The 57671-nt window shown below is 61.1% G+C and carries 48 protein-coding genes and 2 pseudogenes (1 of these 50 cut by a window edge); 23 read left to right on the plus strand and 27 right to left on the minus strand.

The genetic code is table 11. From position 1 onward, the window contains the following. Positions 1–1503 (minus strand): VCBS domain-containing protein (locus QN224_RS21265; RefSeq protein WP_283978247.1); only part of this gene is annotated, 1503 nt, incomplete at its 3' end. A gap of 448 nt (positions 1504–1951) precedes the next feature. Between QN224_RS21265 and QN224_RS21270 the strand changes: the two genes are divergently transcribed. Then, positions 1952–2863 (plus strand): transglutaminase-like cysteine peptidase, encoded by a 912-nt coding sequence (locus tag QN224_RS21270; protein WP_283978248.1) that lies wholly within the window; start codon positions 1952–1954, stop codon positions 2861–2863. A gap of 13 nt (positions 2864–2876) precedes the next feature. On the opposite strand, the gene QN224_RS21275 is transcribed toward QN224_RS21270, so the two are convergent. The 6 genes from QN224_RS21275 to abc-f all read right to left on the minus strand — a co-directional run bounded on the left by QN224_RS21275 (position 2877) and on the right by abc-f (position 11208). Continuing rightward, entirely contained in the window at positions 2877–3482 is a 606-nt protein-coding gene (locus QN224_RS21275) for a ribbon-helix-helix domain-containing protein (RefSeq protein WP_283978249.1), read from the minus strand. 4 nt (positions 3483–3486) lie between these two features. Next, the gene (locus QN224_RS21280) at positions 3487–4767 is read right to left on the minus strand and encodes an HlyD family type I secretion periplasmic adaptor subunit (protein ID WP_283978250.1); all 1281 of its coding nucleotides are present in this window, start codon (positions 4765–4767) and stop codon (positions 3487–3489) included. Between the two features lie 51 nt (positions 4768–4818). After that, entirely contained in the window at positions 4819–6996 is a 2178-nt protein-coding gene (locus tag QN224_RS21285; protein WP_283978251.1) for a type I secretion system permease/ATPase, read from the minus strand. A gap of 34 nt (positions 6997–7030) precedes the next feature. Next, the gene (locus tag QN224_RS21290) at positions 7031–8392 is read right to left on the minus strand and encodes a TolC family outer membrane protein (RefSeq protein ID WP_283978315.1); all 1362 of its coding nucleotides are present in this window, start codon (positions 8390–8392) and stop codon (positions 7031–7033) included. Between the two features lie 271 nt (positions 8393–8663). Further along, positions 8664–9425 (minus strand): diguanylate cyclase, encoded by a 762-nt coding sequence (locus QN224_RS21295; RefSeq protein WP_283978252.1) that lies wholly within the window; start codon positions 9423–9425, stop codon positions 8664–8666. 160 nt (positions 9426–9585) lie between these two features. Continuing rightward, the gene (gene abc-f / locus QN224_RS21300; RefSeq protein WP_283978253.1) at positions 9586–11208 is read right to left on the minus strand and encodes a ribosomal protection-like ABC-F family protein; all 1623 of its coding nucleotides are present in this window, start codon (positions 11206–11208) and stop codon (positions 9586–9588) included. 227 nt (positions 11209–11435) lie between these two features. Between abc-f and QN224_RS21305 the strand changes: the two genes are divergently transcribed. Further along, the gene (locus QN224_RS21305) at positions 11436–11864 is read left to right on the plus strand and encodes a peptidylprolyl isomerase (RefSeq protein WP_283978254.1); all 429 of its coding nucleotides are present in this window, start codon (positions 11436–11438) and stop codon (positions 11862–11864) included. Positions 11865–11914: 50 nt separating this feature from the next. On the opposite strand, the gene QN224_RS21310 is transcribed toward QN224_RS21305, so the two are convergent. Continuing rightward, on the minus strand, positions 11915–12361 hold the full coding sequence (locus QN224_RS21310; protein ID WP_283978255.1) for a DUF2214 family protein: 447 nt from the start codon (positions 12359–12361) through the stop codon (positions 11915–11917). A gap of 133 nt (positions 12362–12494) precedes the next feature. Here QN224_RS21310 and QN224_RS21315 point away from each other — a divergent pair, with 133 nt between their 5' ends. Next, complete coding sequence (locus QN224_RS21315; protein ID WP_283978256.1) at positions 12495–13100, plus strand: TetR/AcrR family transcriptional regulator; 606 nt, start codon at positions 12495–12497, stop codon at positions 13098–13100. Between the two features lie 69 nt (positions 13101–13169). On the opposite strand, the gene rfbD is transcribed toward QN224_RS21315, so the two are convergent. The 11 genes from rfbD to QN224_RS21370 all read right to left on the minus strand — a co-directional run bounded on the left by rfbD (position 13170) and on the right by QN224_RS21370 (position 26507). Beyond that, the gene (gene rfbD / locus QN224_RS21320; protein ID WP_283978257.1) at positions 13170–14063 is read right to left on the minus strand and encodes a dTDP-4-dehydrorhamnose reductase; all 894 of its coding nucleotides are present in this window, start codon (positions 14061–14063) and stop codon (positions 13170–13172) included. After that, positions 14060–15130, minus strand: coding sequence for a dTDP-glucose 4,6-dehydratase (gene rfbB / locus QN224_RS21325; protein ID WP_283978258.1), 1071 nt, complete (start codon positions 15128–15130; stop codon positions 14060–14062). Before rfbB ends, rfbD begins: the two co-directional genes overlap by 4 nt. A gap of 13 nt (positions 15131–15143) precedes the next feature. After that, the gene (gene rfbC / locus QN224_RS21330) at positions 15144–15704 is read right to left on the minus strand and encodes a dTDP-4-dehydrorhamnose 3,5-epimerase (RefSeq protein ID WP_283978316.1); all 561 of its coding nucleotides are present in this window, start codon (positions 15702–15704) and stop codon (positions 15144–15146) included. Continuing rightward, positions 15697–16578: a glucose-1-phosphate thymidylyltransferase RfbA gene (gene rfbA, locus QN224_RS21335; RefSeq protein WP_283978259.1), complete on the minus strand. Its 882-nt coding sequence runs from the start codon at positions 16576–16578 to the stop codon at positions 15697–15699. Before rfbA ends, rfbC begins: the two co-directional genes overlap by 8 nt. Before the next feature lie 70 nt (positions 16579–16648). Beyond that, the gene (locus QN224_RS21340) at positions 16649–17683 is read right to left on the minus strand and encodes a glycoside hydrolase (RefSeq protein WP_283978317.1); all 1035 of its coding nucleotides are present in this window, start codon (positions 17681–17683) and stop codon (positions 16649–16651) included. A 106-nt stretch (positions 17684–17789) separates the two neighbouring features. Next, the gene (locus QN224_RS21345; protein WP_283978260.1) at positions 17790–18962 is read right to left on the minus strand and encodes a polysaccharide pyruvyl transferase family protein; all 1173 of its coding nucleotides are present in this window, start codon (positions 18960–18962) and stop codon (positions 17790–17792) included. Positions 18963–18995: 33 nt separating this feature from the next. Continuing rightward, complete coding sequence (locus QN224_RS21350; RefSeq protein ID WP_283978261.1) at positions 18996–20174, minus strand: polysaccharide pyruvyl transferase family protein; 1179 nt, start codon at positions 20172–20174, stop codon at positions 18996–18998. 36 nt (positions 20175–20210) lie between these two features. Beyond that, positions 20211–22892, minus strand: a complete 2682-nt coding sequence (locus QN224_RS21355; protein WP_283978262.1) for a glycosyltransferase — start codon at positions 22890–22892, stop codon at positions 20211–20213. Continuing rightward, on the minus strand, positions 22879–24351 hold the full coding sequence (locus QN224_RS21360) for a DUF6212 domain-containing protein (RefSeq protein ID WP_283978263.1): 1473 nt from the start codon (positions 24349–24351) through the stop codon (positions 22879–22881). Before QN224_RS21360 ends, QN224_RS21355 begins: the two co-directional genes overlap by 14 nt. Positions 24352–24532: 181 nt before the next feature. Further along, on the minus strand, positions 24533–25783 hold the full coding sequence (locus QN224_RS21365) for a glycosyltransferase family 4 protein (protein WP_283978264.1): 1251 nt from the start codon (positions 25781–25783) through the stop codon (positions 24533–24535). 154 nt (positions 25784–25937) lie between these two features. Continuing rightward, entirely contained in the window at positions 25938–26507 is a 570-nt protein-coding gene (locus QN224_RS21370) for a MarR family transcriptional regulator (protein ID WP_173514251.1), read from the minus strand. A gap of 208 nt (positions 26508–26715) precedes the next feature. Here QN224_RS21370 and QN224_RS21375 point away from each other — a divergent pair, with 208 nt between their 5' ends. From QN224_RS21375 to QN224_RS21430, 12 genes are all read left to right on the plus strand, one after another. Next, positions 26716–28485, plus strand: a complete 1770-nt coding sequence (locus QN224_RS21375; RefSeq protein ID WP_283978265.1) for a type I secretion system permease/ATPase — start codon at positions 26716–26718, stop codon at positions 28483–28485. After that, on the plus strand, positions 28482–29903 hold the full coding sequence (locus QN224_RS21380; protein ID WP_283978266.1) for an HlyD family type I secretion periplasmic adaptor subunit: 1422 nt from the start codon (positions 28482–28484) through the stop codon (positions 29901–29903). The genes QN224_RS21375 and QN224_RS21380 overlap by 4 nt, the downstream gene beginning before the upstream one ends. Before the next feature lie 276 nt (positions 29904–30179). After that, positions 30180–30839 carry a calcium-binding protein gene (locus QN224_RS21385; protein ID WP_173514248.1) on the plus strand — a complete coding sequence of 220 codons (660 nt, stop codon included), beginning with the start codon at positions 30180–30182 and terminating at the stop codon, positions 30837–30839. Positions 30840–30973: 134 nt separating this feature from the next. Beyond that, the gene (locus tag QN224_RS21390) at positions 30974–33229 is read left to right on the plus strand and encodes a glycosyltransferase (RefSeq protein ID WP_283978267.1); all 2256 of its coding nucleotides are present in this window, start codon (positions 30974–30976) and stop codon (positions 33227–33229) included. After that, positions 33226–34071, plus strand: a complete 846-nt coding sequence (locus QN224_RS21395; RefSeq protein WP_283978268.1) for a class I SAM-dependent methyltransferase — start codon at positions 33226–33228, stop codon at positions 34069–34071. The genes QN224_RS21390 and QN224_RS21395 overlap by 4 nt, the downstream gene beginning before the upstream one ends. Further along, positions 34068–35330 (plus strand): glycosyltransferase family 4 protein, encoded by a 1263-nt coding sequence (locus QN224_RS21400; RefSeq protein ID WP_283978269.1) that lies wholly within the window; start codon positions 34068–34070, stop codon positions 35328–35330. The genes QN224_RS21395 and QN224_RS21400 overlap by 4 nt, the downstream gene beginning before the upstream one ends. Before the next feature lie 11 nt (positions 35331–35341). After that, the gene (locus QN224_RS21405) at positions 35342–36073 is read left to right on the plus strand and encodes a hypothetical protein (protein WP_283978270.1); all 732 of its coding nucleotides are present in this window, start codon (positions 35342–35344) and stop codon (positions 36071–36073) included. Between the two features lie 11 nt (positions 36074–36084). After that, complete coding sequence (locus tag QN224_RS21410) at positions 36085–38307, plus strand: hypothetical protein (protein WP_283978271.1); 2223 nt, start codon at positions 36085–36087, stop codon at positions 38305–38307. Next, positions 38304–39671, plus strand: coding sequence for a glycosyltransferase family 4 protein (locus QN224_RS21415; protein ID WP_283978272.1), 1368 nt, complete (start codon positions 38304–38306; stop codon positions 39669–39671). The genes QN224_RS21410 and QN224_RS21415 overlap by 4 nt, the downstream gene beginning before the upstream one ends. A gap of 52 nt (positions 39672–39723) precedes the next feature. Next, the gene (locus QN224_RS21420) at positions 39724–40608 is read left to right on the plus strand and encodes a UTP--glucose-1-phosphate uridylyltransferase (RefSeq protein ID WP_283978273.1); all 885 of its coding nucleotides are present in this window, start codon (positions 39724–39726) and stop codon (positions 40606–40608) included. Positions 40609–40726: 118 nt separating this feature from the next. Further along, positions 40727–41659, plus strand: a complete 933-nt coding sequence (locus QN224_RS21425) for a hypothetical protein (protein WP_283978274.1) — start codon at positions 40727–40729, stop codon at positions 41657–41659. 129 nt (positions 41660–41788) lie between these two features. Next, positions 41789–44791 (plus strand): AsmA family protein, encoded by a 3003-nt coding sequence (locus QN224_RS21430; protein WP_283978275.1) that lies wholly within the window; start codon positions 41789–41791, stop codon positions 44789–44791. 138 nt (positions 44792–44929) lie between these two features. Here QN224_RS21430 and QN224_RS21435 read toward each other — a convergent pair whose 3' ends face one another. The 3 genes from QN224_RS21435 to QN224_RS21445 all read right to left on the minus strand — a co-directional run bounded on the left by QN224_RS21435 (position 44930) and on the right by QN224_RS21445 (position 47471). Beyond that, complete coding sequence (locus QN224_RS21435; RefSeq protein ID WP_283978276.1) at positions 44930–45901, minus strand: quinone oxidoreductase; 972 nt, start codon at positions 45899–45901, stop codon at positions 44930–44932. Positions 45902–46004: 103 nt separating this feature from the next. Next, positions 46005–46886, minus strand: a complete 882-nt coding sequence (locus QN224_RS21440) for a LysR family transcriptional regulator (RefSeq protein WP_283978277.1) — start codon at positions 46884–46886, stop codon at positions 46005–46007. A 75-nt stretch (positions 46887–46961) separates the two neighbouring features. After that, positions 46962–47471: a helix-turn-helix domain-containing protein gene (locus QN224_RS21445; RefSeq protein WP_283978278.1), complete on the minus strand. Its 510-nt coding sequence runs from the start codon at positions 47469–47471 to the stop codon at positions 46962–46964. Positions 47472–47565: 94 nt separating this feature from the next. Here QN224_RS21445 and QN224_RS21450 point away from each other — a divergent pair, with 94 nt between their 5' ends. From QN224_RS21450 to QN224_RS21470, 5 genes are all read left to right on the plus strand, one after another. Continuing rightward, the gene (locus QN224_RS21450) at positions 47566–48030 is read left to right on the plus strand and encodes a DoxX family protein (protein ID WP_283978279.1); all 465 of its coding nucleotides are present in this window, start codon (positions 47566–47568) and stop codon (positions 48028–48030) included. Positions 48031–48662: 632 nt separating this feature from the next. Continuing rightward, positions 48663–49943 (plus strand): sn-glycerol-3-phosphate ABC transporter substrate-binding protein UgpB, encoded by a 1281-nt coding sequence (ugpB, locus tag QN224_RS21455; RefSeq protein ID WP_283978318.1) that lies wholly within the window; start codon positions 48663–48665, stop codon positions 49941–49943. A gap of 68 nt (positions 49944–50011) precedes the next feature. Beyond that, positions 50012–50893 (plus strand): sn-glycerol-3-phosphate ABC transporter permease UgpA, encoded by an 882-nt coding sequence (ugpA, locus tag QN224_RS21460; protein WP_173514233.1) that lies wholly within the window; start codon positions 50012–50014, stop codon positions 50891–50893. Positions 50894–50902: 9 nt separating this feature from the next. After that, the gene (ugpE, locus tag QN224_RS21465; protein ID WP_283978280.1) at positions 50903–51751 is read left to right on the plus strand and encodes a sn-glycerol-3-phosphate ABC transporter permease UgpE; all 849 of its coding nucleotides are present in this window, start codon (positions 50903–50905) and stop codon (positions 51749–51751) included. Continuing rightward, positions 51751–52812, plus strand: coding sequence for a sn-glycerol-3-phosphate import ATP-binding protein UgpC (locus QN224_RS21470; protein WP_283978281.1), 1062 nt, complete (start codon positions 51751–51753; stop codon positions 52810–52812). The genes ugpE and QN224_RS21470 overlap by 1 nt, the downstream gene beginning before the upstream one ends. A 446-nt stretch (positions 52813–53258) precedes the next feature. On the opposite strand, the pseudogene QN224_RS21475 reads toward QN224_RS21470, so the two are convergent. The 4 genes and pseudogenes from QN224_RS21475 to QN224_RS21490 all read right to left on the minus strand — a co-directional run bounded on the left by QN224_RS21475 (position 53259) and on the right by QN224_RS21490 (position 54909). Beyond that, positions 53259–53462: pseudogene (locus QN224_RS21475) on the minus strand (CsbD family protein). A 244-nt stretch (positions 53463–53706) separates the two neighbouring features. Next, positions 53707–54036 carry a type II toxin-antitoxin system RelE/ParE family toxin gene (locus QN224_RS21480; RefSeq protein WP_283978282.1) on the minus strand — a complete coding sequence of 110 codons (330 nt, stop codon included), beginning with the start codon at positions 54034–54036 and terminating at the stop codon, positions 53707–53709. Further along, positions 54033–54284 carry a type II toxin-antitoxin system ParD family antitoxin gene (locus QN224_RS21485; RefSeq protein ID WP_283978319.1) on the minus strand — a complete coding sequence of 84 codons (252 nt, stop codon included), beginning with the start codon at positions 54282–54284 and terminating at the stop codon, positions 54033–54035. Before QN224_RS21485 ends, QN224_RS21480 begins: the two co-directional genes overlap by 4 nt. A 214-nt stretch (positions 54285–54498) precedes the next feature. Beyond that, positions 54499–54909, minus strand: a complete 411-nt coding sequence (locus tag QN224_RS21490; protein ID WP_283978323.1) for a hypothetical protein — start codon at positions 54907–54909, stop codon at positions 54499–54501. Here QN224_RS21490 and QN224_RS21495 point away from each other — a divergent pair. Next, positions 54820–56064 carry a tetratricopeptide repeat protein gene (locus tag QN224_RS21495; protein ID WP_283978283.1) on the plus strand — a complete coding sequence of 415 codons (1245 nt, stop codon included), beginning with the start codon at positions 54820–54822 and terminating at the stop codon, positions 56062–56064. The genes QN224_RS21490 and QN224_RS21495 overlap by 90 nt on opposite strands. 316 nt (positions 56065–56380) lie before the next feature. On the opposite strand, the gene QN224_RS21500 is transcribed toward QN224_RS21495, so the two are convergent. Next, positions 56381–56602, minus strand: coding sequence for a helix-turn-helix transcriptional regulator (locus tag QN224_RS21500; protein ID WP_017263575.1), 222 nt, complete (start codon positions 56600–56602; stop codon positions 56381–56383). A 133-nt stretch (positions 56603–56735) separates the two neighbouring features. Between QN224_RS21500 and QN224_RS21505 the strand changes: the two genes are divergently transcribed. Further along, the gene (locus tag QN224_RS21505; RefSeq protein ID WP_283978284.1) at positions 56736–57287 is read left to right on the plus strand and encodes a hypothetical protein; all 552 of its coding nucleotides are present in this window, start codon (positions 56736–56738) and stop codon (positions 57285–57287) included. Positions 57288–57431: 144 nt separating this feature from the next. Further along, positions 57432–57671, plus strand: a pseudogene (locus QN224_RS21510) (ABC transporter substrate-binding protein); its annotated part runs 126 nt beyond the window's last position; the annotation flags it as partial.

The raw sequence follows: 57671 nt of genomic DNA on the forward strand, positions 1-57671 counted from the left end.
GCTCCAGCTGGCGGTGGCGCCAGTGTCGACATCGCTCGACACCATCGTGCCGGTCGCCGTCAGCGGCCCGGTCACCGGCGTGACGTCGTCGGCGGCAAGGCCGCTCTCGCTCACCGCCCCGGCGATTACCGAAGTTGCCCCGATCACCGGCGCGTCGTTGGTGCCGGTGATGGTGATCGTCACCGTCTGGGTGTCGGTGGCGCCATCATCGTCGGTGACCGTCACCTGATAGCTGAGCGTGATCGTCTCGCCTGCGCCGAGGAACTGCACCAAAGCGTTCGGCACCTGATAGTTCCAACCGCCTGCAGTCGCGGTGAACCCCGCCGTCAGCGTGTCGACCTGTGCCTGCGTCAGCGCGCCGCCGTTCCATACCGGCTGCCCCGCCGGCGTGCCCGTCACCGTCAGCGTCTCGTTGGCGTCGACGTCTGAAAGCGTGATCGTGCCGCCCGCCGTCAGATTGCCGCCGACAACCGCGAGGTCTTCGGTCACCGCGCCGCTTGCCGTCGCGGTGAGCACGGGCGCGTCATTGGTGCCGTTGATGGTGATCGTCACCGTCTGGGTGTCGGTGGCGCCGTCGCCATCGGTGACCGCCAGCTGATAGCTGAGCGTGATCGTTTCGCCCGCGTCGAGGAACTGCACCAGCGCGTTCGGCACCTGATAGTTCCAGCCGCCGGTCGTCGCGGTGAACCCCGCCGTCAGCGTGTCGATCTGCGCCTGCGTCAGCGTACCGCCGTTCCACACCGGCTGCCCGGCCGGCGTCGCTGTTACCGTCAGCGTCTCGTTGGCGTCAGCGTCGGAGACCGTGACCGTGCCGCTCGTCGTCAGATTGCCGCCGACAACCGCGAGGTCCTCGGTCACGGCGCCGCTTGCCGTCGCGGTGATCACCGGTGCATCGTTGGGATCGAGCAAGGCGGCCAACTGTTCCTCACCCGCCGGCGCGCCAAACTGAAGCGCGGTTGGGTCGAGCAGTCCTATAACCGTCCCGGCATCGCCGATGCCGCCGCTAGCATCGGAAAAATTGCCGCCCCCGCTCTGGCTGGAAGCCACGCTGATGCCTCCATCGGGACCTGCCGCAACGTTGATGCCGTTACCTTCGAGTACCGCGACGAGCGTTTCTTTCGGGATCTCGGCATCGCCAATAACAAAGGTTGGAATGTTCAGCGCCGCGTTCAGAATTCTGATCGTTGAACCATCGGGCTGCTCCAGAACGATGTCGCTGCCGAAGACCTTAATCTGCTCAAGGGAGACACCCGCAGGAAGCCTGACGATATTGGAGGCATCCGCTCTGACGATGTCCTGCATTGGCTGTGCGGGAGCCGCGGCCTGGCCGCTGGCGACAGGCGCTCCGGTCGCCGGATCCAGCAACTGCGGCTCAGGCAGCTCGCCGCTTTGCACTTGCGCGACGATGCGGTCTCCCCTGGCAGCGCCCCCTTCATCGGCCACGCTGTTTTCAGCCGTCGGCGCATACGCACCATCGGAAAGAACCATACCTTCGGTTGCCATGTGTAGTATCCCCCAAGCATTTAGCGCAAGTAAACACATGCCATTTTCGAAATCAATTCTTGAGGCAATCCTTAAATTGCGAAACGATATATCCTGTTATGCAGTTACGAGAATATTCTTTCACAAGCGAACTAAGGACATATCATGATATGCATACCGGCGGCGTCAGGCGCTTCCACCATCGCAGCATTCGTTGAAAACACGACTCGGCTGCCCCTGAGTCTCACATAAAAATAGGTAATATTGTTCCATCTTCCGCGTCGTTTACACGGTAGGAATTGCGACTTACACGAACTTCAACCGCAATGGAGACCAAATATAATATACACTTTGAATAAAATTTTATACAAATTGTATTACTGCTCGATACGATAGATAATCCGTATAGCTTTACGCCAGTTTTTCTTTTCCTTCGTAGAGTATCCCCATTCAACCGTGAGGTGCGGCAATGGGTAAGAAGAACTGGGCGCGCTACAGGACAGTTTGGAAAGTTGTAGCTTTGGCTGCAAGCCTCCTGTCCCCTTCAGCGACGTGGGCCGGCCAGCCCAACGCGGCCTACCTTGGCACTCTGCAGCACATGATCGGCTTCGACGTGCCAGCAATTGCGGCCGCAATGGGCAACGCCGACGCCTTCAGGAATAAGACGACGGAAACACTCAAGGCTCGACCGCAACAGGTGGCGGTCACGCCGGCCAGCCCCCGCCTGAATGCAGCCTCGCAACCCAACCCCGTGGCCGTATTCCAGTCGGTGGCTTTCCGTGTGTCGTCGATACCGGCAGCGCGGAAATGGAAAGCCGTATTTCCCTTGATAGCATCATCCGATTTCGCGCGGTGCGAAACGGCGAGCAGCTGCGCAGCAGCTGGAATACTTCGGACTTCCATCGAGGACGCCATTGACCTTGGCTTTTACCAGAAGCTGAACCGCATCAATCGCGCAGTGAACCGGCTCGTTCGCTACGAAGCGGATACACAGAACTACGGTTCAAAGGATTATTGGGCATCCCCGAACGAGATTCTCACCCGTGGCAAGGGCGACTGCGAGGATTACGCGATCCTCAAGATGGCTGCGCTGAAACAGGCCGGGCTTCCGCCACAGGCCATGTCGATCGTCGTGCTCCGCGACGTACGCCGCAATCTGTACCACGCTGTACTCTCGGTAATGACCAGCCAGGGCTATTTCATACTCGACAACCTGAGCGACGAGGTGAAGCTCGACCGCGCCCTGCCTACCTACCAGCCGCTGTTTTCGGTCAGCGCGGATCGTGCATGGATCCATGGCATCAAGACTGGCGGCGACAAGCTTGCTTCAGCCGCCTCGCCGTCGTTGGACGTCATGCCTGGCGAGGGTGCGCTCCGATAGCAGTTCGTTACCTTCACGCCGAGATGAAGCCGATAACCACGTCCTGATCGAACAGTGACGCGAGCGCTGCACTCAGGCGACCGCGGGTGACGTGCTCGTTGATCCCGATCGTGAACCCTGCCGGCTGGGGTTCGCCGGGAGAAGCTTTCAACCGATCTACCAACTCGGCAAACTGGACATCAAAGGAAAGCCTAAGGCCTTGCGCGGGCGGAGAGGACTGGAATCTTAGAAAGCGTGACTGAACGAAGGTGAGGAATGCAGGATTATAGGCAATGATCCGCTTGTCACCCGTCAATGCAAAGGCTGGCGATGGGCATGCGCGCACCTGGCCCGCGACAACCGCTAGCCCGCTGCGTTCCCGAGCGCCGGAAAGCTGTTCGCGCAAATAGCTTGTCGCGACGTAACGCAACCTCGCTGTCAAATTGCCTTCCCCATCCAGGGCCTGTTCACACTCGGAGATGATATCGGCGAGCTTGCAGCTTCTACGGGCGGCGAGTTCGGAAAGGCTCGACCAGTAGATTTCCTCGAGCTTTATCCCGCGCCGCTGTCCGCCGACGGTCACGACGCGGAACCTAAGCGCACTCATGTCTGCTGAAGATGTCGGTTGCGTGACATTCATCTGCTTAACGCTCCCGGAAGGCTTCCTCGCGCGCCTTGTTGATGGGTTTCATCAGATAGGTAAGGATGGTCTTCTTGCCGGTCATGATGTCGACCGAAGCGATCATCCCAGGCATGATCGCGTATTCCCTTCCGTCCTTCACAAGCGCGGCCCTGTCGGTCTTGACCCGCACGAGATAGTAGGTCTCGCCGGTATTTTGATCGACCAAACTGTCCGCACTGACGGTTTCGACCTCGCCGCCGAGGCCGCCATAGATCGAAAAGTCGTAGGCCGAAACTTTGATCAGAGCCGGCTGACCGGTACGAACGAAAGCGACATCGCGCGGCGAAAGGCGCGCTTCCACCAGCAATGTTTCGGATGTCGGCACGACGCCGCCAATCACCGCGCCAGGTGTCACGTAGGCTCCCACGGTGTTGACCTCCAGCGTATTGATGATGCCATCGACCGGCGACCGGATATCCGTGTTCGCAACCCGGCTGCTGGCACCGCGGATCGTTTCCTCGATCACCGAGAGTTGCGATAGCGCCTCAGTCTTTTCCGCCAGAGCCTCTTGCCGCAGTTGCAGCGATAATTCGGTCACCTGCAGTGCGGCTTCCCTGATCGCCGCCTCCAGTCGTCCGGTCGATTCTTTTGACAGGGCGAGCTGGCCGCGGGTGTCGGTCAACTCCTTCTCGACCCGCAACAGTTCTGTTTGCGCGACCAGCTTGCGCTTGACCATCGGCGCCAGCAGTTCCTGTTCACGCTCCGTCACCTGCAGGCTTTCGGACAGTCGCGTGATATTGGCTTGTGCTTCCGCGAGTTCCTTTTGGCGCTGGCCATGACGCGCCTGCATGACCGAGAGCTTGTTGTTGAAATTGCCGGCCTTGGCCAATAGCAACTGCTCCTCGTTGGCGCATATGCCTGGTGCCGCCTTGGCGATGTCGTCTGGGCACTTGTACTTTGACTCGTAGGCTCCTTCCTCTTCAAGCTCCAGGCGCGCTATCTGCGCGCGCAACGACCGCGCCTTGGCTTCGAGCTCGCCGAGCGAGGAGCCGCTGGCAGTATCATCGAGCCTGAGGATCAGATCTCCCCGGCGAACGACCTGGCCAACCTGGACGGCGATCTCGCGCACGATCCCGGGCTCGCTCGACTGGATGATCTGCGTCTTCGAAACCGGGATCACCTTGCCCTCGCCGCGAGCGATCTCGTCGACTTCGGCGACCGCGGCCCAGGCGACAAACGAGGTGATGAGGAGACCGATGACGAGCAGGCCGGCGCGTGCTGCAAAGGGTGGCTTTTCAGTCATGCCGATTCCCTCCGCCGCTCGTGACCCGTGCCCCTTCCGATGAAAGGGAAATCATGCGGTTGCCTCCGGCACAGGGCTGATCGAGCCGGTCCGCTTCTGCAACTGCTCGATAACTTGCGCCTTAGGGCCGTCGGCAACTATGCGACCGCGGTCGAGAATCAGAAGCCGATCGACGAGGTTGAGCATGCTGTAACGATGGGTGGAGATAAACAGCGTGACATCCCGGCCGAAAACATTGGAAAGCCGGTTGATCAGCTCTCGCTCGCTGGCCAGATCCATGGCGCCGGACGGCTCATCGAGGAAGACGATCTTCGGCTTGCGAAGCAGGATCCGCGCGATCGCCACTGCCTGGCGCTGTCCGCCGGAAAGCTGGGAGCCGCGTTCGCCGACCGGCATGTCGTAGCCGCGCGGGTGAGAGGAGACAAAATCGTCGACGCCGGCAAGCTTCGCCGCCGCCACCATTGCCTCGTCGCTCGCCGTCGGGTTCGCCATCAAGAGGTTCTCCTTGATGGTGCCCGAGAACAGGTCCGAATTCTGCGAGACGAAGGATACTGCCGAGCGCACCACGGAGGGGTGCAGCTGCCGGATATCGACACCATCGAGCAAGATCCGACCCAAACTCGGAGGATACAGTCCCGCTAACAGACGCCCGATCGTCGTCTTGCCCGAGCCAATGCGGCCGATGATCCCGACGCGCTCGCCCGCAGCTATGGTCACACTCATGTCGCTGACAACCTTGTGATCCGTCCCGGGATAGGCAAAGTCGACCTTGGCGAAGGTTACGCTGCCCTGGCGAATGTCGCGGTTGACGAAGCCGATCGTGTTGGGTCGATCCTCGGGCTGTTCCATAATCGAGTTGAGAATACGAAGCGACAGGAGCGCCTGGCGAAGTCGTGCCAGCGTCATGGCGATCTGGCCGAGCGGTGCAACCGCACGGCCAGCGAGCATGCTGGCGGCAATGATTGCGCCGGATGAGATATTGCCCAGCGTGAATTCGTAGGCGCCGGCGACGACGATACACACGGTGACCAACTGCTGGACGAATTGCGTCGCGTGCGCGGCCCATGAAGAAATCTGTTTGATCTCCTCGGATGTGTTCGAAGAGTGCTTAGCTAACTCGTTCCATCGGCGAAGAAGCTGCTTTTCCGAATGCAGCGTCTTCACTGTCTCGATCGCGCTGATGGTTTCGACCAGCAAGGATTGGCGCTGGGCGGATTCGTTCGAGGCAGCGGCAACGCGGCTACCGATCTTGTGCTGAGCGACATAGCCGATCAGCAGACTGAAGATAAATGCGACCGCGGGCACGACCGCAATCCAACCGGCGACGGCATAGACTGCAGCAATGAAAACGAAAACAAAGAAGCTGTCTATGACCGTGCTCAGCGTATTCGAGGTAAAGAATTCGCGTACGAATTCGTACTGCATGGCGCGGTTGGCGTATTCGCCGGTCGAGTGCGGCCTGGACGCGAGGGTGGCGTGCAGGATTTTCTCGAACAGCATGTAGGAAAGCTTCAGATCAGCCTTGCGTCCGGCGTAGTCGATGAGCGCAGCCCGCACCGTCTTCAGCAGGAAATCAAAAAGGATGACGGCGCTGATACCCAGCGCCAGCACCCAGAGGGTCGCAATCGCTTTGTTGGGCAGAATGCGATCATATACGTTCATCGTGAATAGCGGCGCCGCCAACGCAAGCACGTTGATGAAGAACGCGGCGAGCGCAACCTGTGCATAGGCTTGCCAGAAAGGTCGTATTGTCGCCGTCAACCAGTGTTTGCGGTCGATATTGCGTGCTTCGCCGACACCCGGGCCGGTCGCGGCGTTCAAATAGGTCGCGGAGAACGATACGGCATATGCGACCCGGTCGAGATGCAAATCCGAGAACCTGAGCATGGTGCCGTCGGCCGATGATACGGCGTTCGACAGGCTTAGGACCCCATCCAAACCCTCTTCCAATAGCGCCGCCGCACGACCGTCGCGAAAAACGAGTAGCAGCGGAAATAGAAAATCACGGTTGGCGAGCGCGCGCGGCGAAACGATTTCTGTCTCCAGCCCGACGCGCTCGGCGATACGCGACACATCCTCGACGCTCGGCGAGCGGGCATCGAAAGGCACGTCGGAATAGAGCACTGTATCGGAGGACGGCCGGTTCAAGAAGATGCAGATCTCCTTGAACGCCGTCGTAAAGCCGGTCAAAGCCGGGCCGGTTTGCACTTGGGTTTCAACGCCTTGCATAATGACGACCAATCATGTGCCATAGCGACGGTCATCACTTTTGCCGGATCGGTGCAAGCAGGTCGAGCGGCAGATCATTCGTCTGGCGGGAAGGCACGCGGCGATAGGTCTCCGTCGCGGGAGCTTCGGAAACGTTGAATTCCTTCCGCGCATAGGCTTCCGACTGGGCCGGTGCCTTGATTTCCATGGTGGCGAGAAGTTGGCCCGTGGCCGCGAGCAGGCGATACTCGGCAAACAACGCGGCGTACTGCGCCGTCTTCGCAAGAACGTTTGCATTGAAACGCGCGTTCTGCGCGCTGAGCACGTCCAGCAGCGAACGTTGCCCGACGGCGAGTTGCTCGCGATAGGATGCCACAAGCTGGTCGTTCGCTTGCGCCTGCGCCTTCAGCGTGCGCGAGAGATCATATTGGCTGGCGCGGCGCTCCCAGGAGATCCGGACAGCTTCCTCGACTTCGCGATGCGCCTGGTGGAAAACGAGCCGCTGCTCGCTGGCGCGACGCATCTGCTCCTGTTCGTTGGCGATGTCGATACCGCCGCGATAGAGGTTCCACTTCGCGACGATACGTGCCTGAGCATCCCAGGTATCGCCCGTCGAACCGTCGATGTCCACTCCAGAGCGGATACGCCCCTCGGCAACGATCTCCGGCAGCATGCTCGATTTCGCCGCCTTGACCTGAGCGTCGGCGACATTGATATCGGCGTCGGCTGCCTTGATGCGCGGATTATTGGTCCGCGCGATACCGATTGCCGATTCCAGTGTCTGCGGCAACGCGGCGGCGACCGATTTTGGCATGGACGGTTTGGTCAGCGGCTGGCCGACGAGACGATTGAAGCTGATCTTGACCGTATCCAACGCCTCTTCGGCTTCCAACAGCCGGGCCTTCGCCGAAAGCAGGCGCTCGTCGGCCTGCTGGCGGTCCGCCTCGGTCAGCCTGCCACCCGAAATCAACGAGCTGATGTCGGAGCGAATCGACTGGTGGGCACCGACGTTACGGCGTGCCTCTTCCACGATCTGCTGCTGGAGGATGTATTCGAAATACTCGCGAACGATCTGCAGCGCGATTGTTTCTGACCGCTCCAGGACGCGGAAAGAGGCGCTGTCGACGCGTGCCGCCTGGCGCTCCAGCTCTGCGCGCCGGCCGCCGCCATCGAAGAGTTTCTGCGTGACGGTCAGACTGACATCCGATGGGTAGAGGGGGTCGTTCTCGATGGAGGCCAGTCGACGGCTGTCATCCTCCAGATGGCGGGCGCCGGTTGACGCCTCCAGATCGACGCTCGGCAAATAAAGTCCACGCGCTTGTCGCAACTCGAACTCGATCGCTTCGCGATTCTCTACCGACTGCCCGATTTCGGGGTTGGATACGATTGCAATCTGGAGCGCTTCCCGCAGCGTCATCGCTTCCGTTGCGCCGCTAGCAAGCACAGTCGATGCGAGCAGAATGGAAAACAGTCCGCCCCTAAATGTCTTACCTAATTTCAATTAATCCCCCTCGTCACGCCCGCAGGTTGAGCATGCATCAAAATCACTCAAAATTTGCGTTAAATAATACATTGGTAATAAAGGAGAGCCATTAATTTTTAGGGGGCCAAGGTCGCGCTCAAGCTTTGGCGGCGCCATGTTGCAAAAATGGAACAAACCACCCGCACGTTGTAACGGTCAAGACGCATCAGGCTGACGGCAGGCGCATAAATCCGATGTCCTGAGCGGCCTCCGCGGTCACTGTAACACTCCCCGAAGCCGCGGCGCGATGCAGCCGTTCCAGGTCGATGCTGCCGTCGAACAAAACGCCGCCGACGCTGAGCGCAAGATCGACACCCTTGCCGTCCGCGGCGAAGTGCGAAGAAACCAACGCCTTGGTCAGGCGTGCACATACATGGTCAGCCTCGGCTTCAGTGGCGCCGATGAGCAGCACATCGAAGCTCGCGGGTCCGGTTCGTGCGACGATGTCGTCGCGGCGAATGGAGGTGCTGATGGTGGAGGCCACGAATTGCAAAAGCTCGTCGCTCCATTGCGGACCAAAGCTCGCGCCCATGTCGTCGAGATTGTTGATACGCACATGAATGAGGGCGCCCTGCAGCGAATCGCCCGAACGGCGGCGCCGGCGCTCCAGTCCACTCACGTGCTGGACAAGTCCGCGTCCGGTGACGCAACCGGTCGCGCCATCATGTGCGGCAAGATGATTGATTTGATTCCGCAGTCGTTCGGCGCGCCGAAACTGGACGGCGGCGACCACGATCAATGGGATACCCATCAGCAACGATACCAACCCCGCGCTGACCATGGCGGCGACATAGGGGCTGTCGGGAAGCGCCGCCAGGCTGAGATAAGTCAACAGCTGAGCAAGGACAGCAAAGCCGACAACGCCGCCGAGAGCATAGCGCGCCACCCGCCAGTCCTTCTGCCCTTTGAACGGTATTTGCCTCTGCATTCATCCAGCTCCCGATTCCCTGAGGATATTCGGTCTAGCGCAGCTTTGTGGATATTCCCTTTGCTGCTTGTCTACAAGTTTAAGCAAGTGGCTCAAATAACCGGGAAATGGATCAAAACGGCATAGGATCATATGGTCGGCCCTTGACCGGCGCCCGCCCTCACCCGCGCAGGCCCGGCGCCTCCTGTCCGGTGCGCTCCACGTATTCGGTATAACCGCCGCCATATTGCTGGATGCCATCCGGCGTGAGCTCCAGCACTCGATTGGAAAGCGCCGACAGGAAACGGCGATCGTGCGAGACGAACAGCATGGTGCCCTCGTACGCCGAGAGCGCCTTGATCAGCATTTCCTTGGTATCGAGGTCGAGGTGGTTGGTCGGCTCGTCGAGGACGAGGAAGTTCGGCGGGTCGAACAGCATTGCGGCCATCACCAGCCGCGCCTTCTCGCCGCCGGAGAGCACTCGACAGCGCTTCTCGACATCATCGCCGGAAAAGCCGAAACAGCCGGCTAGCGCTCTAAGCGGAGCCTGTCCGGCCTTGGGAAAGCGCTCCTCCAGCCATTGCAGTATGGTGCTGTCGCCATCGAGCAGGTCCATCGAATGCTGGGCGAAATAGCCGAGCTTGACGCTGGCGCCGAGTGACACGTTACCTTTGTCCGGCGTGGCGGTGCCGGTGACCAGCTTGAGCAGTGTTGACTTGCCGGCGCCGTTTATGCCCATGATGCACCAGCGTTCGCGCCGGCGCACCATGAAGTCGAGCCCGTCATAGATCGTCCGGCTGCCATAGGCCTTATGGACATTCCTGAGGTTGACGACGTCTTCGCCGGAGCGTGGAGCCGGCAGGAATTCAAAGGCGACTGTCTGGCGGCGGCGTGGCGGCTCGACACGGTCGATCTTTTCGAGTTTCTTTACGCGGCTCTGAACCTGCGAGGCGTGAGAGGCGCGGGCCTTGAAGCGCTCGATGAACTTGATCTCCTTGGCGAGCATCGCCTGCTGGCGCTCGAACTGCGCTTGCTGTTGCCTCTCGTTCAGCGCCCGCTGTTCTTCATAAAAGCCATAATCGCCGGAATAGGTCGTCAGCGTGCCGCCGTCGATCTCGATGATCTTGGTGACGATCCGATTCATGAACTCGCGGTCATGGGACGTCATCAGCAGCGCGCCGTCATAGCCTTTCAGGAATTCTTCCAGCCAGATCAGGCTTTCGAGATCGAGATGGTTGCTCGGCTCGTCGAGCAGCATGACGTCCGGGCGCATCAGCAGGATGCGGGCGAGCGCCACGCGCATCTTCCAGCCGCCCGACAGCTTGGCAACATCGCCGTCCATCATTTCCTGGCTGAAGCTCAGTCCCGCCAGAACCTCGCGGGCCCGTCCCTCCAATGCGTAGCCATCCAGCTCCTCGTAGCGAGCCTGCACCTCGCCGTAGCGATCGATGATCGCATCCATTTCATCCATTCGATCCGGATCCGACATGGCCGCTTCGAGCTCGCGCAGCTCCGCCGCCACGGCGCTGACCGGGCCTGCGCCTTCCATCACCTCGGCGACGGCCGACCGTCCGGACATCTCGCCGACGTCCTGATCGAAATAGCCGATCGTCATGCCCTTCTCGACGGAAACCTGTCCCTCGTCGGGCAGTTCCTCGCCGGTGATCATCCGAAAGAGGGTCGTCTTTCCCGCCCCGTTGGGACCGACAAGCCCGATCTTTTCGCCACGGTTCAACGCGGCCGAGGCTTCGATGTAGAGGATGCGGTGACTGTTGGACTTGCTGATATTTTCGATACGGATCATGTGGAGGAAGCCTGGTGGGGTTGCGGGCATCCCTATGCCATGGGTTGGTGCAACTGTCACGCAATCCGGCGCATTCTCTGTGCGTCCATCCCGCTCCGGTTTACATTTGCCGTCAGCGCCCTAGGTCACGCTGTATTGATGTCGGCAGAGACCGGCATGTCGCCCGGCGCGATGAGCCTTTAAGCCTCGCGACCGCAACGTTCCTCAACATCTATCGAGAGACAGATATGACTGAAGTCAAGAACGGCGACGTCGTTCGCATTCACTATACCGCCAAGCTCACCGATGGCACGGCAATCGAATCCTCGCAGGGCCGGGAGCCGCTCGAAGTCCTGGTGGGTGCAGGCCAGATCATTCCCGGGCTCGACCGCGAGATCAGCGGCATGGCCGTCGGCGAGATGAACACGGTGGCCATTCCAGCAGAGGACGCCTATGGCCCACATGACGATACGCAGGTGCAGATGGTGCCACGTTCCGCTGTTCCCGAAGGGGTCGAGATCGGGACCAGGCTCCAAGCGACCGGGCCGGATGGCCGTCAGATGGCGCTCACTGTTACGAGGGTTGATGACGAACAAGTGACGGTGGATGCCAATCATCCGCTCGCCGGCCAGGATCTGGTCTTCGACGTCACGGTCGTGGAAATCCTCAATACTTAAGCAGCTTGCAGATAGACCACGGATTGCCGTGCAGACATTCGACCGACAGCTCAATAGCCGTATCGGACCATCGTCGCGGCAAAGATTGGGATGAGCGGAAAGATGGCGCCCTGCGCGATGATAAACCCGCGTGTTGCGGCTATTTCCTCGGTCGGGACGGTAAAAGCCTCATCGTCGGCCGACATGCGCCATTTCCGGATTTGCAGCGTCGGGCGGGCGGAGAGGAGTCCGACCGCCACGAAGGCCGCCATCTTTGACCAAAACGCCCAGTTATAGATGTAGGCCTCCCATCCCTTGAGGCCGAAGACGATGCGGCCGACGCCGACGAGGATCACGAGGGCGGCGATCGCTCCGTAATATGCATCGATGCGGGAGAGCCGTTTCACTCCCGCTGCAGACAATCCGGGTCGTACCATTGCCGCTTCCGTGGCGATGATCGCCGCTAGCAAAAAGACCAGGACGTGGTGGGCGCTGGCAAGAACAAGATCTGTAAACATGGGCGTTCCCCCGATTCAGGTGACGAAGGATCGGCAGCGACGCCTGCGGATGAGGCAAGATGCCTTGAATTTCGGATAGACAGCCTGATTTTAACGGTGTTAAGATAGCGGCGTTCTTAACAGTGTCAAGATCATGATTCAAGTAGTGCCGGAAATGCAGGCTCGGGGATATCATCACGGCGATTTGCGAACCGCACTGATCAAAGCAGGATTGGCGTTGCTCGAGCGCGAGGGACCGGGTGGGGTGAGCTTGCGTGCGGTGGCGCGGCAGGTCGGCGTCAGCCAGGCTGCCCCCTATGCGCATTTTCACGGCAAGCGCGAGCTGATGTCGGCCATCGCCACGGTGGGATTTTCTCGGCTGAGGGATCTGATCGCACCACTCGCATCCGATCCCGCGCGAAGCCTCAGTGATCTTGGTCTGGCATATCTCGACTTTGCAAGGGCGAATCCGGGTCTTTACAGATTGATGTTCGGTTCCGACGAGCACATAGACATGCGCAACGAGCACCTGTCGACGGCCAGTCGCCAAGCCCTGGAACTCCTTGCCATGAAGGCCGGCCGGAATGGGTCAGATCCCATTCGCGATCCCGGCCCGATCGCGGCCTGGTCCTTGGTGCACGGGCTCGTCATGCTTCTCATGGACGAAAAGCTGCCGTCCGGTTTGGACCAGAGCATGCCGGCAATTCTCCGGCTTCTGGAACCGGGGATCGCCGAGTATGTGAAGGAAAGGGAGCTTTAGGACAAGGCACGTCGGCGACCTACTTCTCCTTGGAAATCGCCGGGCGCGACGTGCCCGGCGCCACCCTGGTCAGCCGTGCTTTGCCTGGAGAAGCCGCTCGATGGTGCTTTCGATCGAATGCTGCCAGTCAGGCATGGTCCAGCCGAACGTTGCGGCGAACCTGGCGGTTGCGAGAGACGAATTGGCAGGACGGCGTGCCCGCGCCGGAAATTCCTCCGTCGTCACGCTTCGAACACGTGACCACGGCCCACCTCGAGCACGACTTACCGAAAGGATGTGGCGCGCGAAATCCGCCCGGTTGACCTTACCCGTGCCAGCGAGGTGATAGACCCCGGAGATGTCATTCTGGCGGGACCGGATCAGGAAGGCGGCCGTCTTGAACACTGCGTCCGCGATGTCGGGAGCCGAGGATGGATTTCCCCATTGGTCGGCTACGACTGCAATCTCTTCGCGGTTCTCCGCAAGTTGGAGCATGGTCTTCACGAAATTCTTGCCGAAAGGGCTGTAGACCCAGGCCGTACGCAGGATGATGTGGCGGGGATTTGCCGCCGCCACGGCCTTTTCTCCGGCAAGCTTGGAGGCGCCATAGACGTTCAGCGGAGCTGTTGCATCGTCTTCCGCGTAGTTGCCTTCCTCGAACCCGTCGAAGACGTAGTCTGTCGAAAGGTGGATAACTGGAACCCCGAGGCGGGCTGCCGCTTCGGCGACCGCGCCCGCCCCGACTGCGTTGACCGCGAAAGCCAAATCCGGCTCGTCTTCGGCTTGGTCGACGGCTGTGTAGGCAGCGGCGGCAACGACAAGATCGGGGCGATGATGCTCGAGCGCTGGCAAGATCGTCTCCGGGCGCGCCAGATCGAGGTGCGGCCGCCCGACCGTGACCACGTCGAGATCCGGTCTCGCGCGCGCTCTTTCGGCAAGGCTGAGCGCCACCTGCCCGCTGCAACCTGTCACGACGATCCTCATGTGACGCTCCGAAGCCGTCCTCCGAGGCGAGCGCCCGAATAACGTTCTCGCCGTATCGGCTCCCACCACCAACTGTTATCAAGGTACCAATCGATCGTGTCGCTCAGACCCGCGTCAAACGCCCGCTTCGGTCTCCAGCCAAGCTCTCGCTCAACCTTCGAGGGATCGATTGCGTAGCGTCGGTCATGGCCGGGCCGGTCAGCGACAAGGGTGATGAGATCCCGATAGCTCTTGCCACCCTTGCGCGGTCGGCGAATGTCGAGGAGATCGCAGATGCTCTCCATCACCGACAGATTGTTGCGTTCGGCCCGGGCGCCGATATTGTAGCTCTCCCCTGGCCTTCCCTGCCTTATCACAAGCTCCAACGCGCGTGCATGATCGTCGACATGGAGCCAATCTCGCACGTTCGCTCCCGATCCGTAAAGCGGCAGCGGCTTGTCCTCGACCGCATTGATGATGGTGAGCGGGATCAGCTTCTCGGGAAAATGAAACGGGCCGTAATTGTTGGAGCAATTCGAGAGCACCACGGGCAGTCCATAGGTCTGGTGCCAGGCGCGAACGAAATGATCCGCGGCCGCCTTCGACGCCGCATAGGGCGACGACGGCGCATAGCGTGACTCCTCCGCGAATACCCCGCTACCGAAGGGAAGATCGCCGAATACCTCGTCGGTCGAGACATGGTGGAAGCGAAACCGCTCGCGCGCTTCTCCCCGCAATTCGGACCAATAGGTCAGCGCGGCAGAGAGCAGCCGGACCGTGCCGAGGACGTTCGTTTCGGCAAAAACATTCGGCCCCTCGATCGAGCGATCGACATGGCTCTCGGCCGCAAGGTGCATCACCGCATCGACGCGCTCGCGGCGCATGATGTCCAGCAGCGCGCCATCGTTGCAGATATCAAGCCGATAGAATGTGTAGTTCGGCCGCCCCTCGACTGCCCGCAGGGAAGCAAGATTGCCGGCATAGGTCAGCTTGTCGACATTGACGACGCGCGTCGCGCCGCTCGCTACCAGGTGCCGGCAGACCGCAGAGCCGATGAAGCCCGCGCCGCCCGTGACCAGAACCCGCATCGCCACCATCTCCTTACGCGAACTGAAAAGGGGTGGAGTGGACCAGCAGCGGCGCGTTCCGGTCCTTCGCGGAGAGCCGCAAGCGGTCCGTATCCACGGGCCACGTGATCCCGATTTGAGGATCATCGAAGCGGATCGCTCGCTCGTGCTCCGCGGAATAGTGCTCACTCACCTTGTAAATGACCTCGGTTTCCGGCTCGAGGGTGACAAAGCCGTGGGCAAAGCCCACAGGCACCAGAATCTGGTTCCACGTCTTGGCGGAGAGTTCGAGCCCGACCCAGCGGGCGAATGTCGGCGACCCTTTGCGGATATCGACGGCGACGTCGAACACCCGCCCCCGAACGACCCGGACGAGCTTGGCCTGTGCACGGGGCGGAAGTTGGTAATGCAAACCACGGAGCGTTCCCACCGCGACGGAATGGGAGTGGTTGTCCTGCACGAAGGTCAGATCGATGCCGTGCGCAGCAAGCGTCGAGGCATTGTAGGTCTCCGAAAAGAAGCCACGCTCATCGCCAAGTCTGCCTGGCACGATTTCGAGGACGCCGTCGAGGCCGAGGGGGCGTAACTCAAGCATCTGCAAGCTCCCTTATCCGTCGCTGGAGATAGGTCGTATAGTCGTTCTTTCCGAGCAGATCGGCACGCGCCAGCACCTGGTCAGCCGAAACATAGCCGAGTTCGAAGGCGATCTCTTCGGGGCACATGATCTTGATGCCCTGGCGATGTTCGATGGTGCGCACGAAGGAAGCGGCATCGTGCAGGCTGTCGTGGGTGCCAGTGTCGAGCCAGGCAAAGCCTCGGCCGAGACGGCAGACATGAAGATCGCCTCGAGCGAGATACGCACGGTTTACGTCGGTGATCTCCAGTTCGCCGCGCGCCGACGGTCTGATCGAGGCGGCGATGTCGATCACATCGTTACTGTAGAAATAGAGGCCGGTGACTGCCCAGCTCGACCGCGGCCGCTTCGGTTTCTCCTCGATCGTTTCGGCAAGCCCGCTTTCGCCGTTGAAGCTCACCACCCCGTAACGCTCGGGGTCGTCGACGCGATAGGCGAAGACGGTGGCGCCGGTCTTGCGGGCCGCGGCGTCACGGCACAGCTCGGGCAGGCCCGCGCCGTAGAAGATATTGTCTCCGAGGATCAGGGCGACGGCACTGTCCCCGATGAAGTCCCGGCCGATGATGAAGGCCTCCGCGAGCCCGTTCGGCTCCGCCTGTTCGGCATAGGAAATCGATAGGCCGAAGCCGCTGCCATCGCCGAGCAAACCTTCGAACAGGGGCCTGTCCCTGGGCATGGTGATCACCAGGATGTCGCGAATTCCAGCCAGCATAAGCATGCCAAGCGAGTAGTAGATCATCGGCTTGTCATGGACGGGAAGCAATTGCTTCGAGACCGAGATCGTCACAGGGTAAAGCCTGGTTCCTCTGCCGCCCGCAAGGATGATGCCCTTCATGCGGTCTCTCCGGTAAACTTGGCGCATCCGGCAGAACGCCGCCCGCAGGCCCGACCTTTTTGTGTCACGGTCATCTTGCGCTCGCGCCCCCTCTTTCGGCCGGTCTGATCGCCGCGGCGCCGGCGGGACTGAGCTTGCCGCAGCGCCAGAGGCTGTAGGAAGGCTCCGTGTCCCAATCGTAGTAGAAAGCCGCCGTCAGCCGCCCTGCCTCCATCAATTCGCCAAAGGCCGCGCGCATGGCGCCGATCGCACTTTCCCGTCGTCGATCGTCGATCGGGCAGGAACGTGCCCTGTTGGCAATCCCCCATTCCGTAACCCAGCAGGGCTTACCCAGGGCGGAAGCCAGGCAGAAATCGAGGAGGCTCGTCACCCGCGCGTTCAGCGCCGCCGGTGCGATCCGGCCCGGATAGATGTGGATGCCATAAGCATCCACAAGGCCGTCGATACCCCTATCGCGAAGAAGCGCGATGACTTCGCGCGGGTCGAGCCGTTCCATCCCGCGCCTGTCAGCCTCCTGGGCAGCCATGTCGGAAAGACCAGCGCTGATGACTGCCGCGTCGCGGCTATGCAGCGTTGCGCGCACTTCTTCACGGCTGATCTTCAGCGCCTGAACATAGACATCGAGGCCCCGCTCGAACGCGGCTCGGTCCTTGAGATCTGTAACGGTGCGCGGGGTTCGACCGCCCGGCTCCCGATAGACGAGAAGATCGCCATTATAGGCGGCGTAGTTGATCTCGTTTCCGGGTTCGATCGCCTCAAGGCGAATACCCAACGCATCGATACGCTGAAGCGCCGCGCGCAGCCCCTTGCGGTATTGGTCCAGGTCGAGATCGGATAGCCGGTGGATATCCCAAATCCGACCGAAGCCGGTTCGCGGACGGGTGCTCTCGGCATAGAAGCTCTTGTTCGAAAGCTGGATCTCAAGAAGGATTTTGAGACCGAGCCTGCTGGCGATCGCCAGCGCCTCGATGCTCTTGTTTACCGGCCGCGATAGCGACAGGCGTACGTTGATCGCGCCGCTCGCCGCGATCTCCTCCAATATCCTTTCCTGCTCGCTGCGGATCAGCCAGGCAAGATTGAGCCGGTTGACGCCAACGCGGACCATTGATGTCTGAACGGCATAGGCGGTCGTCAGCTCCGCAAGCGGCGCGAGTGCAAGCAGCGCGGCAAAAAGCAGCCCCGCGCCTGAACCTGCCCCTCTTTGCTTAAGCCTAGAGACCGACATGCGCGAGAGCGCTGCGGAAATTGGTCTCGCAGGCCGAGTAGCGGTCGATGACCGCCTGCGAGTCGATCTTGGACAGGAAATTCGCGAGATAGGCCCTCCGGTCCGTTTCGCGGTTCCAGATCGCCGCCTCCATATAAGGGAAGCCGATGAACTCCAGCATCTCCCGCATGCGGTCGTCGACGGCGATCATCAGCGCGGGCACGCCCGCCTGCATGCCGATGATGCAGCCGTGGAAGCGGCGACCGAAGCAGAGATCCCGCGACGAAATCCAGCTTCGCCACTGGTTGGTATCGAAGAACACCAGGAGCTCGTGCTTTCTTTGCCACTTTTCGGAATGCTTGTATTCGGTCTGCCCGGTGATCCGACCGCTTGCCCGGTCATAGACCGGAACGTCGTCGTCGCCCGGCAGGGCAAGATTGTAGGCGACCACCTCGTCCTGTATGACGTAGCTTGCGACGCTGTCGGGCTTGAGCAGCGCATGGGCATCCACGATCGTATCGGCCACGCTCCCGAGATAACCTCCGAAGGCGATCTTCTGGGCTGCGGCCAGGTCCGGATTGGCGAGAGAGGCGAGTGAGCGCTTCATCTCGCTGGGCGCGAAGAAAAGCGACGGGCAGCCCGTCGGCTTCACGAACTTCATGCCTTGTTCTTTTAAGAATTCGGCCGTGAAGTAGCCACGTGTGAGAAAGAAGCTCTCCTTCTTCTTGAGCACTTCCAGGAACTTGAGGGTGCCGGCCGGCAGTTTTTCCTTGAGCCCCTCCCTGCGCTGGATGCCGATGCCCATGACCACCACAGGCATCTTCAGCTTGTCGAACACCTCCGCCTCGAGATCGGCGGAGTAGCCGGGCCGCAAGAGATTGGCCGAGGCGAACACGCAGATATCGAATTCCCGGTTGAGATGCTCGTAGACATCGCCGGAGTCGCGGCTGTTGGCGAGATGCCAGAAGGGCACATAGGTGACGTCATGTCCGCGCAGGCTGTGGGCGGCACCCTCGCCGATCAGGTAGTTGCCGGTGTTGGCGATTTTCCGCACCTGGTCGATCAGGTCCTTCTTCGTTCTGACCTCGTCGAAATAGGGCCTGTGACGAACGTCCGCCCCGGATACGCCGGCAACGGTTCGCTGCAGATAGGAAGGTATTCCGGTAAGCAAGATACGCATCGATACACCTGAGTTTTTAGTTCTTGCGAACAGCTAATGGCCGATGCCGATTTCGCGCAGCGCCGAACGGAAAGTACGCTCGCGATCGGAATATCGGTCGACCAGTTCCGTTGCGTTGAGCCCGGCGAGGTGATCGGCAACGAACTCGGCCCTGTTTTCGGCCTTGTCGAGATCGACAGCATCGATGGCTGGCAAGCCGGTATAGCCCAGCATTTCGCGCATCCGATCGTCCACCGCCACCATCAGGCTCGGGACCGCTGCCTGCATGGCGATGATGGAGCCGTGGAAACGCCGACCGAAATTGAAGTCCATGGACGACGCCCAGGCACGCCACTGGTTGGTGTCGAAGAAGGTGCGTATGTCGAATGGCGTTTTCAGCCGTTCCGTGCCCGAGTAGCTGAGATCGCCGAGCATCGTGCCGGAGGCGGAGTCGTAGACGCGGCCGTCGCCATTCGCTTCGACTTTCATGTCGAAGTGGAGGAACTCGTCCTGGATCACATATTGCGGACGCGAATCCTCGGGTGCCAAGGTGATGGCATCGACGATCGCATCGTGGTTGGCGCCGAGATAGCCGGAGAAAATCGTCCGTGCCTTGCCGACCTTCACATCCGGCAGCTTCTTCAGCGATGCGCGCATATTGTGCGGCATGAAATAGATGGAAGGGCAGCCGGTCGGCTGGACGTAGGAAAAGCCTTGATCCTTGAGGAAGCCCGCCGTTTCAAATCCGCGCGTCAGGAAATAATGCTCACGCTCCTTCAGGACATCGAGCAGCCGCTTCGTTCCCTCCGGCAGGCTATTCTCGAGGTCCCGGCGATTCTGAAGACCGATGCCGAGCATGACGATCGGCATCTTCAGCTTGCTCAGCACTTCCGCTTCGGCGTCTGCCGAGAGGCCCTTGCGCAAAAGATTGGCGCAGGTAAAGACGCAGATGTCGAAGCTATTGTTGAATTCCTCGAGACCAACTCCGTTCTTGCTGCAATTGTAGAGGTGCCAGAACGGCACCTGCTTCGCATGCGGCGCGATTGCGCGCAGCGCCCCCTCGCCGATCAGGTAGTTTCCGGTATTGCTGATGTTGCGAAGCTCCTGAAGAAACTCCTCTTTCGTCTCGGGCTGTTTCTGCCGCTCCGAATAGGAAACGGACAACCCGTGCGCGCCATTGGCGAGGCGCGTGTAGTGACCAGGAATTCCCGTCACGAGGATTCGTGGACGCATGCAATAGACCCTTCTTCTTGAAATCGGCAGGAGCCTTCAGCCCACGGCCGCTACTTCGGGATTGGATGTTTCGCGCCCGCGAGAGACCGCGGCGCGCGAAAGCGACGAATTGTTGACCGAGCGATCGCACCAATCGAGGAACTCCCCGAAGGAAGCGCCCCAGGAGCGGCGTGCCGCCGTTCTGAGGCAACCCTCCATGAGCGGCGCGAGCTTTTGACGATTGCGGGCCACCTCCTCGATGACCTTCGCCATGTCGCGCACCACCTGCGGATCGGCTGCGGCATCGATCAGGATGCCGTCTTCTCCGTCCGTTATGAGCTCGTCGACTGCGCCCACCGCAGTGGCGATCGGCACGCAGCCGAGCTGCTGCGCCTCCGCGATCATCAAGGGTGCGCCTTCCCAGCGCGAGGGCATCACGAGGACGTCGGCCCAACCGAGTGCCTTGATCAAATCCTTGCTTGCAAAGACAGGTGGGCGCACGTCGACACCGAGTTCCCTGAGCCGGTCGGCCCACGACATGGTGGCGTCGGCGAGGATCTCCCCGCCGATTGCGCGCGCGTCAAAGGGGACGCGCGACGCACGCAGCTCCGCGATTGCCGCAGCCAGCCGATCGATGCCCTTCTGCTGATCGAGCCGGCCCATATAGAGAACTCTGAGCCGGTCGTCCTTGCGCTCGATCCGCCTTACAGACAGGACCTCGGCCAGGATCTTGGGGGGTACGGAAAAGCTCGCGCCATTGGGCACGGCGAAGGTCTTCTCGAGAGGAACGCCGAAGCTATGCAAGTATATCTTGAGCTGTTCCGAGCAGGTCAGAAACGCATCGTAGCAATGCTCGTGGGCAATCGCAGCAAAGGGCTGGCCCGCCGGCCTTTTGAAATGCGTATTGTCGACGACGTGAAGGTAGCAGGCCGTGCGTGTTCCTTCGGAGCGCAACCGCGCGATGAGCGGATGCACGGCCATTACATGGTTGTTGATGACGAGGTCGAAGCCGGAAAGCTGTCCTTTGAGCGCCGCCCAATCCACATCGTGGCCCTCGGCAATGAAGTCCTGCCCAAGGAACGAGCCGGAGCCGCCCCAGGCGGGAATTCCCTGGTCCCAGAAGTGAATATAATCGAAGCTTGCATCGAATTCGTCGATCAGGTCCATCCTGGACGTGCCGAGCACGAACAGGTGGGTCTCGTAGCCTGCCGCCTTCAGTTCGCGCGCGGCCGCATAGACGACCTTCTCGGCGCCGCCGAACGACGCATTCGGCACGAGCAGCGCTGCGGTTTGCTTGCCGTTCTCGCTATGCCCGAGCGGCAGGACGGGCGAGCCTCCGACTTCATGGCGGAGCGCTTTGTGAAGTTCCGCATAAGGCACGAGCCGCGCCGGGCGCCACGTCCAGCGCCTGCCGGCCGTCCGCCGCAAGGGACTGGTCGCGATTGCATTGACGCAATTTATCATCACCTGCTGAGGCGTGATGTGGGAGCGACGCGGCAGCGTCCGCGGGAAAGGGAACCGCACCTTCAGGACCGCCGATGTGGGCCATACCTGCTGCTGGCCGATCGAGGCGAACCAGTCGAGCGCGTTGTTCTGGATCACGTCGCGCACGAGCGAGGTCGACAGGAAGATGAGATCGGCGTGCGCGACGTTCTGGGTTCCTGCCTCCAGGAAGATAGGCTCGATCTTGCGCTGCGCGGCATCGTTGCCGAGCTGGACGAAGATGACATTGACCTTCTCGCTCAGGCGCTCCAGGTGGGAAAGCACATTCGGCAGCATGCGCGACCGCAAGAGAAGGTCGAGGGTTGCGCCGCTTCCAGCCATGAGGAATGGCGGGAAGTGCACGTTGTCCGGCTCCCCGATACTCGCCCAGAATGCCGGGATGATGTCGTCGAGACGAGGCCTCGCGGGCTCCTTGGTTGGATCCGTAAAGAACGAAATCGCTGCGTCTTCCGTTCGCGCAAAAAGGTAGCGCGGGCATTCTTCGTGCTCGAAGTCGACGAGCATCGGGCGCTGGAACAGAGCCCTGTGGCGCTTTCTGAGGAAGCTGACCGAGGCGGCGCGGTCGCGGTTCGCTTCCTTGAAACGGCTTTCGGCCCGGAGCCTATATTCGAAGGTCGTATCGTGGCACGGCGTTCCGACGAATCCGTGTTCGATGCAGGAGAGCCAGAACTCCCAGTCCTCGAAACCGTTCTGCCGGTCGTCGTTGAAGCGGACACCTGCCCTAAAGACGTCGATCGAGATCATCGAGCCCGTATCGCAGATATTGTCCGTGATGCAGTGCACGAGCCGCGAGTAGCGGTTGCCGTAATGCGCCCGCCAGCTCACCGAAAAAGTATCGATGTTGGTGTAGACCCAGCCGGAACCGCTCGAGCGAAGCTGCCGGTAGAGGGTTTCGACCGTGCCCGGCAAGACGCGGTTGTCGGCATCGAGAAAATAGACCGCGCCCGCCTCCGGCAGGTTTTCGAGCACGTAGTCGATCGCCCGGTTACGAGCTCCGCCCGGCCCCGCATTCGCGCCGAAAAGCACATGAACGGCTGGATTGGCCGCAGCATAGAGGAGCAGCTGGTCGAATGTCTCGTGCCGCGGATCGCCATCGACCGAAACGACGATGGCGATCCTGCACTCGGAAAGTGCCGAGGCCAGGACCGACTCGATCGCCTCGAGAGCAAGCGCGGCGTGTCCGTAGAGCGGCATCGCGACCGCGACCAGATCCGGCATGTCCCTATTTGTTGACATGGGACGCTCCTGCGGACTGCTTCACCAGCCGGAAGCCGGACACTTTGAGCCAGGAGAAATCGACGGAATCCGACACCGCGCGGCTGAGGATCATAAGATCCATGGGCGCACGCACCGGTTCGTCCAACTGAAAGTTGATGTTGATCGCCTTTTGGGCGGTCACCTCGCGCCACCCGCTGAAAAACGCCGAAGGCTTGGCCGCACCCTTGCGCGCAAGTTCCGCCACCTCGGAGCGCGCGTTCGAATTTGCCGGAGCGAGCAGGAAACTCACTGCCGCGGGCGCGCCCTGCGGATGGTCGATGACGGCGCTCGCCGAGAAAGATATCGTGCCAGGCTCCACGGCGCGGCCAATGGTGCCGGCCGAAATGCCGCTCGGCAGCGGATGGCACACCACCGCGTGCTCGTGCTCTAGGAAGCGAACCGTCTGGAACTCCGGAACAATCGGCGTCACGGAAACATCGACGATCTGGCTCAACAGGTCGACCGCGAGTCTATAGTCTTCAATGAAGTGGCCGTCGAGCAAGGCGGTGGGCGCGATCATGTTGGGCATGCGGGTCGGCCTGACGCCCGGCAACCCCGTAAACACCCGGAACGCCAGAGGCCGCAGATCGAGATCGGGATGGGGCGCCTCCGATTGGGCCGTGTAGCGCTCGCTCGCGATAGGGTAGCCGAGCGAAAGCCCAACCATCTCCGCGCCGGTTGTGGAGACGCGAAGCCGCAATGTCCTTGCTCCGCCTCCGCAAGCTCGCGGCAGCGCGAAGAAACTCCAGCCTGCGGCAAGCTGCGTGTATGGCACGACCCACTCGGCCACGCCTTCGCCGTTCTCTACATAGCCCAGCACGACCACCAGCTCGCCACCGTCCCTCGGAACGGAATGGAGGTGAAGCGCCACGCCGGCAACGCCATGGCTGGAGACCGGCAAGAGCTGCTCGACGTAGCCGGTTGCAAGGAGCTGCCCGATCCCCTCGTCCTTCGGATCGACATAGGGGTCGTGCGCGAAGACCTCCGTAACCGGCTCCCAGTTGCGCGCCTGGAACGCGTCTTCCAACGCACGATAGTTCTCGAGCAGGCTTTCGCGCTCACGCCGGAGAATGGCTAGCTCGGATGTGATCGAAGAGGTGAACCGGGCAAGCCGTCCTATCCCGCCCTCCATCAGGGCATGAACGAGCGTCAAGCTCTCCGCCCGGTTGCTCGCATCAATCCTTTGAACGGGTATCTCGGGAACCGTTCCGAGCGCGTGGACAGCGGCAAGCCCCTCTCTCAGGTGGGCCTCTCCCTCGCCCGAGAAGGCGAGCGCAATCAGCGGAAACGCGTTCTGCAGGGGAGACGGGGAGCCCGTATCCGCCTGAAGGAAATGGACCAAATGCTCGATGCCGCTCCCTTCGACATTTGCCCGGTCCCGATCAGATGCCACGATCAGCCTTCGTTTCGTCGACGATTGCCTAATACTAGAAGACATCAACTCTTGCACGCAGCGACCTCAGAAGCATCGTATTATGCGGAAGATGAAATTTTCACGACAAATGAATAACTTCACTCGTCGAATTCATCTCAGAAAACATATCTAGGTTTTCTGCAGCGCACAATTAGAATTTTTCGAGATCTAGACTTTTATTATACTTCAAAAGTGGAAGCAATATTCAAGCAAACTGCGATTGCATCGAAAGCGTCGCGCTTTCGCCGATTGCCTTGCCGATCACTGCCAGTTGACGCGCGAGGCAATCTTCCAGCCGGAACCGCTGCTCGACCGTCCTGCGCCCTGCGGCGCGCAACTCGTGGAAGCCGTCCGGCCGTGCCAGCACGTCGAGAATGGTTTCGGCGAGCGCATCCGTGTCAAAAAACGGGACCAGGAGACCATTCCGGCCCGAACGGATGACCTCCTGGACCGGGGCGGTATCCGATCCGATGACCAGAGCACCGCAAGCCATTGCCTCCACGACCGACCAGGACAGAACGAAGGGATAAGTGAGGTAAAGGTGAGCGGCTGAAATCTGGAAGAGCTGGCGCAGCACGGAATGGGGCACGACGCCGGGAAAGATCAACCTGTCGCGCGGGACGTCCAGCGATTGAAGAAGATGCTCCTTCCAGGAGCCCCCGCCGGGGGGCGGCGCGCCGTAGCTCACGCTGTCGCCGCCGACGAAGACGAAGAGCGCGTCCGGATGTCGCCGGACGACCTTGGCGGCGGCCTCCAACGCCTGCGGAAATCCGCGATAGGGCTCCAGGTCGCGTGCAACGAATGTCACGATTGGCGGGGCGCCGGCCTTGAGCACGCGCCCGTCCGGAAGCTTCAGCGAAGCTGTCGGATCGGGGCGGAAGCGCCGTGTGTCGATCCCCTCGTGACACACCGCGATGCGGTGCCGGACATCGGAAGGATAGAGGCTCCTCTGCCAATTGGTCGGGCTGATGCCTCCGTCCATCGCTTCGAGCGACAGGAGCTGCGCGGCGTTGCGAAGACGCAATCTCTTGCGGGTCTCCGAATCGGGCTGATCGTGAGGGGCAAAGCCGACATCCGCCCCCTCCGCCCGATAAAAGAATTCGCAGTACCCGAGTGCGGGTATACGCGGCAGCACATCCTTTACGAACATCATGCTGCCCCAGCCGATATGGCCGAGGACGATGTCGGGGACCTGGCCAAGGCGCGCCATGGCTTCGAAGGTCTCGGCGACCCGATGTCCGATTCGCACGTGATGGTCGGGAACGCCCAAATGTCGTGCGATCTGCGGATGCGCGCGCGGACCGGGCTCCGCTCGATGTCGAACGACCCGAACGGAGGGGATTTTCTGATCCACCGTTTCGGTGACGAGGGTCACCTCGCTTCCCGCCTCGGCCAGATGAGAAGCCAGCGCGGCGAACTGGCCAAAACCACGACGGTGTACAAACGCTACATGCATGTTCTTGACCATTCGCACCACTAGATCACGATGATTTCAGGTCGGATCGACCTGAAATCATGAACGTGATCGTTTCCAATGAGTTAGCGCGGGATGCGGGCGGAAAACCGCACGTTTCCTCATCCCGCGCTGGGATTATGCGTTGGGAGGCACGTCAGATGCCGTAGCGAGCGGCATTGCCCCAGACCAGTTCGAGCCGGTGCAGCGTCTGGAAGGCGGTCTCGAGGTTCCGTCGATCCTGCTCGCCATGGCTGAGGGCGCGCTCATAGGACTTTGCCGCTTCCCGCAGCGCAGTGCAGAGCTGCCTCCCCTTCTCCGACAGCCTGATACGGGCCGACCGCTTGTCGCGCTGGGAGGCGATCCGGTCGATATAGTCCCCGTCGGCGAGCTGCTTGAGGTAGTAGGAGATGTTGGAACCGACATAATGGCCACGGTCGAGGAGCTCTCCTACCGAGAGTTCGGCCTCACCGATGACCAGAAGAACCATCGCCTGCGCCGACCCAATGTCGTCGACGCCGAGCTTGGTCAATTCCGTGCGCAACAGCCCGGAAAATCGCCGGCTCGCGCGCTCCATGACACGCGCCAGCTCGAAATATGTGATCAGAGATCTGTCTCCGTCCTGATCGCGCCCGGGGTCCGGAGTATTCCTGGTGGTATCACCCTCGGGCTGGACCACCATGGCATCTCCGAAGTCTGCGAACGGATAGAGAATCCTGTGATTCATTCCTCTCTCCATTAGGGAATTTACTTCATTATCCGGGAATTTACTTCAAAATTTGAAGCAAATTTCATGACGCCCCAGTCCCCGAATTGCATGTCTTGAGCAAGCGATCTTTATTGTGTCACACTGATCCCAGCAATACTGTGATTTGAGTGAATCTGAACCGGATCGCTCCTCAACCCCGCGGATGCTTATATGCAGAAAATCGCCCATGCGTGATACTGTTCGAAATAATATGATTAGCAAGGGTCAAATCGGCCCGGCATCGACGCAAAATGGAACAATCAACCCTAAGCTGCTGGTCTTGCGAGCACGGCGTGTATTCGTCGTGACGCTTCTTTATGCAGCTCTGCTCAGCGCCTGCATCAACCTCCTGCAACTCACCATGCCCCTCTACATGATGCAGGTACATGACAGGGTGTTGAACAGTCAGAGCATGGATTCGCTCGTCATGCTGACCATCCTGGCCCTTGGCGCGCTCGTTGTTTTGGGCGTCCTCGACTACATCCGCGCCCTCACATTCCAGGCGATGGGCGGCTCCGTCGTGCGGTCGCTGAACCTGCCGGTCCTTACGGCCGCAGTGCAGGCTTCCGCCGGTCAGGGACTTACCCGGGCGGCACAGTCGCTGCGGGACCTCACGGAGCTGCGCGGTTTCCTTACCTCGTCGGCCGTCAGCGCCCCCCTCGACGCCGCCTGGTCGCCCATCTTTCTGGGCGTTCTCTTTCTGCTGCACCCCCTCTTCGGGGTGATCGGTGCGGTTTCCGTTGCGGTGCTTGTCTGCTGCGGCCTCATAACCGATCTCCTGACGCGTCAGCTCATGAAAGAGGCAAGCCAGGCTAATATTGAGGCAGTGTCGAAAATAGGTGCGACATTACGTCACGCCGAGGCCATTGAAGCGATGGGCATGCTGCCGGCGCTCGCGAAACGGTGGCGCGCGGCGCAGCTGCACGCGCTTAGCGTGTTGGAAACCAGTGGAAGCAGAAGCCGGGCGATGGCCTCTATAACGCGCAGCCTCAGGTTTTCCATACAGGTGGCGTCGCTTGGCACCGGTGCACTTCTGGTGATGAGGCAGGAAATCTCGCCCGGTGCGATGATGGCGACGACCATCCTTGTCGGGCGCCTTCTCATACCTTTCGATTCGGTCATCGAGAACTGGCGGCAATGGGTATTGGCAATCGCAAGCTGGCGCCGAATCGAAGCCGCCCTGAATGAAGACCTTGCAGTCCGTCAGACGATGCCGACGCCGCGCTCCGAAGGGGACCTGGTCGTCGACAAGCTGGTTTATGCTGCGCCAGGCCTGGACGTCCCGATCATCAAGGGCGTCTCCTTCTCCCTCTCGCCTGGTGAGGTGCTGGGCGTCGTCGGGCCTTCCGCCGCCGGCAAATCCACTTTGGCGCGGCTCCTCGTGGGCATCCAGAAGCCGACGACGGGCGGCGTATTCCTGGATGGCAACAATGTCTATCTCTGGGAGCGCGGCTCATTCGGGCAGATGACGGGCTACCTCCCGCAGTCGGTTTCGCTGCTCGAAGGGACGATCCGCGAAAACATCGCCCGCATGGAAGAGAGCGACCCTTACAGGGTGCTCGAGGCGGCGCGGCTTGCCGACGTGCACGACATGATCGGACGCCTGCCGCTCGGCTACGATACGCCTGTGGGTGATGGGCAATTGACGCTTTCCGGCGGGCAAAGGCAGCGCATCGCGCTTGCTCGATGCCTCTACGGCCGCCCGCGCCTGATCGTGCTCGACGAACCTAACGCCAATCTCGACGCGATCGGCGAGCGGGCTCTTATCCGCGCGATCGACCATGCGCGCAATGATGGCGCCATCATCGTCATCATCGCCCACAGGCCAGCGATCATGCAGGTCGCAGATAAACTGCTCGTGCTGGAAGGTGGCCGCATTGCCCAGTTCGGCCCCCGCACGGATGTGGTCGCGTCCATGATGCCCGGCGAAACACGACGCGAAGGAACCGCTTCATGACGAGCAAGCCTACATTGCCCGCGAGTGTCGATATGCAGCCCCTGGCCCCGACCGGCAATTCGGATCGCCGCCTGCCCGTGAGCGCCGCGCCGCCGCTGCACGTCAGTGCGCTGGAACTCGAGCTTGCCGAGAGCACTCATTCCCCCGTCCGACGCCTTGTTGTCGCGGGACTGGCGACGATCCTGGTCGCTTTCGGTGGGTTTTTCGGCTGGGCGTTTTCCACGGAACTCAGCAGCGCTTCAGTTACCAGCGGGACCATCGTCGTCGATTCGAAGCGCAAGACGGTCAGCCATTTCGAGGGCGGCGTCCTGAGCCGCCTTCTCGTTCAGGAGGGCGATCACGTCGCCGCCGGGCAGACGTTAATCAAGCTCGAGGATACGCGCGCCCGTTCGGACCTTCAGGCATTGCAAAGCCGGCGCGTCGGCCTGATCGCGAAACTGGTCCGCCTCAGGGCAGAGCAGGCAGGTGCAATGGAATTGAGCTTTCCCGGCGATCTCGCCGGCGCCGGCGATGCCGCCGCCGAGGACGCCATCGCCGCGGAAACGGCATTCTTCGAAAAGCGACGCGAGGCGAAGAACGGGCGGCTAGAGATCCAGCGCAAGACCATCGAGGAATATTCGGAGAAGGCGAAATCGCTCGGCGCGCAGCTTCAGGCGACGGACCGGCAGATCGAGCTCGTAAATGAACAGCGGGCGGCAATCGCCACCTTGGTGGACAAGGCCTTTGCGCAGCGCTCGAAGCTCATCGAGATCGACGCCAAGCTCAGCGAGCTTGCCGCAACGCGCGGCGAGCTTGCCGGTGACAAGGCGCAAGCTCAGAAGGCCATGGCGGGTGCCGAACTTACGTTGATCGGTATCGAAAGCGATTTTCAGTCGGAGATCGCAGGCGAGATCACCACGGCGCGCCTCGAGCTTGCGGATGTAGAGGAGCGGATCACGGCCGCGAAGGATGTGCTTCGTCGCCTCGAGATCCGCGCGCCCCAGGCAGGCGTCGTCGCCAATATCCAGTTGCGCACGTCGGGCAGCGCCGTGACGCCGGGCCAGCCGCTGCTCGACATCGTCCCCGGGGATGAGCCGTTGCTCGTGGAGATGCATGTCAGCACGCGCGACATCGACAGCATCGCGATCGGCTCCAAGGCGCAGATCCGGCTGACCGCCTATAACCAGCGCACCCATCTGCCGGTCGACGGCAAGATTAGCTATGTCGCCGCAGACCAGTCGGTGGATGAGAAGTCCAACGTGGCCTATTACGTGGCACGGGCGCAGATCGTGCCGGAGTCGCTCGCCGCGAATCCCGATATACGACTCTATCCAGGCATGCCCGCCGAGGTACTGATCGTGCACAAGCCGCGCGCGGCGATCGATTATCTGGTTTCCCCGATTACAGACAGCTTCAATCGCGCGTTCAGGGAAGATTAAGGCTATCTCTCCTCATGATCCAAGCATCAACACAATTTACTTTAAATTTTGAAGCGATTTACGGACATCACTATAGCAATTACTCCTAAAAATATATTGTACCAATATTGACACACGGCGCGGATGATGACCGAAGTACGTAACAAACAACAAGAATAGGCCGATTTATTTTTGAACGCCGTGTTGCCTTCTGTTTTATTGCAGTGCACACTCCGGCTCGCAATCCTCGGCTCCGTGCCGATGACGCATGCATCAAACGACGAAGAGGAGAAGCAGATGGCCACTTTAGAAGGCGGCGCATACGACGACGCCCTGTTTGGCTCTCGCTTTGACGATTTCATCCGCGCCCGCGGCGGTGATGATTTCGTCAACGGGGGCAAGGGGCACGACATTATCTTCGGTGACGAAGGTAATGACTTGCTGTTCGGCGGCGACGGAAACGACACCGTATTCGGCGGCGACGACGCAGATATTCTCTATGGCGAAAAAGGCGATGACATCCTGCTCGGCGGGTCGGGTGACGACTTGCTTTATGGCGACAAGGGCAACGACATCCTCCTTGGCGGCGAAGGCAACGACTTCATGGTCGGCGGCAAGGGCAACGACATCCTGATCGGCGGCGCCGGAAACGACATCATTGATGGCGGCGAAGGCGACGATCTCCTGGCCGGTGGTCAGGGCAGTGACGTCTTCGTCTTCGACGGAGGCGGCGGCAACGACGTCATCCTCGACTTCACCCCCGGCGAGGACGTGCTGCAGATCTCCAAGGGCATCAACGGTCTCGATATCGCCTCGCCCGAGGACCTGGCTTCGCGCATCACCCAGGTCGGCGGCAATGTCGTCATCGATCTCGGTCATGGCGATACCCTGACGCTGGTGAACGCGGACGCCGACGATATCCAGGCCAACCCCGAGAACTACTTCACGGTCCACTAACAGGTTGAGATGCGGGATGCGGGCCGGGAAGGCCACGCTCACTTTTCTCATCCCGCTCCTGGTTCGAATCGGTGCGCCCCGCCCTCCTCCCCGCGGGGCGTGCCCTTCCCTTCAGCAGTCAAGAGGAGTGGCGTGTGACGTTCGACGACCGTACGAGGGGCGCCAGCTGTATTTTCCAGAATGCCGAGGCCTTTCGCATCAGCTCCGATGTGGCCGTCCTGATCCGGGATATTCCGGCCACGCTGACCGGCGCGGTCAAATCCACGCTCGTCATGCCTGAGCAACCGGTCCCGCTTGTCAGCACGACGCTCCCGCTTGCAGATGGGGGCCAGCGCGTCCTTTGGGCCATGCGGCCGGGCAGGGAGCCGCAGCGCGCGCAGATCGCCGTTGAAAGCAGCGCCCCCCAAACGTTTCTCCTGCGGCCGATCACTGAACTCCCATGCCTTGATGTGGACGCCCTGTTTGCCGATCTTTCGCCGGAGGGGTGCATCAAATTCCTGAACAATCTGCTGACGGCATGGCGAAGCGCGTTCCGCCTTTCCAGGGACCAGCTCTTCATCGCCGTCGTCGAGGACGCGCTACACGCGCTGAAGGCGCGCCCGCGGCCCGCCAATATCGTCTGTGCGGTCACCGAGGGGCGGTATCTGGTCGAGACAGCGATCAGTCGCGATTTCGGCGACATCAGCGCCGTCTATGCTCTCGGCGCGAATGCCGTCCTGCCGTTGCCTTCGCAAGTGGTCGTCGGCGGCCATCCGGAGCAGGGCGTGCGGCCCTGCCATCTCATCATCGAATCTCCCCGGGCTCCCCGGCCGTCCTTCTTCGTGTTCCTGGGAAAGAAGGGCGTCGCCGTCCGCGAGCTGTCCGCCCGCACGCCGCGTTACGCCAATCTTCAGAAGTGGTGGACCGAACATGGCGGCGCGCCGGCACTGCGCGAGTTTGTCGTACGGTGGCTCTCGGGAATGCCGGAGGGTGGCGCGGCGACAGCGATAGACCTGCAGCTTCGGCGACCGCTGCCGGCGCGGCAGATCGGCAAGTCCGCAATGCACCCGGCCGCGGAGGTCGATCTGGCGCTGGCGCTTTCCGGCGGCCTGCTTTCCGGCGGCTGGTTCCATGATCCCGCATCCGCCCTCGCCGGCATCGACTACCTGAAAGAGGACGGCACGGCAGTGCCGCTCGACGGAAACTGGCATGCGTTTCCCGCCTGGGCTCGTGGCGCGGATGAAGGCGCCAGAACCGACGTGACCGGCTTCGTCGCCTGGCTGCCGCTGAACGAACCATTGGGCGCCCTCCTCCAGCCGCGTTTCCAGATGCGACTCGCTTCGGGTGCGGTGAAATCACTCGTGCCGAAGCCCCAGCCTTTCGAGCCTGCCGCTCAACGCAACCGCATCCTTCGCGCAGTCCCGCCACAGCACGCGGTCGATGAGGCTTTCCGGACGATCCTCGCCCCGGCCCTCCAGGACGTGGAGCAGAGACTGGGCAGGACCATAAAGGTCGACTACGTCAAGGACTATGGCATGCCGCAAAAAGCACCTATGGTCTCGATCGTGGTGCCGCTTTACCGGGTCCTCGATTTCCTGCGCTTCCAGCTCTCCGGCATGGCGACAGACCCGTGGGTCGCGACCAATACGGAGATCATCTATGTCCTGGATTCGCCAGAAATCCAGGACGAGACGGAGCATCTGCTCGGCGGTCTGCATCTCCTGCACGGACTGGCGATGAAGCTCGTGGTGATGAGCCGCAACGGCGGCTATGCGCGGGCCTGCAACGCCGGTGCGCGCTTCGCACGCGGCTCGGTCCTCGTCATGCTCAACTCCGACGTCGTACCGTCAGCGCCCGGCTGGCTGCAGACGCTCGCGCTGCCGCTGCTCGAACAGGAGGCGCTCGGCGCCATCGGACCGAAGCTTATCTTCGAGGATGGTTCACTCCAGCATGCCGGGCTCTACTTCGCCCGCGATCGGCGCGGCGTCTGGCTCAATCACCATTTCCACAAGGGCATGCCCGGAGACTACGCGCCGGCCCAGGTCCACCGTGCCGTTCCGGGTGTCACAGGCGCATGCCTGGTCACCCTGAGGGACACCTATGAGCGTGTCGGCGGTTACACGGAGGACTACGTCATCGGCGATTACGAGGACAGCGATCTTTGTCTGAAGATCCGCAGGTGCGGCCTTGAGATAGCTTATGAGCCGTCGGCGTGCCTCTACCATTTCGAGCGCCGGTCGATCCGCCGGAGCCAGGACTACATGCGCGGCGTTGCCAGCCAATACAACGCCTGGCTGCACACGGAGCGCTGGGATGCGGACATTGACGAGCTGATGGCGGACTATCTCGGCGGCGCCGGTGAAACGGTTGCGCCGTTCAGCGTTGAAGCCACAGCAAGGAGCGCCGCATGAACGAGACATTCCGTCGCGAGGAGAGCGCGCCGGTGACGGCGCTGTCCGCCCACGAGGAACATATCCAGTGGCTACAGGAGAGTTGCCTGAAGAACCGCTTCCTGCCGCAACCGGCGCCGGACAGTGTTTTCGTCGGCGATGGCGACTTCAAAGCCGTTGGCACCGAGTTTCTCGGTCACTTCATCCGGATGGGAGGGCTGCAGCCGGAAAGCCGCGTGCTCGACATCGGTTGCGGCATCGGTCGAATGGCAGTCCCCCTCACCCAATATCTCGATCCCGACAAGGGGCGCTACAACGGGATCGACCCCGTCGAGGGAGGCATCGCCTGGTGCCGCCGCTTCGTCACGTCAGTCTATCCGAGCTTCGCCTTCCAGCGGGTCGACATCGCGCATGAACTCTACAATCCGCAGGGCAAGATCAGCGGCAAGGCGCTGAAGCTGCCCTATGCCGATCGCCACTTCGACTTCGCGATCATGACGTCGATCGTCACGCACCTGCCGCCGGACGAGGTGCTCGTCTATCTAAGCGAGATCGGCAGGCTCCTGAAACCGGGCGGGCGCCTCTTCATGACCGCCTTCGTGGTCGACCCTATTGCCGCAGCGAACGAAACAGGCAGACGCGATCCGCGTCTCGCGTTCCAGCGCGATGGCGATGGGCCCTGCTGGTTCGTGCCCGATCTGCCGCGCCTGGCAGCGGTCGGTTTTGATGACGGCTTTCTCGACGGCGCTCTCAACCGTGCCGGCCTCTCTACCGCCTTGAAGTCTTTGGGCTCCTGGCGCGGACAGGCGGCGGACCATTACCAGGACGTGTTCGTAGCCGAGCGTACCGGAGGCGGACGATGAGCAAGCGCATTCTCGTTGCCGCTCACAACCATCCCGCCCTCCACCCCGGGGGCACGGAGATCTTCGCGCACGACCTTTTCCGCGCCTATCAACGCGCGGGCTGCGAGGTGCTCTTTCTCGGTGCTACGAACCAGCTCCACCGTCAGGCCCGGCCGGGCACGAGCTTTCAGGGAATTGGTCCTGCGGGAGACGAGGTGCTGCTATGGTCCGGTCACTTCGATCGCTTCTTCATGAGCCAGATCGATCTCTACGGTGTCGTTCCGGACCTGACGGAACTCCTGAACGACTTCCGCCCGGACGTAGTGCACATCCATCATCTGCTCCTGCTCGGGGCCGAATTCCCGCATATTGTCCGTCGGACACTCCCGCATTGCCGGATTGTCATGACGCTGCACGACTACTATCCCATCTGTCACCATGATGGGCTGATGGTGCGCACCGGGGCGAAGGAACTCTGCCACGGCGCGAGCGCCGACCGCTGCCATGCCTGCTTCAAGGACATACCGCTCGATCGGTTCGCGCTGCGCGAGCGTCATCTGAAGGCCCTGTTGAGCACCGTGGACCGTTTCGTGGCGCCGAGCCGTTTCCTCAAGCAGCGCTTCGTCGAGTGGGGGCTCGCCGAAGATCTGATCAGCGTCATCCCGAACGGTCTGCCACGGCGAAACACGCCCGCGGAAGCGAAGCGGATCGTGAATGATCGGCCGGTTTTCGGCTATTTCGGTAATCTCAATCCGTGGAAAGGCATAACCGTTCTGCTCGAGGCGGCGCGACAACTCATTGCCGAAGAACTCCCGTTCGAGCTGCGCGTCCATGGCGGCGCTCCGTTCCAGAGCGAAAGCTTCGTCGACGAGATCACGCGCTTGTTCAGCGAGACAGCACCCGTCGTGCAGCAACGCGGCCCCTACCGGCGGGAGGATGTCGCCAATCTCGTCGCCGCCGTCGACTGCACGATCGTCCCTTCCATCTGGTGGGAAAACGCCCCGCTGGTCATCCAGGAGGCGCAGGCCCTTGGGCGGCCGGTCATCGCCAGCAATATCGGCGGCATGGCCGAGATGATCGAGGATGGATTGAACGGCCTCACGGTGGCACCCGGAGATCCTCGTGGGCTGGCTTCTGCCATGCGCCGGATCGCCGATGACCCCGATTTGCGGCGCCGCCTCTGCGCAAATGCCCGCGTGCCCGACGACATCGACACGACCGCACGGCGCTATCTCGACCTGATCGACGCGATCGCACCTAAGCGGATCGAAGCGGCTTAGGGAGAAAATCGATGGCTGTTGTTGCCGAGAAATCAAGCGCCGCACCGGAACAGGACAACGCGAAGCCTATGACGGGCCGAGTGGATGCAATCGATCAGGGCCGGGTCTACGGCTGGGCGTTCGACCCGGGAGCGCCCGACAAGCGGCTCATCATTCGCGTCCTTCTCGACGGCAGCGTGATCGCGGAGGCGATCGCCGACCGCAACCGTTCCGATCTGAAACGCAACGGCATCGGTGACGGCAGTCACGCCTTCGAGATCGCGCTGCCGGAGACGGTCGCTTCACGTGCCGCCGATCTTGTCGTGATGGCCTTGGACGGTCTGGGTGTCGAGCAGAAGCTGCGCGTACCGCGGCCCGACGAGCAGGCAGCCGAGGCGCTCATCGCCGCGCCGCTGACGAAGGTTCTCGACAAGCTCGACATCCTGATGGCGGCGCAGCGGCAATTGCAGGTTTCTCAGCGCTCTCTCCTGCGCACGCAGATCGACGAGGGCGGCGAGGGCGAGCCGGTTGGGCTTACCGCCATCAGCGATGCCGTCGCAAATCTGAGGACGGAAGTTGCACAGAGGTTGAGCGATCTCGACGTCCATCTGATGCGGCTCGACGGTGTAGTGGCGACGATGGAAAGGAACCTGAGTGCCTTGCAGAAACGTTCGAACGGAGAGCTGAAGCCTCTGCTGCTGCTGCTCTTCGTTCTCGTGGGTTTCGCCGCGGGCGCTGCCCTCGCGCTGTTAACGAGGGTCTGAGGGGCATGCGCATGGTCGGAACGGAGCAGAGCCTCAAGCTGACATCGCCGCCTGGCGGCAGGATCATGCGGGCCGGAAGAGTTGTCGCCTGTCCCATAGACGAGTCTTGCCTGCTGATCGTCGGCGCCGGCGGATCCATGGCCGGCCAGCTCACGGCGGAACTCAATGACGATCCCGCCGCCAGCTTGACCGCCTCCGTCATTGGCTGGCCCTTGGCGACACCCGCGGCTTCGGCGTCCCACGGCTTCGCAGCGCTGCTAACCCTAGACGGCACCGAACGTCCGCTCACGACCGTTCGCTTCGGACAGGAGAGGACTGGCAGGCGGTACGTTTTCACGCCTCGTCCAGTCTCGGTCAGCGACGTCGCCGCGATCGTGGCAGAGGCTGCCGGCCCCCAACTGTCCGACATATTGGATTCGTTACTGGACCTCATGATGAAGGGGCCTGTCGGGCGCCGCAGGCTCTCAGCCATGATCACGCTGCTGAAGGCCGCGCACAAGGGCGATGGATTCATCGAGCTCCTCGGCGAGAGCGATGGCGGAGCGATTTTCCTAAAAGGTTGGGGTCGGGACATCGCGGCTGGCGTCTGCCGGGCGGTTGTGAGTGGCGAAAAGCCCATGGCCACCGATTGCGGGATCGCGACTTTTCCGCGCCAGGACGTTCCGGATGGGGCCGGCGGCTTTGTCGGCCTGCTGCCCGCAAACGAGACGCTCAGGGCGCGTGACATCGAGGGGCTGGTTTATCGCGGGCGCGGAGCCTGGCGATATGCGGCAGTTCACGAGCGCAGGCTCATCGCTGGGCCCGCGGAAACGCCTGGTCACATGCGCGCCGTGTTGCTCCAGACCCATAGCTCGCCCCAGGTGCTGCTGCGCCTGCGCGCGGCTGCGAACAGCTTCGACGGCAGAGAGACGATCTCGACCCTCCCCCTTCCCGTGCGGCTGGGAATAGACACTCTCTTTCAGGAGAACGGCGGCGGTTTCCTGATGACGGGGTGGATGCTCGACGCGGACGGTCATGTTCAGAGCGTCAAGCTGCGCCGTGGGCGCGCCGAAGCGCGGCTCGATGATTGCTGGACCCGGCTCGATCGCCCCGATGTGACGGACGCATTCACCGACGAGCCGATGTTCAAAAGTGCGCTCGAGGGCGACAGCCATTCTCACGGCTTCATTGTCTATGCCAACAGCTTGGGCGGAGACGCTGCAGCGCCGCTCCATCTGGAACTGACGCTCAAGGATTCCCGCCGCGCATTCATGCCGCTGACGCCTGCGAGAGTCCCGGGCCGCGTGGCCGCCCTGCGCCAAATCCGGTCCATCGACCCCGCAGACTGGGCACTCTCGGATCTTATCGACCGCCAGATCGTGCCATTCCTCAACGCATCGGAGAGCCCCTCGCCGACCGTTGGCGCAATCGTCGATGCCGGCGGATTTAATGAGGCGGTCGGCCCGCCGATTGTCATCGCCGCCGGCGAGGCTGAGGACGCAGACATTGCGCCCTTCCTCGGGCTCCTTGCGCTCGACCCCGAAACGCAGCGCGCGCCGATCGCGCTTGTCGTGCCAGCCGAGCGCTTCAGACGACAGGCCGCCCGCATCAGGCAAGTCGCGCAATTCTATCGCCTGCCGCTCAGGCTGATATCAGCCGAGGAAGCAGGCGATATCTACGACCTCCTGGAAGTGGGTGTGCGAGCGCTTGCAAGCGAGACAGTGGTCCTGCTTGGCGGCTCGTTGCTGCCGCACAGGACGGGCTGGTACGGCAAGCTCGCCGCCGCCCATGAGGCTTTGAAGGGGAGCATCATCTCCCCTACCCTTGCCTATGAGGACCACTCGGTTCGCTGGGCCGGCAGCTGGTCGGACGGCCATTCCGAAGATCCGCTCTTCGGCCGTTATGCCGGCTATCCGCTGAGCGCTGTGACCGGGCTGAAGACGACCCGTGTTGCAGCGGCTTCCCTTGAGTGCTGCATCGCCCCCCGCGAGGCTCTTCTGCGCGCCGGCGGCTTTTCCGCCAGTTATCTCGGCTCCCAGCAGAAGGGGATGGATCTGGGACTGAGGCTCAGCCGCGCCGGGATCGAGTCCTACTGGCTGCCATCGGTGCAGATGCTGGGCTCCGACGAGGTGGCCGACGTCGGCGAAGCCGCAATGGCCGTTCTTATCGAGCGGATAGATCAAGCAATATTCCGTGCCCGTTGGGCTCCCGCCCTGATGGGCGAAGAACTTCCCACCGAGAGGGTTTCCGCATGAGCGAGCAACTCCGGGTCCTTGTCGTCTCGCATGGTCATCCGGCGACGTCGCTGGGTGGGGCGGAGATCGCGTCACATAGCCTCCACAAGGGGCTGAATGCCTTGCCTGGCATCGAATCGATCTATCTGGCCAGGGTCGGCCATCCCGTTCCGCGTCACGGTGCCTCGGCGCTCATGAGTCTTCGTCTGGCCGTGGACGAAGTTCTCTTCCACGCCGACGACTACGACCACTTCTTCCTGTCCAACGGCGATACGGAGACCATCCGCCGCGACCTGTTGCGCTTCGTCGGTGACCTCGGGCCGCACGTGGTTCACTTCCACCATGTGATCGGCATGGGGCTGGAGGCCCTTTATGCCCTCCGCGAGGCGCTGCCGCGCGCGGTCATCGTGGTCACCTTCCACGAATACTTGTCGATCTGCCACAACCACGGGCAGATGGTGAAACGGCCGTCGAGCCAACTCTGCAACAAGGCTTCCCCAATCAGTTGCCATGGATGCTTTCCCGAAATCCCCGTCTCACGTTTCCTGAAGCGGGAACAGTTCGTGCGCGGGATGCTCGGCCTTGCCGACGCCTTCGTCTCTCCCAGCATGTTCCTCGCGACTCGATATGTCGAATGGGGAATAGAGGCGGAGAAGCTCTCCGTGATCGAGAACGGCATAGTGATGAAGGAATCCGCAGCCGCGCGCGATCTGCCCGCCAGCGGCGCACGGCGCAATCGCTTCGCCTATTTCGGCCAGATGACGCCCTTCAAGGGCGTCGACGTTCTGATCGACGCGGTGTCACGTGTGCCCCAGGACATCTGGGGCGAGGACTCCTGCCTGATGATCTTCGGCGGCAACCTCGAACGGCAGCCCGCAGATTTCCAGGACCGTGTGAAGAAGCTGATCGACGAGGCCGGCCGTCGCGTGCGCTTCTATGGTGCCTATCAAAACGGGGACATGCCGCGGCTGATCCGCTCGGCCGACTGGGTGATGCTGCCGTCCATCTGGTGGGAAAACTCGCCGGTGGTCATCCAGGAAGCCTTGCACCACCGCAGGCCGATCATCTGTTCGGATATTGGCGGCATGGCCGAGAAGATTGAGGATGGGACGGACGGTCTGCATTTCCGCGTCGGCAGCGCCCAGGATCTCGCAGATCGGATCACCGAAGTTCTGAGTGAACCGCAGGCCTGGGATCGGCTGCGGGCAACCATGCGGCGGCCGACCAGCCACATCGACTCCGCTCGCGAACATGCCTCGCTCTACCGCCGCCTGCTTTCGGAAAAGGAGAGCCAAGCAGGTGCCGGGCTTTCCGATCCTATCCTGGACGTCCAGCGCCGCACCAACAGCCACCACAATGTCGATACGGCGTCACTCACAAGCTGATCGACACCGACAATCCCGTTCGCAAGGTCGCATGAATCGGAGAACAAACCACATGCAAAAGATCCGCAAAGCCATAATACCCGCCGCCGGTCTCGGCACACGGATGCTTCCGGCGACGAAGAGCGTCCCGAAGGAATTGCTGACGATCGTCGACAGGCCGGTGCTGGACTACATCGTCGAAGAGGCCTTCGCGTCGGGTATCGAGCACGTGATCATCGTCACCGGCCGAATGAAGGGCGCAATCGAGGATCATTTCGACCATGCGTTCGAACTCGACGTCTGCCTGCGCAATGCCGGCAAGCATCCGCTGGCGGACAGGATTGCGCAAAACACCCCTGGTGCCGGTACCATTTCCTTTGTGCGCCAACAGCAGGCGCGAGGCCTCGGCCATGCCGTATGGACCGCCCGACACATCGTTGGCGACGAGCCCTTTGCCGTCCTTCTTCCCGACATGCTGATGATTTCCGAGGAGCCCTGCCTCAAGTCCATGGTGGCACTCTACGAACGCCATGGCGGAAACGTCATCGCCGTGGAGCAGTGCGCGCCCGAAGACGCGCATAAATTCGGCATCGTCTCGCTGGAACCGGCGGCCGGCGGTCCCCTCGTGACTGGCCTGGTCGAAAAGCCGGCACCGGGCACCGCCCCCAGCAACCTCTTCATCTCCGGGCGCTACATCCTCCAACCGGAGACTTTCGAGCTTCTTGAGCGCCAGGCGCCTGGGGCGGGCGGCGAAATCCAACTGACGGATGCCATGATCGCACTCATGGGAGACCAGGAAATTCGGCCCTTCGAGTTTGGCGGCCGCACCTTTGACTGCGGCACGCCGGCGGGCTTCGTGAACGCAAACCTGCGCATGGCCATGGCTCGAGCCGACCTGGAGCCGCAGATCGGCATCGAAATAGAGAGCCTATCGGCAACACAGCGCGCAGTGGCGTGAATGGCGTCGGAGAGCGGTCCGCTGGTCAAGGCAGGACCGCTCCGAACAGTCGCGGGGCCCTGACCTCGCGAAGCGCAAACAACTGATGTCGGCGTCCGTCCGTTTCCGGAGTTTCTCCATGCTCATTTATTCAGACGAGAACCTGGAAGTGATCCATCACCCGGGATCGTCGCCTTACCTTCTCGTCACCTTCAACGAGATGGAAGTGCAGGCAAACGGCAGCCGCTTCTGGGGGCAGCGTTTCTGCGAGAAAGCAGACATCGCGGCGCTGGGCTTCATCAGCCGACGGCCGAACTGGTTTCCGGCGGCAAGCGTGGTCAAGGCTGTCGCGGCGGCAGCCCCAATCCTCCACGCGGCGCCGGAGCGAATTCTCTACGGGCATTCGCAGGGCGGCTACGCCGCGCTGCGTTACCGCCGCCGCTTCGAGGCGACCGTCGCCATCGCCTTTTGCCCGCAAGTCTCCATAGATCCGAAAGCCGTGCCGTTCGATAGCCGCTTCACGCGTCACTTTGCGCCCGACCTGCACACGAACATGGGAATCGCGCCAGACCATGTGGCCGGTCGGGGCTATCTCTTCTTCGATCCTTTCCACGCCATAGATCGCCGGCACGCGGAACGGATCGCCGCGCTGCAGGCGGAAACACGCCTTGTGCCGGTCCATATGACCGGGCACGGTACGGTTCGGGCCTTCACCGGAACGGCACGTGCACTTTCGCTCATCGAGGCGTGCCGAGCCGACAACCGCACGGCCTTGAGAGCACTGGCTCGCGCAGTCCGGGTCAATGCGCCCATGCGCCCTTATCAGATCGCCGTAACGGCGATCGCCCGCCATCCAGCCTGGGCCGACCGGTTCCACGCCCGCTTCGGCGACGCCTTCTCGCCCGTCGAACGCGTCAACTTCCTTTACCACCGGGCCAACCGTCACATCCGCGATGGCGAGCTGGCGACGGCGCGCGACATGCTCGCCGATGCCGTGGTGCTCCAGCCGGCCAATCCCGGCTTCGTCCGCCGCCTGGAGGAACTCGAGGGCCGTATGGCCCGCGCAGTCTAAGTCCACCAGAGATTTGCCAGCCGGTCATCCCTCCTCTTTGACGCGACGGGCGAATGTCTCGCAAGAGTTGCAAAAGTGGCCTTCCTGGAAAACGATAACGAATCAGTCGCTTTCGCAACGAGGAGACACATGAAGCGTTTCTTGCTTTGCCTTCTGGCGCTCGGTGCGCTTGCTGCCTCTTCTCTCGTTGTTTTGCCTACTCTCGTTTCGAGCGATTGGATGCGCGCCGAACTCGGCCGCCAACTCTCGGCCGCGACGGGCAGTTCAATAGCGCTAAATGGCCCTGTCAAACTTTCCGTCTTCCCCCATCTCGCGGTGGTAGCGGAAGATGTCGCGCTCTCCGCCGAAGCGAAGGGTGTCACTGCCGAAATTGGAGAACTCGCGGGCTCTGTGACGCTGTCGTCCCTCTGGTCGAATCGCTTGCACATCAAAGAGATCAAGGTCGCTCGGCCAGTCATCATGCTTCACGAAAAGGCGGATGATACATCGACCACACGCGGCGCAGGCGAGAACCAGGCCAAGCCAGGCGATCCGCTTTCAGCCCTCGTCGCCTTCCTGGAGCGAAGCGCAATCGACTCGATCTCGATCGTCGGCGGCACATTGAACCAGGAAGACGGCGCCGGTTCGAAGCAGACCATCACCGATGTCGACCTTTCGCTCGCCGTTCCCGACATCGACGGCGAGCTATCCCTTTCCGCCAGCGCCAAGATCGAGGAACGACGCTATCAGGTCACGCTCGCCATCTCTTCTCTGCGCCCCTTGCTTGAACGCCAGCCCGCCGATCTGAGCCTCTCTTTCGAAGCTGATCCGGCGCCCGCCCCCGGCCTCTCCGAGTTCGAGGCAACGGGGCAAGCGGCCCTCAATGCCAACGGCAGTTACCAGATCCGTGGAGGCAAATTCAGCGTCGGCGAACAGGTGCTTGGGCTGGACGCGCTCTTTATACCTGGCGACCGTCCTCGGTTTCTCGCCGACCTCGTTGCCGATCGGCTGGACTTGAGCGCGTTCGTCGAGGCGACGTCTGCTTCGTCGCATCAGTCGAAAGCACAATCGGAAAAGCCCGCGGCAGCGGGCTTGCAGCTCCTGGCGGGTTTCGACGCCGATGTCAGCGTGAGTGTAAGTGATCTGGCCGTTGGCGATGTCTCGGCGTCGGACGTCGCCTTCGCGGCAACGCTGAAAGACGGACAGCTTACAGCGCAACTTGAGCACCTCGGCATCGATGCCGGCAGCGTCGCGGCGGATGTCACCGCCGACGTCCGCGGTGATGAGCCGACTTTCAAGGGCCGTGTATCCAGCAAGGGGCTCGATATCGACAAACTGGCAAGCTTGGCCGGGCAATCGGCTCCCCTGTCTGGGGCGGTGACGATCGATACCGGCTTTGCTTTTCGCGGCCTCACAGGCGACGCCCTGAAAAAAACAATCAACATGACCGGTAGCATCGGCCTGCGCAACGCGACCTTTGTCGTCCCCGGCGCCGCTGATCAGTCGATGCGCGAGGTGACCGCCAAGAAACTTGCCGTCAGGATCGAGAACCTCGCAAAGCCGGTGCGCGTGTCGGGCGATCTGGCGTGGCGCGGCAAACCTGTCGATGTTGATCTGCGGGTGCCGGTGCGCGATCTTTTTCTAGGCGGAAAGCCCGGGACGGCGGACATACCCTTCAAGCTTGATCTGCGCATGCCGGACGCGGCTCTCGCCCTTGATGGTAAGGCAGCGTTTCCGGGTGACTATGCCGGGAAGGTGAATTTTTCGACGGCCAACCTCCGCGCATTCCTCGCCTGGCTTGGACAGAGCGGCGCTGGCAGCATCGACCAGCTTGCGTTCAGCGGCGATGTCAGTGCCGGCGCAACGGGCATTTCTTTCGAAGACGCCATGCTGTCTGTCAACGGTGTCGAGGGGACCGGGAACGGCTCCGTCCAATTCACGACACCACTCAAGATATCGAGCGCACTCAACTTCGCGGAGTTGGATTTCGCACGCCTTGCCGGCGCGCGCTCCCCCGCGGCTGAACCGAAAGCGAAGGAAGGCAGACCCGCCCCGGACGTTCCGCTGGATCTCTCGTCGCTTCGGTCAATCGAGGCATCGATCCAGGTAAACGCAAAAAAACTCGGATACGGCCGCGTCTTTGCCGGACCGGTTGCAACCACCCTGGTCATCGCCGATGGAGTGGCAAATCTCAAACTTCCCGAAAGCCCGTTCTATGGCGGCCATGTTGCTGCGAATCTGAAGGCCGACGGCTCGGGGGGCGAACCTGCCATTGCGTTGCAGGCCTCGATCTCGGGAGCTTCGGCTGCGCCGCTTCTGACCGACATGGCGAACTTCAGAAATCTCGAGGGCGCGTTACAGGCCCAGATCGACGTTATGGGTGCCGGCGGCACGACCCGAGCACTGACGCAATCGCTTCAGGGGACGGCGAATGTCCGCTTTTCCGACGGGGCCATTCGCGGTATCGACGTCGCCGACGCCTACAACAATCTCGTCGGATTGATGTCGTCGGGCTTCAAGCAGGACGAAAGCAAAGCGACCGGGTTCACCGAACTTGGCGCTTCGTTTGCCATTGAGAGCGGCGTTGCGCGAACCGAGGACATCAAGCTTATCGGCCCGCTCATCCGCATGAGCGGCAGCGGCGAGGCGAACATTCCAGATGGGCGTTTGAGGTTTCGCCTCGATCCGCGGATGGTCGCGTCTCTGGAGGGACAGGGAGCAGGCATCTCAACCGACGGCATCGGCGTTCCGGTCATCGTCGAAGGACCTTTTGCCAAGCCGCGCATATACCCCGATCTGTCCGGGCTGTTGAAGAATCCCGGCGCTGCCTTGGCGACGCTGAAGAAGTTCGGACTGCCGACCGACAAGCTGCGGATCGACGATCTGCTCTCAGGAGGAGGAACGGGTGGATCGGTCCGCGACATCGTCGGCGGCGCCATAGACAAGACGTTGAAAGGAGAAGGGAACCAGCTTTCCATCGAGGAGATCATCGGCGGCAGTATGCCGGAGAGCGGCGAGGCACCGCCCACCCCGCAAGTCGCCGAGGAGCCCGGCACACCAACCGTTGCGGCTGAGCAATCGGCGCCTGTCGCGGGACAGCCTGATCAAGAAACCGGCGCCTTCGAAAAACTGTTCAACCAGCTTCTCCAGTAGTGAACCATCGGATCGCCATAGCACTTTGAATTGCTGCATGTTTTTGTCTCTGATTCAGTTACGATTTAAGGAAACATGCAAGTAGCAATGACCGCGTCGCGAGGCTTGTCAGACGCACGGCGCGGTACCGCGAACCTCCTACACGATCAGGAGGGTCGATCCCCTTGTCGCGCGGGTTTCGGCTTGGCGATGCGCCTCGGCCACGGATGTCAACGGGAGCCGTTGGCCAATATTGGCAACCAGTGTCCCGGAGCGGATAAGATCGAACACCTCGGCTGCCGAGTTATGATAGGTGGGCGTGTCCGCAATGTGCCAGTCGACATTCGCGCGGGTGAAGAGCGGCGAACCATACCGGCTGAGAGGCCGCGGTTCGATGGGGTCGATTTCGCCTGACGCCTGGCCATAGGACACCATCACGCCGAACGGAGCCAGGCTCCTCATGCTGCCCTCGAACGTGTCGCGGCCAATCGAGTCGTACACGGCCTGCACGCCAGCCCCCCCGGTGACCTCACGCACGAAAGACGCTACATCGTCCTGGCCGAGAACCGCAACATGATCGCAACCGTTGCTTCTCGCCAGCACGACCTTGTCCTTCGAACCGACGGTGCCGATGACGGCCGCACCCAAAGCCTTGGCCCACCGGACGAGGACAAGCCCGACACCCCCGGCCGCGGCATGAACGAGGATCGTGTCGCCCTTGCCGACCTTGTAGACCCTCCTCAGCAGCATGTGTGCCGTCTGCCCCTTGAAGAGCAAGGCGGCGGCGTCCTCGTCGGAGACATCATCCGGCAGGGCAATGGCCCGGCTGGCGTCCAGAGTGCGCTCCGTCGCATAAGCTCCAAGCTCGTTCGTATAGGCGATCCGATCGCCGACTTTGAGACCCCCGACCCCCTTCCCGAGTTCGATCACCCGGCCGGTGGCCTCGATGCCGAGCACACATGGCAGCGGAACTCCGTAGACGCCCTTGCGGAGATAGACGTCGAGGTAGTTGAAGCCGACGACCGTATGGCGCAGACGCAGCTCACCGTCCTTCAGCGGTTCCGGAGGAACTTCTCGTGCAACAAGCACATCAGGCTCCCCGAGCCTGGACATTTCGATGATTGTGGGCATGGCTCAATCTCCTGGTAGTGGTGAGCCAAAGATATGCCGCTATCCGACGCGCGCTGGAACGCTCGTGGTTGGCGAGGGGGCTTTTCATTCTTGAAAAGCGTCGTCACACGCCGCGCAGGCGAGCGCTTTCCTGTTCGCAGAGGCCACCGACGAAATCCAGGACCGCCCGGACGCGGGGAACCCGACTGAGATCCCGGTGGACGACCACCCACAGGTCGAGGATGCCGACGTCGGAAGGTCCGGCCAACCGCACGAGGTCGGGCACGCTATCCGCCACGAAGCAGGGCAGAAGCGCCGCGCCAAGGCTCGCTCGCGCGAGGGCCAACTGAACGTTCATGCTGGTTGCCGTTGCGACGATCCGATCCAGCGCCTGACCTTTGATCCATCCGGCCATGGGGACGTCCCGCATCGATGCATCCCAGCCGACAAAATCAACCGACCACGGATCGCACCGGAGAGCGGGGTGCGCATCGACCAAGGCCGCACTGGCATAAAGACCGAAGCCAACGACGCCGACCTTGCGGCGGATGTAATCGCCTTGATCCGGCCGGATCAGGCGAAGAGCCAAATCGGCTTCGTGCCGGGAGAGACTGACGGCTCGAAACCCGGTGACGAATTCCAGCCGAAGAGCGGAATATGTTGCCCGAAACGAGCTGGCCCGAGGCGCGATCAGGTGGCTCGCCAGGGCCTCCCCGGTCGCCAGCCGCACTGAACCCTGCACCTGGCCCAGCTCCCTGTCGACCCCGCGCGCCACCGCAAGAACCGAGGCTTCCGCGGCCTCGGCTCGAGCCTGAATCTCGCGACCGGCCGAGGTCAGGACGTAACCGGTGTTCAGCCGCTCGAAGAGGACGGCTCCCAGCGCAGTTTCAAGCGCCTGGACCCGCCGGCCAATGGTGGCCTGACTGGTCCCGAGCTCACGGGTCGCCGCCGAGAGGCTTCCGGTGCGGGCGACGGCCAGGAAATATCGCAGGTCGTTCCAGTCCATAGGGCCTCTCTAGTCTCCTGCCGGTCATTGTGGGCGGCTGGGGCTGTCCAGGATACTCTGCGCATGTGGAGAGGATCAGGAAACGCGATCGTCTGACGCGGAGGTGGCGGACTGCTTTTTCGCCAGCGGACGAGCGCGTTCATTTTCGTCCGCCGCCAAGAGCTTCTTCAGGGCTTCGGCGAGAACCTGGACCTCGCCCTCCGTCAGCTTGGCGCCGACATATTGCTCAATGGCAGCCGCGTAGACGGGCCAGATGCGTCTTTGCAGCGACCGTCCTTCCTCGGTGATCTCGATGAGTTGGCGTCGCTTGTCGCCGGGATAGGGAATGCGACGCACCAGGCCCTCGGCTTCCATGCGGTCGAGAAGCCGGGAGAGATTGTATTGCTCGAAGAGCATCTCCTGTTCGAGTTCGCGCGGTGTAAGACGCCCATCCGGCCGACGCTTCAGCTCCAGCAGAACATCGTACCAGGACAAGGGCGGGAAACCTGCCTGTTTCAGTTCTCCCTCGATTCCTGCCATCACGGCTCGTTGCGCACGCACGAGCCGTGCCCAGGCAGTGATGACGATCTCTGACGGTCCACGCATCTGGTCTCTTTCACATACTCAATGCAATTGCATAGTTGACATTCCGATGCAGATGCATCTATCTAGCATTATATGCAAATGCATGGAGATTTCAATGACCCAATCGCCTCTATCTGCTGCCTATGCCGCTCTTCTGCTTCGCTTGTCCCTCGGCGTGATGTATCTTGCCCACAGCGTCGTGCTGAAGTGGCTGACTTTCACGCTCACCGGGACGGCGCAGTATTTCCAGTCGATCGGCCTGTCGCCCACCCTCGCCTACCTGACATTCTTTGCCGAGGCGGTCGGCGGCGTCCTGCTGATCCTCGGTATCCAGTCCCGCTGGGTAACCCTCGCCCTCCTGCCCATCCTTGTGGGGGCCCTGGGCGTCCATTCCGGCAACGGATGGGTCTTCACCGCCACCGGTGGTGGCTGGGAGTATCCGCTTTACCTGATCATTCTATCCGTGGCCCAGGCTCTTCTTGGCGACGGCGCCTACGCCATCAGCCCGTCCCGCCCCCTTCACCTCAAGCGTCAGCTCGTACAAGGCGGAGCACTCCCGGTTCAGCGAGAACTGCGATGAAATGCAGCTGCACCGCTGCGCGTCTCTTCAAATGCACGGCGGTGCAGGAGCACTTTGAATTGCTTTTCGGTCCAGGAGCGGACGATGCCGCTCACCAGTCCGAGGCGGCGTCGATGCGACACCAGCCCTTGATGGCCTCTCGGAGAAGATAGCAACCCTGCAGCACGGTATCACCGGACCTGCGCGTCCATTGCACCGAGGCGTCTGCGCGTCGCAGACGCCTCGGTGATTCCAACCATCGTATCGGCTCACATCAACGGCTCCGTGCTAATGAGATCGGGAATACACATTGGTGGGTGGGCGGCCATTCAAATGCTACTTCGGTCCGCTCACCCACCGGCGAGCTTGGCGGCATCGTTGATGTCGCCACGCGCAACTAGACTTGCCTAAACGGTCCTGTGCGACCCTCATCTCAGCCGACGCGATCGCGGGGTGAGCTCAGCCAACCGGAACAGAAATTCCGCATCGTTATTTTCATTGCCTATTCATTCCATTTCGTTTCTACTGCGTTGGCTTTCGCAGCGAAAGGCGGATGTGGACGAGTCGAGGAGGGACTGTCCCATCAAGCGCTTGTATTTCTTACCTTGAAAGAACTGGGAGGAATGGTCTTGAAACGATTCAGCTGGACGCTCATGGCTACTTCGGCATTTTCGGTTTTTCTCGCGGCAGACGCCTTTGCGGCGACAGAGCTTGGCTGGTGGCATGCGATGACTGGCGCCAACAACGAGGTGGTCGAGCAGCTTGCCAAAGAGTTCAACGAAAGCCAAAGCGCTTACAAAGTGGTTCCCGTTTTCAAGGGCACCTATCCGGAAACGCTAAACGCCGGTATCGCGGCGTTTCGCTCGAAACAGGCGCCGGCGATCCTACAGGTCTTCGATGCCGGCAGCGGTGTGATGCTGGGCGCGGAAGGCGCTATCGTCCCGGTCGCCGAGGTGTTGCAGAAGGGCGGATACGAATTCAACAAGGACCAGTATCTTCCCGGCATCGTGTCCTATTATTCCAAGGCCGACGGTACGATGCTGTCTTTCCCCTACAACTCGTCGTCGCCGATCCTTTATTACAACAAGGACGCATTCACGAAGGCGGGGCTTAATGCCGAGAAGCCGCCAGCGACCTGGCCGGAAGTTTTCGATGCCGCCAAGAAGATCAAGGCCAGCGGCGCTTCCGCCTGCGGTATCACCTCCACCTGGTTGACCTGGATTCAGACGGAGAATTTTGCGGCCTGGAACAATGTGCCCTACGGCACAAACGAGAATGGGCTTGCCGGTCCTAACGTCGAACTCAAGATCGACGCCCCATTGTTCGTACAGCATTTCCAATCCATCGCCGACCTGGCCAAGGACGGCACCTTCCGGTATGGCGGGCGGACCTCGGAAGCAAAGCAGCTGTTCACCTCGGGCGAATGCGCGATCCTCACCGAGTCTTCCGGAGGCCTCGGCGACATCATCAAGTCAGGCGTCAATTATGGCATCGGGCAATTGCCCTATTACGAAGGCAATGGGCCGCAGAACACAATCCCTGGCGGTGCGAGCCTTTGGGTCTTCGCCGGCAAGTCGGACGACGAATACAAGGGCGTTGCCGAGTTCTTCAACTTCCTTTCGAAAACCGAAATCCAGGCGCGCTTGCATCAGGTCTCGGGCTACCTGCCGGTGACTCTGGCGGCCTACGATGAAACGAAAAAGTCTGGTTTCTATGAAAAGAACCCGGGCCGCGAGACGCCGATCAAGCAGATGATGGGCAAGGCACCGACCGAAAACTCGAAGGGTGTGCGCCTCGTCAACCTTCCCCAGGTCAGGGACATCCTGAACGAGGAGTTCGAGGCGATGCTCTCCGGCCAGAAGGATGCGCAGAGCGCGCTGAGCGACGGTGTCAAGAAAGCCAACGCGGCGATCGCCGCGGCGGTCAGCAACTGACACCAGGTGCGACTTGCCCGCGTCGCTTGTCGGCGCGGGCACTCATCTTTTAAACGAAGGGGAGCGCGTTGCAGCCTGTCGTCTTTCCCAACAAGATCCTGCCTTATCTTCTGCTGGCGCCGCAGATCGTTCTGACGGTGGTCTTCTTCTTCTGGCCGGCGAGTCAGGCACTCTATCAGTCGGTCCTGCGCGAGGACCCCTTCGGCCTGAAGTCGGGCTTCGTCGGGCTTGCCAACTTTCGGACCATTCTCTCCGATCCGGCCTATTTGCATTCCTTGAACGTCACGGCGGTCTTCAGTCTGGCGACGGCACTCCTGTCGATGGCAGTGGCGCTCCTGCTCGCAGCATCGGCGGATCGCGTCGTGCGGGGGAGGAATGTCTATCGCACCCTTCTGATCTGGCCCTATGCCGTAGCACCCGCGGTCGCCGGAATGTTGTGGCTGTTCATGTTCAATCCAGCCATGGGAACATTCGCCTATCTGCTCCGGCGCAACGGTTTCGTTTGGGATCCATTGCTCAACGGCAACCAGGCGATGCTGCTCGTTATCGTCGCGGCCGCGTGGAAGCAGATCAGCTACAACTTCCTGTTTTTTGTCGCCGGCCTGCAGGCCATCCCGAAATCGCTGATCGAAGCGGCGTCGATCGACGGCGCCCGCGGTACCAAGCGTTTCTGGACGATCGTCTTCCCACTGCTCGCGCCGACAACGTTCTTCCTGCTTGTCGTCAACACGGTATACGCATTCTTCGACACCTTCGGGATCATCCACGCTGTAACCGGCGGCGGGCCGGCAAAAGCAACAGAGACGTTGGTCTACAAGGTGTACAACGACGGGTTCGTCAACCTCGATCTCGGCGGCTCGGCCGCACAATCGGTAATCCTCATGGTCATTGTTGTCGCACTTACGGCGTTCCAGTTCCGTTTCGTCGAGAAGCGCGTCCACTATTCCTGAGGTGCCGAGATGATCGAAAACCGCCCCATATCGAACCTGGTCGGCCATCTCGTGCTCGTCATCGGCATCCTGATCGTCGTTTTTCCGATCTACTACACGTTCGTGGCATCGACGCGAACGTCCGTCGAGATCATCCGCCCGCCGATGTCGCTTACAATCGGCGGTCAGTTCGTCGAGAACTATCGCGAAGCCATGGCTGGCGGTGTCGAGCGCGTCGTGGGCGTCAGTCTCGAGCGGCTGCTCCTCAACTCGACGATCGTGGCGCTCGCGATTGCCATCGGCAAGATCGTCATCTCCTTTCTCTCCGCCTTTGCGATCGTCTTCTTCCGTTTTCCGATGAAGATGGTCTTCTTCTGGATGATCTTCATCACGCTGATGCTGCCGGTGGAGGTTCGCATACTGCCGACCTACAAGGTGATCGTCGACCTCGGATTGATCGATACCTATGCGGGACTGACCTTGCCGCTCATGGCCTCGGCCACGGCAACATTCCTGTTTCGTCAGTTCTTCCTGACGATCCCGGGCGAACTGGTCGAAGCGGCGCGCATCGACAACGCCGGCCCCTTCCGCTTCATGCGCGACGTCCTGCTCCCCCTTTCCAGGACGAACATCGCGGCACTGTTTGTCATCCTCTTCATTTATGGCTGGACGCAGTATCTCTGGCCGCTTCTGGTCACGAACGACGCCAGGATGAATACGATCATCATCGGACTGCGGCGAATGGTCGATTTCGCCGACGCGTCTACACCTTGGAACTACGTCATGGTGACCGCGATCCTCGCGATCATTCCTCCCGTGCTTGTCGTTGTGTTGATGCAGCGCTGGTTCGTCAAAGGCCTCGTGGAGACGGAGAAGTAATGGCTGAAATCATTCTCAAGGACATTCGCAAGACCTATGCTGGCGCCGTCGAAGCAATCCAGGGCGTATCGCTCGAGATAAAGGATGGCGAACTCGTCGTGCTTGTCGGCCCTTCGGGTTGCGGCAAGTCGACCCTTCTGCGCATGATCGCCGGCCTGGAGGGCATCACGTCCGGCGAGATCCTGATCGGCGATCGCCGTGTCAACGATCTGGAGCCGGCCGAGCGCGACATCGCCATGGTCTTCCAGAATTATGCGCTCTATCCGCACATGACGGTTCGACAGAACCTCGCTTATGGCCTTAAGAACCGCAAGACACCGAAAGACGAAATCGAACGACGTATCGCCGTGGCCGCGAAGACGCTCGAAATCGAGCCCTATCTCGATCGCAAGCCGCGCCAGCTTTCCGGTGGCCAACGTCAACGCGTTGCCATGGGGCGTGCGATCGTTCGCGAGCCGGCCGCTTTTCTCTTCGATGAACCGCTATCGAACCTCGATGCCAAGCTCAGGGGGCAGATGCGCATCGAGATCAAGCGGTTGCAGCGCTCGCTTGGAACAACAAGCGTCTACGTGACACACGATCAAATGGAGGCGATGACACTTGCCGACAAGCTTGTCGTCGTCAATGCTGGACGCATCGAGCAGGTGGGCACGCCGATCGAACTCTACGAAAGGCCAGCGACAGTGTTCGTCGCGACCTTCATCGGTTCTCCATCGATGAATCTGCTCGACGGGGACGGGTCGATGGACGGCTGGGCGCTGGCATCGCATCTCCCAAGACCGTCGGGGCCGTTCACGATCGGGATCAGGCCGGAAGATCTGACGGTCATCAAGGATCAGGCAGGGGTTCGCGACTTCGAAGCGACAGTGCGCGTCGATGGCATCGAGCTGGTGGGCGCTGAGAGCTTGTTGCATGGCAGGCTCGCAAGCGGCCGCGATCTCGTCTTCCGTGTCTCGGGGCGGGCCGACTTTGAGATCGGTGACGAGGTCAAAGTGGCGGCCAGTCTGAAGGACCTACACCTTTTCGACGCGCAGGGCAGACGAGTGACACTTGATCGTTGAAGCGCACCAGCTAGTCAGCACTCCTCGACCGGCATGCCGGCAAACTGCTGGCTTACTACCATCCGCTGCATGTTTCCATGAACCGGTGCCCGTTCAAGGAAACATGAGCAATTCAAAGGGCTACAGCGTCCTTTGCGTGTCTGATAAGACGCGTTCGAGACGATCGGCCCTTGCCGTTGCGATGCAGCGGAAGCCGACTAGGCAGTCTGTCGCCTCTGCCGTTCTACAGGCGTTGCCATTCTTTGCCGTGGACTTCTCAAAGTGACCGCAAGGGACACGGTCCCGCCAAGCTACTCCTTAGATTAGCCAAGCCAGGGCGAACAGCGCAATGATAACAAGGAGAATCATGATGCCAGCGAGGTTGAGCGAGTGCATACGGGGCTGCCTTTGTCTTTCTAACTCAACCTCACAGCCGACGGTATGTTCCGCGGTAAAGTTACCGAGGCTCACAAAGTCATATAGGCAGGGGCTTCGTGAATAAACAAAAACCCCGCCGGAGCGGGGATGCCGTAGCGTTCCTGTATTTTGCTTGCGAGCTGCTCACGGTTGTCGGCAATCTGGTCCAGGTCGTCGTCGGTGAGCTTGCCCCACTGCTCTTTAATCTTACCCTTCACTTGCTTCCAGTTTCCTTCTACGCGGTTCTAGTCCATCGAATTCCTCCCGACGTTGGATCCACTAGATTCAACTCGCGAGGCAGTTAGGATCGCGTTTTCGCGTAAGGCCATGCTCTGACTACCGGCCTTGGGACCTTCAAGCCACCGTCCGGGACCTTTGTTTCCAAGGCGAGTTTCTGTAGATGCTGCTCCTCTCGGCGGACGGCCGATGCGATCGGGCCATCGGGAGTCGACTGTGCATCCGCCGGCTCACTAATAGATTCCGGGAATATCCGATCGGTCATTGACTGTTCGGCTCCTGCATCCACTGCGGAATGTCCCGCTTGGCATGAAGCACGCGCCACACGTCGACATGACCTGGCTGGTCGCGATAGAAGACGAGATAGGGATGTCGCTTCAGAGAGACACTCCGCAGGTCAGGCAATCCCAACTCGTATGCATACCGCAACGACCCGGACTCCGGATGGCTTGCGATCAAAGAGTACGCCTCTTGAAGAGCGTCGATAAAGCCGAGCGCGATCTCGGTTCCTGCTTCGCGTACATAATAGTCGATGGCCGCCTCGACGTCGCTGCGCGCCAACTCCCGGGCAATAACAGTCTTATTGTTCACTTTCTGCGCAGACCACGAACTCGATCGCGCAGGCTGGGGAAATATTCCGCATCGACCGGCTCGGTTGGTGCAGACGAGGCTCCGTCAAGCAACAGCCTGCGTAACGCGAGGCGATCCTGATCTCGACGTATCAACTCCCGAATATACTCACTACTTGTCCCATAGCCCCGTCCGGCGACTTGCTCATCGACGAAGCTCTTGAGATGATCCGGCAAGGAAATGTTCATTGTGCTCATGCGAATGACCATAGCGGCGTTGGCAAAAATTGGCAAGACCGGCCGCCGCCCTTCAACCGCGAGTCCGCCGTCGCGATACCAAATCCGCGGCATGGCAGTGCGCAGATTCCCGTTCCTGTCGATACATTATGCGACCTCGAATAAAGCAAGGAACGGGAACGGTAACAGAGCCGGTCGTGCCAATGTCCGCTGCCGAATTGCACGTCGGTGCTTCGCGATGTGCCCCTCAAGCGGCAAGATCACCGCGGAATGAAAGGAACGCTTCGCAGCAGCATTCGATGTCGAATTCAAGGAGCGGTTGGCCGCAAGATTTCCCGTATCGCCTGCGTCGTTTGGGAAGACGAGAAAACCGCACGTTGTTTTCCGCTCGCATCACGGGCTCCAGCCTGATAAAATCAATCACGAGGCGCACCGGTACCGGACGCTTCGCTCCATACTGCATAGACACATTGATGGCCGTTGGGCCTGAGATTTTTATTTTAGTTTTATCATATTGGATCAACTTTTTATTGGTCGGTATTGCAAATACCGCCTCAGAGAGGCGAAGATGATAATAAATGTTATTGGCTATGCTAAAGAGTTTGAGAGCATTCGGAAAAATTGGGACAGAGTATATCGTTCGGATCCAGAATCTCATCCCTTACTCTCCTGGACTTGTCTGAAAGAATACTTGTCCTGTCGGGAACGATGGTTCATTCTGGCCTTCCGGCAGGAGCAGACTGACCATCGCTACGACGCTTTTCTGCCGCTGGAGGTCACGACTCTCCAGAATGACGACACGGGGCTTTTCTCGGACCAGCTTCTGATGATCGGCAATCGCGACAGCGGCGAGAGTGGCTTTCTCTGCATGCCCGGCCTGGAAGCCGAGGCGGCAGACGCCTTCGCCGGCTTCCTCATGAGCGAAAGTTGGACGAGCATGCGGATCGAGCTTTGTGAGCCCTCGTCCGCCAGGCTCGAACACTTGCTGCAGGCGTTTCCCGACGGGCCGCTTGCCCGAAGCTGCGAGGATCGAGCGACAGGCGAGATGGACAAGGACCCGGTTCACTGCGTGCTTATCAGAACGCGGACGGGCCGAAACCTGCATGACAGGCTGAACCGCCGCAGTGTCGGCTACGTGTTCGAGCGGGCGATGGCGCTGCATGTCGAAGGCGCGCTCGACGCGGCGGAAGCGGGGTATCGTCAAGTGATCCGCACCATCCCTGGCCATGTGCAAGCCCGCTACGCACTTGCGCAGCTCTGCAGCGATAGGGGCGACCACGCCGAGGCGGAATATCTCTATCGCGGGCTGTTATCGGCGCTTCCCGACGCCGACGAAATCCTTCATCGGCTTGGCGACACGCAGATGGAGCAGGGCTTCTATCGCGAGGCAAGCAAAACCTTCGAGAAGCTCGTTGGGCGGCATCCCCATCGGGGCATCCCGCGCTACAAGCTCGCAGTCACGCTTCTGGCCGCCGGCCGCAGGGATGCCGCCATCGCAGCATTTCTCAGTTTCGACAGGGTCGTGTCCGACGACTCGGACCACGTTCGCTGCAAGCTGAAGGCACGCGAGGTCCTGCGCCGCCTGGAACCCGTCTGCGGCATGGAGAAGCAACCGGAGGTGCAACAGCAGTCGATTTCCTTCGAGCCTACCGGTCCGCTGTTCCGCCACGCAGATCCGGTCTCCGTGCGTTCGGCGCGCTTCCTGACATTTGCGCCGTGGTTGCTCGAGCCTTCTCTTCCCAGCGGCGCCTGGGTGCACCTGCACGCCCGATCATGCGAGCACGCCTGCAATGGCTCGAGGCTGAAGCATTAATGCTTGTCGCCCAAGAGTGTGCAGTGCGGCCAAAATCGGTGTTGCTGGCCATAGGGCCGACATTGGACGAGCGCCCCGGCGTCTTCGAACTCTATCTTACCAATGGCGTTCGCGTTCGGGTTGAGCCTTTGTCAACGAGAAGCCTTTGCGGCGTGTGCTTGCTGCGCTTGGTGAGAATTTTGCACGGCAAAATATATGCCCGGCGACCGATCAGGAAAACCGGCCACGTGGGTAATTTGCTGATTAGGTTGCCGCCGAAGTGCTCGGCCTGCGAAGAGCGGTGACCCGTTCGGGCCATAGACGGCCCAGCCAACTACTACTTCTTGAAACGAACACCCACGCCGCCGCCATTCTCAGGGATGAACTCTATCCCGGCATCTTCCAGCACGCGCTGGACGCGTTCCAAGGTGGACGACCGGAGCTGATCGCCACGCTCAAGTCGGGTGATCGTCTGCGTTGAGACGTTGGCTGCTTTTGCAAGTTCAAGGACTCCCCAACCAAGCGCAACGCGAGCTAACTTACACTGAATTCCGTTCATATCACCATGCCATGGTGATTTTGGTTGCGCATGTTAAGGTTACCCTATATATGATTACACGTTAGCGGCTGTACCTGGTGTTGCGAGCACCCGGCACAGCCTGACCACAACCAAGCTGTCAGGAGCTCGGATCATGGCTGATTCCGACAATAGCAGAACTTTGTCTACGGTCACCCGGGGAGATTTTCATTCCTTCGTGGCGGCGTCTTTACCCACATATCAAGAGCTTACTCGGACGAAGCAGCTGTCCTGGGATGGGTGCGATGACGATCCGGCGCTCGCGCTCTGGCATCAGTGGTGCGGCGCTTGGCAACGTTTAGGCGAATTGAGTTTGCGCCAGCAGCGGCTCGAAAGATCGCTCTTTCCGGTTGTTTTGCCACCACCGCTTGAGCAAGCCGCAGGTTCACGAACCTACAGCGAGGCACTCGAAGCTGAAGATCGTGCATCCATCGCGGAGGAACAGGCCGCGGAAAGCTTGTGGGAGACACCGGCGGTATCGATCGCCGGCGCTGCCGCCAAGCTCCACGCTGCCATCACCAAATGGCAGCCCTCCCCCAACAGCCCCGAGGAACCGTGGCCGCAAATCCGCGGCGTCATCGCCGACCTCCTGAAAATCGACCTAGTTCTTGGTGCGACCGATCGGCAAAAGACGCCCAAAACCCGACCAGCGTTGCAAGACGGCTGAACAGACCTTCCGCTCAATGACCGCGCATTTCCCCGGCATCTCTGCAGAGCAGGCCGGGCTTTCGACGAATCGATTTCATGAACCACGCGTTGGAGACCAGCTCGGCGTCACGACTCTAACAACAACTAAAATAAGGAACTTCAAATGAAACTGGGAAATCCATTTCGCGAACGCCTCATTTCCGCATTTCTCATCTCGATCTCCCTGCGGAAACCCCAACAGCACCGGCGCGGGCGCAGGAACGAGAAGAACTTCGGATCGCCACGTCCTACAAGCTGATGACGCTCGATCCGCAATACGCCAACCTCAATGAGAACACTTCGTTGCTCTCCCACATCGATGAGCGCCTCGTTATCAGGACGAGAATCTCGAATTAAGGCCTGG

Origin of the sequence: Sinorhizobium sp. 7-81 (genome assembly GCF_030124405.1) — a bacterium.
Classification (GTDB): domain Bacteria; phylum Pseudomonadota; class Alphaproteobacteria; order Rhizobiales; family Rhizobiaceae; genus Sinorhizobium; species Sinorhizobium psoraleae.

Excerpts from the sequence above, each read along its gene's own strand:
- QN224_RS21395 (WP_283978268.1), top strand. The coding sequence starts at position 33,226 with ATGAACGAGACATTCCGTCGCGAGGAGAGCGCGCCGGTGACGGCGCTG.
- QN224_RS21380 (WP_283978266.1), top strand. The coding sequence starts at position 28,482 with ATGACGAGCAAGCCTACATTGCCCGCGAGTGTCGATATGCAGCCCCTG.
- QN224_RS21310 (WP_283978255.1), bottom strand. The coding sequence starts at position 12,361 with ATGTTTACAGATCTTGTTCTTGCCAGCGCCCACCACGTCCTGGTCTTT.
- QN224_RS21400 (WP_283978269.1), top strand. The coding sequence starts at position 34,068 with ATGAGCAAGCGCATTCTCGTTGCCGCTCACAACCATCCCGCCCTCCAC.
- QN224_RS21445 (WP_283978278.1), bottom strand. The coding sequence starts at position 47,471 with ATGCGTGGACCGTCAGAGATCGTCATCACTGCCTGGGCACGGCTCGTG.
- QN224_RS21410 (WP_283978271.1), top strand. The coding sequence starts at position 36,085 with ATGGTCGGAACGGAGCAGAGCCTCAAGCTGACATCGCCGCCTGGCGGC.
- QN224_RS21415 (WP_283978272.1), top strand. The coding sequence starts at position 38,304 with ATGAGCGAGCAACTCCGGGTCCTTGTCGTCTCGCATGGTCATCCGGCG.
- QN224_RS21305 (WP_283978254.1), top strand. The coding sequence starts at position 11,436 with ATGACTGAAGTCAAGAACGGCGACGTCGTTCGCATTCACTATACCGCC.
- QN224_RS21505 (WP_283978284.1), top strand. The coding sequence starts at position 56,736 with ATGGCTGATTCCGACAATAGCAGAACTTTGTCTACGGTCACCCGGGGA.
- rfbA (WP_283978259.1), bottom strand. The coding sequence starts at position 16,578 with ATGAAGGGCATCATCCTTGCGGGCGGCAGAGGAACCAGGCTTTACCCT.
- QN224_RS21315 (WP_283978256.1), top strand. The coding sequence starts at position 12,495 with ATGATTCAAGTAGTGCCGGAAATGCAGGCTCGGGGATATCATCACGGC.
- QN224_RS21360 (WP_283978263.1), bottom strand. The coding sequence starts at position 24,351 with ATGTCTTCTAGTATTAGGCAATCGTCGACGAAACGAAGGCTGATCGTG.
- QN224_RS21355 (WP_283978262.1), bottom strand. The coding sequence starts at position 22,892 with ATGTCAACAAATAGGGACATGCCGGATCTGGTCGCGGTCGCGATGCCG.
- QN224_RS21295 (WP_283978252.1), bottom strand. The coding sequence starts at position 9,425 with ATGCAGAGGCAAATACCGTTCAAAGGGCAGAAGGACTGGCGGGTGGCG.
- QN224_RS21285 (WP_283978251.1), bottom strand. The coding sequence starts at position 6,996 with ATGCAAGGCGTTGAAACCCAAGTGCAAACCGGCCCGGCTTTGACCGGC.
- QN224_RS21365 (WP_283978264.1), bottom strand. The coding sequence starts at position 25,783 with ATGCATGTAGCGTTTGTACACCGTCGTGGTTTTGGCCAGTTCGCCGCG.
- ugpB (WP_283978318.1), top strand. The coding sequence starts at position 48,663 with ATGGCTACTTCGGCATTTTCGGTTTTTCTCGCGGCAGACGCCTTTGCG.
- QN224_RS21495 (WP_283978283.1), top strand. The coding sequence starts at position 54,820 with ATGATAATAAATGTTATTGGCTATGCTAAAGAGTTTGAGAGCATTCGG.
- QN224_RS21275 (WP_283978249.1), bottom strand. The coding sequence starts at position 3,482 with ATGAATGTCACGCAACCGACATCTTCAGCAGACATGAGTGCGCTTAGG.
- QN224_RS21290 (WP_283978315.1), bottom strand. The coding sequence starts at position 8,392 with ATGACGCTGCGGGAAGCGCTCCAGATTGCAATCGTATCCAACCCCGAA.
- QN224_RS21420 (WP_283978273.1), top strand. The coding sequence starts at position 39,724 with ATGCAAAAGATCCGCAAAGCCATAATACCCGCCGCCGGTCTCGGCACA.
- QN224_RS21430 (WP_283978275.1), top strand. The coding sequence starts at position 41,789 with ATGAAGCGTTTCTTGCTTTGCCTTCTGGCGCTCGGTGCGCTTGCTGCC.
- QN224_RS21440 (WP_283978277.1), bottom strand. The coding sequence starts at position 46,886 with ATGGACTGGAACGACCTGCGATATTTCCTGGCCGTCGCCCGCACCGGA.
- QN224_RS21405 (WP_283978270.1), top strand. The coding sequence starts at position 35,342 with ATGGCTGTTGTTGCCGAGAAATCAAGCGCCGCACCGGAACAGGACAAC.
- QN224_RS21425 (WP_283978274.1), top strand. The coding sequence starts at position 40,727 with ATGCTCATTTATTCAGACGAGAACCTGGAAGTGATCCATCACCCGGGA.
- QN224_RS21435 (WP_283978276.1), bottom strand. The coding sequence starts at position 45,901 with ATGCCCACAATCATCGAAATGTCCAGGCTCGGGGAGCCTGATGTGCTT.
- QN224_RS21345 (WP_283978260.1), bottom strand. The coding sequence starts at position 18,962 with ATGCGTATCTTGCTTACCGGAATACCTTCCTATCTGCAGCGAACCGTT.
- abc-f (WP_283978253.1), bottom strand. The coding sequence starts at position 11,208 with ATGATCCGTATCGAAAATATCAGCAAGTCCAACAGTCACCGCATCCTC.
- QN224_RS21270 (WP_283978248.1), top strand. The coding sequence starts at position 1,952 with ATGGGTAAGAAGAACTGGGCGCGCTACAGGACAGTTTGGAAAGTTGTA.
- QN224_RS21350 (WP_283978261.1), bottom strand. The coding sequence starts at position 20,174 with ATGCGTCCACGAATCCTCGTGACGGGAATTCCTGGTCACTACACGCGC.
- ugpE (WP_283978280.1), top strand. The coding sequence starts at position 50,903 with ATGATCGAAAACCGCCCCATATCGAACCTGGTCGGCCATCTCGTGCTC.
- QN224_RS21280 (WP_283978250.1), bottom strand. The coding sequence starts at position 4,767 with ATGACTGAAAAGCCACCCTTTGCAGCACGCGCCGGCCTGCTCGTCATC.
- rfbB (WP_283978258.1), bottom strand. The coding sequence starts at position 15,130 with ATGCGGGTTCTGGTCACGGGCGGCGCGGGCTTCATCGGCTCTGCGGTC.
- QN224_RS21490 (WP_283978323.1), bottom strand. The coding sequence starts at position 54,909 with ATGAGATTCTGGATCCGAACGATATACTCTGTCCCAATTTTTCCGAAT.
- QN224_RS21375 (WP_283978265.1), top strand. The coding sequence starts at position 26,716 with ATGCGTGATACTGTTCGAAATAATATGATTAGCAAGGGTCAAATCGGC.
- QN224_RS21450 (WP_283978279.1), top strand. The coding sequence starts at position 47,566 with ATGACCCAATCGCCTCTATCTGCTGCCTATGCCGCTCTTCTGCTTCGC.
- rfbC (WP_283978316.1), bottom strand. The coding sequence starts at position 15,704 with ATGCTTGAGTTACGCCCCCTCGGCCTCGACGGCGTCCTCGAAATCGTG.
- QN224_RS21485 (WP_283978319.1), bottom strand. The coding sequence starts at position 54,284 with ATGGTCATTCGCATGAGCACAATGAACATTTCCTTGCCGGATCATCTC.
- QN224_RS21340 (WP_283978317.1), bottom strand. The coding sequence starts at position 17,683 with ATGGTCCGCGTTGGCGTCAACCGGCTCAATCTTGCCTGGCTGATCCGC.
- QN224_RS21370 (WP_173514251.1), bottom strand. The coding sequence starts at position 26,507 with ATGAATCACAGGATTCTCTATCCGTTCGCAGACTTCGGAGATGCCATG.
- QN224_RS21470 (WP_283978281.1), top strand. The coding sequence starts at position 51,751 with ATGGCTGAAATCATTCTCAAGGACATTCGCAAGACCTATGCTGGCGCC.
- QN224_RS21385 (WP_173514248.1), top strand. The coding sequence starts at position 30,180 with ATGGCCACTTTAGAAGGCGGCGCATACGACGACGCCCTGTTTGGCTCT.
- rfbD (WP_283978257.1), bottom strand. The coding sequence starts at position 14,063 with ATGAGGATCGTCGTGACAGGTTGCAGCGGGCAGGTGGCGCTCAGCCTT.
- QN224_RS21500 (WP_017263575.1), bottom strand. The coding sequence starts at position 56,602 with ATGAACGGAATTCAGTGTAAGTTAGCTCGCGTTGCGCTTGGTTGGGGA.